The organism is Butyrivibrio sp. AE2005 (genome assembly GCF_000686965.1).
Taxonomy (GTDB): domain Bacteria; phylum Bacillota; class Clostridia; order Lachnospirales; family Lachnospiraceae; genus Butyrivibrio; species Butyrivibrio hungatei_A.
The window spans coordinates 57,672-112,430 of the sequence record NZ_KK366043.1; the positions used below are offsets into that span (position 1 = coordinate 57,672).

Below are 54,759 nucleotides of genomic sequence, written 5' to 3' on the forward strand. Positions count from 1 at the left end.
TTTTATGACGACACCGTCACTATTCAGGAGATGTTCCCGAAGGGAAAGAGCTGTATCTTTATCGACGAGCCACAGAGGGTTCTGGAGCATGCGATGGCTGTCGAGGCTGAGTTTAAAGAGAGCATGACGCACAGAGCCGAGAAGGGATACGTCCTTCCGGGGCAGATGGATCTTTTGTATTCAATAGATAACTGCATATCGAGAATGGGAAACGGCCGAAGAGTGCTTGTTTCCGCACTTGCCATGCCCAAATCCCAGAATCTCTTTTCACCGGAAAAGAGCTGGGACATTAACGCAAGGAGTGTGGCTCCCTATAATAACAGCTTCGATTCTCTCGTAAGCGATCTTAAAAGTTATGTGAAAAAAGGCTACAGAGTGCTTATTCTCTCAGGTTCCAGAACGAGGGCAAAAAGAATTGTCGAGGACCTCAGGGATAATCTTGTTACCGCATTTTACAGCGAAGATCCGGGAAGAGTCCTGAGACCAGGCGAGATAATGACTTATTACGGAAGGATTCTCAAGGGATTTGAGTATCCGGGGATTAAGTTTGCCGTGATTGCGGAGAGCGACATTTTTACCGAGCATATAAGGAAAAAGAGAAAGAAAAAGGCCAAGTATACCGGTGAGAAGATATCTAACTTTGCGGACCTTAAGATCGGCGATTACGTAGTTCATGAAGAGCATGGACTTGGTATATACAAAGGTATAGAAAAGGTTGAGACTGACAATGTTGTCAGGGATTATATAAAGATCGAATACGGAGACGGCGGCAATCTCTACGTTCTTGCAACGGGACTCGGCGTTATTCAGAAGTATGCTTCGGGTGGCGAAGAAGGTCACGGCCACAAGCCAAAACTCAACAAACTTGGTACCTTGGAGTGGACACATACCAAGAACAAGGTAAAGGCAGCGGTAGAAGAAGTTGCGCAGGATCTTGTCGAACTCTATGCGAAGAGGCAGGAGACAAAGGGTTTTGAGTTCAGTAAGGATACGGTTTGGCAGCAGGAATTTGAAGATGCATTTCCTTTTCAGGAGACGGAAGATCAGCTGAATGCGATAGAAGAGACCAAGCGCGATATGGAATCATCTGTTATTATGGACAGACTCGTTTGCGGTGATGTCGGATTCGGAAAGACTGAGATTGCGATTAGAGCGGCGTTTAAGGCGGTTCAGGACGGAAAGCAGGTTGCGGTTCTTGTGCCCACGACAATTCTTGCCCAGCAGCATTATAATACTTTCAGCGAGAGAATGAGAGATTTCCCCGTAAGAGTTGACCTGATGTCCAGATTCAGGACTGCAAAAGAGCAGGCAAAGACAGTTACCGACCTTAAGAAAGGTCTGGTTGATATAGTTATCGGAACGCACAGGCTTCTTTCAAAAGACGTTCAGTACAAGGACCTGGGGCTCCTTATCGTCGACGAGGAGCAGCGCTTCGGTGTTACACACAAGGAAAAAATAAAGACTATAAAAGAGAGCGTTGATGTTTTGACACTTACGGCAACGCCTATTCCGCGAACGCTTCATATGTCGCTTGTTGGAATAAGAGAGATGTCTGTCCTCGAAGAAGCTCCTAACGACAGGCTTCCAATCCAAACTTATGTTATGGAATACAACGACGAGCTTGTGCGAGAAGCGATAGTTAGAGAACTTGGAAGAGACGGCCAGGTTTATTACGTGTACAACAGAGTCAATGACATAGCGGATGTTGCGGCAAGGATCCAGAAACTTGTGCCCGAAGCGAACGTTGCTTTTGCGCACGGACAGATGAAAGAGTCAGAACTTGAGCGTATCATGTACGACTTCATCGACGGAACTGTCGACGTTCTCGTTTCGACGACTATTATCGAGACGGGCCTTGATATCTCCAATGTAAATACCATGATCATCCACGACTCAGACAAAATGGGACTTTCCCAGCTCTATCAGCTGAGGGGAAGAGTCGGACGCTCGAACCGCACAGCTTACGCCTTCCTTATGTACAAGAGAGATAAGGTGTTAAAAGAGGTTGCGGAAAAGAGACTTTCTGCGATCAGAGAATTCACCGACCTCGGAAGCGGCTTTAAGATCGCTATGCGTGACCTTGAGATAAGAGGCGCGGGAAGCCTTTTGGGCAAAAAACAAAGCGGCCACATGCAGTCTGTCGGCTATGATCTTTACTGCAAGATGCTCGAAGAAGCTGTCCGCCACAAGAAGAACCCCGGCGAAAAAGATACAAGAGAAGACATCAACACAGTCATCGACCTTGATGTCAGCGCATATATTCCCGACAGCTATATCCTCAACGAAGAGCAGAAGCTTGAGATATACAAGAGAATCGCGAGCATAGAGAACCAGACGGAGAGCGACGATATGAGAGATGAGCTCGTCGACAGATTCGGAGAAGTTCCAAAGACTGCTCTTAATCTCCTCAGGATCTCACTTATAAGAACCGCCGCGCACAAGCTCTTTGTTCCCGAAATTAAGGGCGGCGACGGCAAGATAGAGATAAAGGTAACTCCAAACGCCAAGATAAAAGGCGAGAAGATCCCCGAACTCCTCGCAAGATACGAGGGCAAGATGAGCTTCCATGCTGCCGGAAACCCTGTGTTTATCTATAAGTACAAGAAGGATAAGAACAGCGAGAAGGCGGAAGATATGCTACTGAAGGATACGGAAGAGATATTGGCAGCGATGGAAGAACTACTATAAAGCAGAACCGGGTGTTTGACTAAGAATATATTCCGGTGTCATATGATATAATTGAAACGGTGAAAATGTATTTATAAACGATAATCGGATTGAGAGGAGCTATATCAAATATGGTTGCTGAAATTAATGAGATTATATGTAGCTTTATACCGGGAGTAGTGTTTATCATTGTTGGAGTGTGTCTTGAGAGGCATATTTATACTAAGATCGGCGCGAACGGAATCAATGTTCCTTCAGCAAAGAGAAATATGGTTAAGTGGATGTATGCGCAGGCAATCGGACCTAAGCTCATCATAAAATGCGGAATAATGGTACTTATTTTTACAGTTTTAGTTGACATTGGTGCGCCTTTTTTCAGCTCTATTCGTGACATGGGTTCACACATATGGTGGATTGCCCTGGGTGGATGCATATGTGTTATAGATAATAAAGTAGCCGCTTTTTCACCTGAATGGCTCTCAAAAGATAAAGAGAAAGAAAAAAATTGGGTAGATACAGCTGTTGAATTTGCAAGGAAAAGGCAGTATAAGGAGCTGTATGAATTTGCGACGTCAACAAAATGAATAATCTAGATTTTGCAAGATTTTAGATGCTAATATTAAGAGGAGTTTCAAATGATGAAGCTCCTTTTTTGTGGTATATTGAGATACAAAGTTTTTACTTAATACTTAAGGAGACGAGGTTATGATTAACGAGACATATAAATCAATGCTTGGCGCAAAGTCAGTAATTAGAGAGCTTTCGGAGTACGCTACCGCGAGGGGAAAAGAGATCGGATAACTATGGTATTTCTCTTGAAAATGCACGAGATGATACCTTTTCATTTTTGAACTACTGTCAGAATGAAATACATATGGAACTTGGTGTATAAATGATGAAAAAAGAAAGTTTGATAGCAAAAATCAATAAAATAAGTATTCCGTTGATGTTTACTTCCGTTACGAGTTTGGTGATGGGAATGATTGACCAAATATTTGTTGGACATATTTCAATAGAGAGTTTTGCTGGAGTTGGGTTGGTTGTTTCGGTGCTTAATTGTATAGTTGGTGTGCTGGGCGTTTTATCTATAGGATTTGTGATACAGTTTTTTGATTCTGATGAGTCGGAACGTGATGAATTATTCGCCAATTATTATATGTTTAGTGTATTCATTGGAATATTTTTTATGCTGTTAATAGGAGCATTTTCTGGTCCAATCTTAAAAATTGGATTTGGACTGAAAGATAAGACTCTTTATGAAGGTGCCGGATATCTAAAAATATATAGCGTAAGCTTTTTGCTGAATATGCAGATATTTATATGCAATTCGGTATTTAAAATTCAAAAGACGACATCTTGTATATTTTTTGCATCGATTACAGGCAATATAGTTAATATTATATTGGATTATCTTTTGATATTTGGAAAACATGGTTTTCCTAAAATGGGAACAACCGGTGCGGCTATAAGTACAGTAATTGCGCTTATAGTTACACTGTTATTTGAAATGATAATTATATTAAAAAGACAATATATATGCAGAATTAATTGTGTTAGTCTGAAAAAGATGGGAGATATTATCAAATATAATATGCCGCTAATTGCACAGGAACTATTAGAAGGTGTTGTACTTGTGTTTTTGACAAATATGATTGTGGGACGCATGGGAGCGATTATGTTGGCGATTTTCAATATTTCTCAACAATTGATAAATATCGTTATTATGCCTGCATATGGATATTCGTCAGCTATTAATGTTCTTATTAACGATGATAATTATGATAGAAAAGATGTTGCTAAATCAGTGTTCAAAGTGGGAACTGCGGCATATTTTTTGTTTGCGTTAATTGTTTATGTTAATAGATATGTGATATTAGGCCTTTTCGGAGAAGATTATAGAGACTTAAAGAACGCCTCGATTATCATTATGGTATCAATAATAATTCAGGGAATAAATTATATTTTTGTGCTTTTGAGAGCGATGCTTCAAAGTATGGGAGAAGCAGAATGGATACTAAAAATAACTTTTCTATTCAATATTATTATCTCGTTAGGCATGGTCTTTTTTGCGAAGAATCTTATTTCTCTGTACTTATTACTGGGAATGAATTATTTGGCTATTAGTGTATCCTCAATAAAACGGATAAGAAGATGTTTTTTATAGTAATGTGGTGGTTTAGCTTTGAATAAGCAGAAGGAAAGACAACATGAATAACAAGACTAATTATATTTCTTTCTGGTTAAGCCAAGCTGTTTCAGAGCTTGGAAGTATGATGACAAGCTATGCGCTCATAATTTGGGCCTATCAGCAGAGCAGATCTGTTATGCAGGTCTCTCTGCTCACTTTTTTCACATTTGCACCGAAGGCGGTGACAAGCTTTTTATAGGCGGATTTGTGGATCGGCATGATAAGAAAAAGATTATTATGCTTACGGATACCGCTTCTGCGCTTTGTTCCCTTATTGTATGTGTACTTCTCTATACTCAGCGAATGAACTTTTATTATATATACATCATCAATATCGTGCTTGGTATTATGGAAGCAGTGCAGTCCCCGGCTTCTTCGGTGGCATTAGGACTAATCGTGCCCGAGGATAAATATGAGAAGATCAGTGGATTAAGTTCTGTCTCAGAGAATGTAAGCGTCGTGCTATATCCGATGCTTGCCAGCGCTATGATGGGATTTTGGGGAATTGCGTCCGTGCTCATGTTTGACATTGCGACATTCCTTTTTGCCATCACGGTAATGTTCTTTTTTATACAGATTCCCAAAGAGAGTGAGCCCGAGGAAGACGAGGGAATGTTTGACGGCTTTTTTGGCGGAGTGAAGTTTTTGAAAGAAAACAAAGTGAAGATGCTGTTTTATTCCGCAGTGCTTTCGTTCGTATTCGGCGACTTGCTTATGGCATTTGGGCAGAATGTGTATATATGGAGTATTGCGGGAATCGCCGCAAGTTTGCCAATTCTGTTTACTATGGCAGTGCAGTCGGTATTAATCTATACCAACGTGCGCGAAGATATGCAAGGCAGAGTGTTTGCGGTCAATAATGCAATGAAGTTTGCTGTGATCCCTATGGGGATTTTACTTGGCGGCGCGCTTTCTGAGTACCTCTTTGAACCATTTGTAAATAGCGGAACTAAGTTTTCTTCAATGATTGTTCAGTTGCTCGGATTCTGAAGGAAAAACAGAGTTCGAAAGATTTTTCGAAGAATTTGTTGAAAAACTCGTTCTATTTACCTATAATGAAGGTGTGAAACGGAGGTGATTTATATGCCAACAATTGCACCAATTTCTGAATTACGTAATTATGGTCAGGTCCTTAATAAGGTAGAAGCAGGCAAACCTGTTTATCTTACTAAGAATGGACGAGGAGAATATAGTATACATAGTATAGAGGATGATGAGATTATTGATAAAGCAAGGGCTATGGTTAGGCTTATCAGTGAACTTAATGCGGGATTTGCGTCAGGAGAAGAGGAAGGCTGGATAAGCGATGATGAGGTCGCTGAGCATTTTAAGAATAGGCGCAGGATGGTGAAAGGCTAAGATGAATTATAAAATAGTTTATTCACCGGTTGCCGTGGCTGATATGGGTCAGGCGTGGGACGAAATTTATGAAGCTTCTGTAGATTTTGATATTGCTGATAACTATATAGCTGATTTAAGGGCAAAACTTAAGACTGTTAGTAAATGTCCTAAGACAGGCGAGCGCTTATATTACGAAGGAATTTTTACGGGTATTTATTACGTTTCCCACAAAAAGTACAGCGCTTTCTATAGAATCAGAGACGGTCGCATTGAAGTTGGAAGAGTTTTGTACAATAGAAGTGAACATATCAGTATCGTTATAAAATCTATGGATGAAGAATGACGAATTGATAGTGTTAAGAGGAGTTTCAAATGATGAAGCTCCTTTTTTGTGGTATACTGAGATACAAAGTTTTTACTTAATACTTAAGGAGACGAGGTTATGATTAACGAGACATATAAATCAATGCTTGGCGCAAAGTCAGTAATTAGAGAGCTTTCGGAGTACGCTACCGCGAGGGGAAAAGAAATCGGATACGAGAACGTTTTTGATTTCAGCTTGGGAAATCCTTCGGTTGCGGTTCCTCAGGAATTTACAGATGAGATGATTAGGCTTCTTCAGACGGAAGATACCATGACACTTCACGGATATACTCCAAGTCTCGGTAATCCTTTGTATAAAGAAAAGATTGCACAGTCTTTGAATAAAAGATTTGGAATGAACTACGGACCTGAGCACATCTTCCCTACAACAGGGGCAGCAGGTGCAATCTCACATGCAATCAGAGCAATCACAAAGCCCGGAGACAAGGCGCTTGCATTTGCACCATTTTTCCCTGAGTACAATCCGTACATAACAGGTGCGGGAGTTGAGCTTGAGGTTGTTCCCGCAGACACTGAGACATTCCAGATCAACTTTGATAAATTTGAAGAGATGTTTACAGCTGACGTTGCGGCAGTTCTCGTGAACACACCCAACAACCCTTCAGGTGTTGCATATTCGACAGAGACACTTACAAGACTTGCCGAGATTCTTACAGCTAAGTCAAAAGAGTTCGGACATACGGTATATCTTTTGTCCGATGAACCATACAGAGAGATCGTGTTCAAGGGCGCTGACGCTCCGTATGTATCAAAGTTCTACGATCACACTTTGAGCTGCTATTCATTCTCCAAATCTCTTTCTCTTCCCGGAGAAAGAATCGGATACGTTGCGGTTAATCCTAAGTGCGAAGGCGCAGAATTTATCGTTCCCATGTGCGGACAGATCTCAAGAGGAACGGGACATAACTGTCCTCCTTCAATTATCCAGCAGGCTGTTGCAAAGGTGTGCGACATGACGGCAGATCTTTCCGTTTATGAGACAAACATGAACATTATCTATGATACTTTGGTTGAGCTTGGATTTACGGTTGTAAAACCCGGCGGAACTTTCTATATAATGCCTAAGGCGCTTGAAGAGAGCTCTATCGAATTCTGCAAAAAAGCTAAAGAGTACGATCTTATCTTCGTACCCACAGACGGTTTTGGGGCACCGGGCTTTTTCAGAATGGCTTATTGCATAGAGACGGAGAAAGTTGAGAGGGCAATGGAGAGACTTCGTAAGTTCGTAAACGAAGTATATAAGAAATAAGTTTTGACTATATGGAGGAGGTGCCATGAAAAAAAGAGGCTACGGGAAGACAATATTATTGTTTATTATTTCGATTATATATACGGTGCTTGTGACTTTTGTTGACAAGCAGGCTATCGGTCCGGAGGGCACCAGTGTTGGCTTTTCCGCAATCAACAAGGTGGTTCTCGACCTTATCTCTTACAATCCTATGTGGGATAAGATAACCGACCTGATGCTGATGATCGCTATTCTTACAGCGGTATATTTTGCGGCAACAGGTTTTCTTCAGCTTGTAAAGGAAAAAAGAACTCTTGCCGAGATTGATAAAGATATTCTTATAATGGGATTTTTGTATGTGATACTTGTTATCATGTATGTGCTTTTTGATAAAGTTCCTTTCAACTACAGACCGGTTCTTTTACCCGACGAAGTTGAACTTGAGGCGTCATTCCCGTCAACACATGTGCTTATGATCTGCACAATCATGGGAACAGCTATCGCTGCATGGAGAGAAAGATTTTATGATGACGAAAATCTTGTGACAGTTCTTAAAGTCTTCGCCTGTGCGGTAATGTTCATAGGTGTTGTTGGAAGAGTGTTGGCAGGTGTGCATTGGTTCAGTGACATATGCGCGGGATTGCTTTTTTCAGCCACTTTGATATCGGCATATGAAGCTACACTAGATAAATTGGGATGATATAAAGGGCAATTATCTGTAGATGCTTTGACAATGCAGTTTATTGGTGGTAAACTTTATTTCGTAATCACTTTATTGTTTTAACGAGTTTCATGGATCATTTGCGATTTTGAGGAGGATAACGAAAAATGGCAGAGATTAAGAAGGCGGAAGCAGTTGTAAAACCTGTTGCAACTATCAAGAACCCTACTTTTATTACAGAAGTTAAAACACCGGAAGTAAAGACTACAACTGCCGAGACAAAGAAAGCACCGGCAAAGAAGGCTACTGCAAAGAAGACTACAACCAAGAAAGCAACAGCCAAGAAGACAACTACCAAGAAAGCTGCTAGTACAGCTAAGAAGGCAACAGCTACAAAGACTGCTGCAAAGAAAACTACTACAAAGAAGGCTACTGCTAAGAAAACAACTGCAAAGAAGACTACAACAAGAAAAGCAGCTACAAAGCCTAATGTAATGATCGAGATTCAGTATTCATACAAGCACATCTCGAACGAAGAGCTTGTTCAGAAATCTTTGGATAACTATCAGTACGACCTTAAGGGCGATCCTTCAAAGGTTAAGAAGCTCAGCATCTACGTTAAGCCTCAGGAAGATAAGGCTTACTATGTAGTTGATGACAAGATTTCAGGTGACATCGATATCTGATGAGAAGTGCATGACGGCTGTCATCAGCCTGTGAGAAAAGAAATAGAGGAGCAATGATCGGAGTAATCCGGTTGTTGCTTCTTTTTTTTATCATAGGAAATTTAGCTTTAGCGGCGAAATCTTGCTTACATCTTTGGTGCTCTCTGTTATGCGGGGATGGAGCTTATCGAAGCGAGTATGAGTTAAAGGTTTATTGCAAAAATTCTTTAATCATATTTTGGATTATATTTGAGCTTATAGCATTTTGAGAGGTTTCAAATGTCATAATCATGTTTTTGCCTGGGAAGAATCCGTTTTGATTGTACGCTTGGATCTTAGCTATATTTTTGTTGGAGTAAGCAATATTATCCATCATTCCGAAATGTTCCCATACTATCTCTTTTCTCTTATTTATATTAAGGCATGTAAAATCCGGGTATACTGTTCCTATCCCTTTCAGATATAAAGGATATTCATAGCGATAAGGAACACCACATTGTTCTAATGTATTGGCTATGATAAGTTCAGATTTGGAACGTACTTTAATACCCTTACCTGAGTAAAATTCAAAATCCTTCATGAATTCTGAGCTTTCGTAGGAAACAGATTCCCACTTTTTTACAAATATTTCTTCTGTATCAATAATAGGTGATACGAGTAGTTGTCTGGCCTTTGACATATGCGTATAGACGTTGTTGATTTCGGAAATATCATACGCTTTTAGAAATTTATCAAGTTCTTTTTTTAGATTGTTAAGCTTAGTTGAAACAGCATGCTCATATTTTTGCTGCGCAGTCTTTTTTAGCATATCAATCTCACAGACCTTGGCATAGGTCCGTTTTCCTGAAGCTTTGTCAACCCAATAATACTGATCATAACCGTTACTCTTGCTGACAACAATTCCTCGATCGGGTATATTCTTGAGTTTAAGTAGGTTTTTGTTGGATTTTGAGATGAGCTCGTCAAGTTCCTTTAGTTGTGCTTTCATATCTTCTTTTAAATCTTGCATAGTACCACCATTATTCTTTTTTTCATGTAAACACTGGTTATAAATTGGAAAATGCGACGATGAAATTATTGCCGCGTTGAAATATTAGAATCGGTTTGATGAAAACCGAAGAAGACTATAACTCGAAACATGACCTTATGTCAATATGGTTTGTTCATTTAAAAATATTTTTTATTCTTTTGTTTTACGTTTTTACTTTACGTCTGCTGAATGTGCAATCTGTTCATCTTGCGTTCGTTTTTAAGAGTATAGCCTAGTGCTGATGTCACCAAATAAGCCGACTTTATTACTTGTCTAAATTGTCATCTACGTTGTTGTCGTCAATCGCCGTACCGCCCGGTACGGCTCATTCCTCCGCCTAGCAGAATGACAATTTCTTCTTCGTAAAAAGGTCGAAGTATTTGATGACAGCAGCACTAGGAGATCTTTACGCGAGACGAATGGCAGAACTGAGCTTGTACACGTAGAGATAAGCGATTGTAGGAAAGGCTTTACGGGCATAGAATCCCGTAATTGACATGTACACGTAGAGGTAAGTGAATTTTGCAGCTGCTTTACGGGCACAGAATCCCGAAAAAGCGATTTGTACACGTAGAAGTAAACGAATATAGGAAAGGCTATACGGTCATAGAATTTCGGAGAGCTATTTGTGCACGTAGAAACAAGCGGATTAGGAGTGGCATTACGGGCATAGATATCCAGAATTGACATGTTCACGTAAGAATAAGCGAATAAGGGAGTGGTTCTACGGGTATAGAATCTGGAAATTAATTTATACACGTAGAGACAAATGGATGTGAGATGGATTTTACGGGTATAAAGTGTGTAAGAGAATCTGAGTAACGGAGGGGCGAAAGAGCCTATTTGTATCACAAAGCTTTTTCTTCGAAGATAAAGATATAACAAGCTTTGTAATTGAATTGCAAGATATAGCCTTTTTGCCACTCTTGCTGCTCTTTACGATAAAAAATAAAACAAACAAGATAAATATTTAATGTTTATCATTAAAAAGTTATTGACAGGTATAAAACAGGATGCTATATTATACTCATGAACAGGAAATAACCGGACGCGGTGATGGAAAGTTCATAAATTCTCGAGAAAATGCAATCAAGATAATTTGAAGTTAGATACAAACGTGAACGCACATGAAGTTGCCAAAAGAGGTTAAAGAAAAAAGTTGCTTTCACAAACGAAATAAGAAAATAAATAAGAACAAACAACAAGAATGAAAAACGGCCATGCGCCGAAATAAGACAACAAATAATAATTGAGCGCGAATATAGGGATTCGCAGATGGGAGAATAAAAATGAGAGAACAGGAAATTAAACTTGCTAATGTAAAGAAGAGCTGCAGTACAACCGGAAAAGTTGCAAAAGTACTTGGAATTCTTATGGCTGTGATTGCTGTAGTGATGCTTGTTGGCGGTATAGTGATGCTTGCCTGTAAGAACAATATCAATAGTAGTATAAAAACTGAAGAAGTGAGCGGAAAAGTAGTAGCACATGTATTCAGTGAGAACGGAACTGAACTCTTTAGTCTTGAGCAGGTTGAAGATATGGGAAAACATGGCATCTTAGGAATGTTTAACGTTGTGGGAATTCTTATGTATAAGGGTATGGCTGCGGAAGCATTTGCGGTAACTTTCTTTTCTACAGCTGTTACAATTGCTATCCTTGCCGGAATCTTCATCATAATAATGAAAGTATTTAAGCTCATTGAAAATAGTGATTCACCTTTTAGCGGAGATGTTATGAAGAAACTCAAGACAGCATTTATCATAATTACTGTTTACACATTCTTTGCAGTAGGTCTCGGAGCTGCAGCTCTTGCAGGAGTTGTATTCTGGAGCATATATTGCATCCTTGATTACGGTTATGTTCTTCAGAAAGAATCCGATGAAACTTTATAATTCCGGAAATGTGAGGTAATTGATATGGGTAAAATTATACTTAGATTAGACCGCGTCATGGCTGACAGAAAAATGTCTCTGAACGAACTGTCTGCAAAAGTTGGCGTATCAAATGTAAATCTATCCAAGATAAAAACAGGAAAGATCAGCGCTATCAGGTTTTCAACACTGGAAGCTATATGTGAAACTTTAAACTGCCAGCCGGGAGACATACTTGAGTATGATCCTGACGCGGCATCGGATGACAGTGAATAAAAAGGAAAAATATGGAAATCACTATAGAGAACTTGACTAAAAGATTTGGAGATCAAATTGCGGTAAATAATTTGTCTCTTAAGATTCCGGCAGGTAAGATATATGGTTTCATAGGTGCAAACGGCGCCGGAAAAACGACGACCATGAAGATGATGGTTGGACTTTTAAAGCCTGATTTAGGCATCGTCAGATACAACGGAAAAGAAATGAAACATCTGGATAGCAGTATAATGCAGGATGTAGGCGTGTTTATCAGTAAGCCCAATTACTATCCCAATCTGACGGCAAGAGAAAATCTTGCATATCTTCAACGAATACTTGGGAAAACTGTTGAAGAAGCAGACAGGGTTCTTAAGCTTGTGGGACTTGACGGCGTGGGCAACAAAAAGGTTTCTAAGTTTTCTTTTGGAATGAAGCAAAGACTTGGGCTTGCCATTGCCTTTCTGAATAATCCCAAGGTACTTATTCTTGATGAGCCGACTAACGGGCTCGACCCCAAAGGAATATTTGAGATTAGAGAGATGCTGGGAGAGTTGGCGCATCAAAGCGGATGTACGATTTTTATTTCCAGTCATAACATTGCCGAGATTGAGAAGCTTTCAGACAGAATTTGTATCATCGACAGAGGAAAAAAGATATTTGAAGGAAGCATTGAAGAACTCTATGAAAATGAAGGGCTGGAATATTGTATAAGGACAAATGATTCTGAAAAAACAGCAAAGCTTTTTGACAATATTGGACTTACATATGCAAGAAAAAAAGATGCATTCTTTATGGAGATGGCAAAAGAAAAAATACCTGCACTCTTAAAACTTCTTATTGATGCAAATGTTGAAGTATATGAGGTGTCGCCAAACAACAGCCTTGAAAGCATATATCTGACGCTTACCGGAAAAGGAAGAGGTGGCATATGCAGTGTCTTATAAGAGAAGAAATAAAAAAGATACAGGCTGACAAGTGCGTAACATATGTGATAACCGGCTTTGCGGTGTTATGTAACTTGATTGTAGCGGTCTTATGCAAGTTTGATGTGACTAACGAGGATGTACTTGCATTATACGGAAAAAACGGAGTGAATCTATATTTTTTCATCGGTATAAATGCGCTTGTCGGGCTCTTTTGCGCGATGTTTGTCGGATACATGATTCTGACAAAAGAATATATAAATGATACCTGGGATCTTCTGATGACAAAACTGTTTGACGGCAAGAAACTTGTTGTGGCCAAATTCATCGTATTTATGCTGTATCAGAGCATCTACATACTTTTTTCTATTGTTTTATACATTCCGATTTCAAAGCTCTTAATTCGCGCAGATATAGATTTCAGAATGCTTGGAAGTGTTCTGGTCATAGTTTTTTTCATAAATACATTCTGTTATATACTTCAATACTGTATTCAACTATATGTCAAAAACTTCCCCATAGCCGTTGTGTCAGGACTTCTGCTTGTCTACATTCTCGGACCGATCAGAGAAATCGTACATATTGCAAATTACATCGGAACGGTTGCCGGAACGTACGCATTTGAATCCGGAAATGTATATAATGCAAAGTTCCTTGCTACATCCTCATTACTGAATATTGCAATCGGCGCTACTTTTGTATATATAAGTGGGAAAAAGTTCTACTCATAGGAGGGAACATGGATTATTTAAGATTTGAACTAAGAAAAATTAAAGGTTCCGGGATACTCGTAATCGGAGTTGTTCTGACAATCCTGTCTGTTTTGTTTCAGGGATATTTGGGGCTCATGGTAAAAGAAATAACATGCGATATCATACATGTTACTGCGATGGATCTTTTTTCGACCCTTATTTTCCCTATATTTATATCAGTTGTGGTTTCGGAGAGCTTCTCTATAGAAGAGACAAATTGTGGAATCGCAAATTCTTATTTCACTAATATTTCAATAAATAAGATCTATACGATGAAACTTTTGACTGTCAGACTTATAAATCTTTTCTATTTCATATTGGCAGCTGCGATAACCATGATATTTGTTGCCCTAAAAGGCGGAAATCCCTTGCTTACACTGTTAAAAGAGTGGAAGTGGATTGTTCTCTCGGTGCTGACTATTTTTTCACTGATAAATATCGTTGGCTTGATAATAATATTGTTCAAAAGCCGCCTCTGCTCAATGCTGATATCAGTCATAGCGACCATCTTTGCCAGCATCCTTAACCCGCTGGGAATTTCCTGGCTCAACCCATGGTATGGCTTCGAACACGCTCTTTTTTACAGGGGACTTAGCCCTATTGCCATAACCTACATGATAACCCTTTTTGTATTAAGTGAATTTCTTATAAAAAAGAAAATCCAAGTAATTCCCAACCTTCTGGAAAGCATGGTCTAATCATTATTTCAAATTATGTCGTTCAGGAATCTATACATTCTTGAACATGAAGTTCAAGAATGCATCAACCAAGCCAATTAAAATCGACTTCGTCGATGGGGCTTGGTTGACTCTTGAATCACTTTTTCACGAAATCTGCAGCAAGTGCGGATTTCTGTAGTTTCATCTAAGATATCATATACTATAAAGAAGCACTTTATTTAGTAGTGGTTTTCCATAACCAGCCGGGACTTGAAGGCATATGTTCGAAAATGTGCAGATCTCGGACGAGCAAGATGATTTTCAAATTTTCTTGGAAAATTATGAAAATCACTGCGCAGCCGAACACAAGCATTTTTGAACATATGCCTTCAAGTCCCAGCGTCATGTAAGCCACCACTTTATATACTTTTTAGAAAAGGTATGTTGACATTAATGGTCCGGAGTGATAATTTATGATACAGAAGATGTTAGCACTCAAGTCAAGTGAGTGCTAACACATAAGAAAACAGTTACCGTCCAATGAATTTAACCGGTGAATACATAGGAAGGTGGACACTTTGGAATTAGACGAGAGAAAAAGAAAAATACTTCATGCGATAGTCAGAAATTACCTTGAGACAGGCGAACCTGTGGGAAGCCGTACAATTTCCAAGTATACGGATCTTAATCTTAGTTCCGCTACTATAAGAAATGAGATGGCGGACCTCGAAGAGATGGGGCTTATTATTCAGCCGCATACATCGGCGGGACGTATTCCTTCAGATCAGGGTTACCGCGTCTATGTAGACGAGATGCTTCGTGACAAAGAGCAGGAAGTAGAGAATATGAAGGAGATGCTTCTTGATAAAGAAGAGAAGCTTGAGACGCTCCTTAAGAAAGTTGCCAAGACACTTGCCGTTGATACCAACTACGCAACGATGATCTCGGCACCACAGATCAGAAAGAACAAACTTAAATTCATACAGATATCAAAGGTCGATGAGGAACACCTTCTTGCAACCATAGTAATAGAGGGCAATGTCATCAAGAACAAGTTTATAAATGTAGAGGAAATGCTTGATGACGCCACGATGCTTAAGCTCAACATCTTGCTTAATACAAGATTGGACGGCCTTGCGGTTGAAGATATTAACCTCGGACTTATAGCGGCGGTTAAGCAGGAAGCCGGAATACACAGTGAGATCATAGGAAACGTCATTGATGCTGCGGCAGAGTCAATCACGGCGGATGACGATCTTCAGATATATACAAGCGGAACGATGAACATCTTCAAGTATCCGGAACTTACGGACAGTGCCAAAGCGAGTGAGCTGATAAGCACGTTTGAGGATGCCAAAGATCTTAACAGTATCGTTGAGAACACGCTCTCTGCTGATGAAGAAGAGACAGGCATTCAGGTCTATATAGGAAACGAAACTCCGGTTCAGGCGATGAAGGATTGCAGCGTTGTTACCGCAACATACGAACTTGGTGACGGAATGAAAGGTACCGTCGGAATAATCGGCCCTAAGCGAATGGACTACGACAAAGTTATTTCGACACTTAAGAATATGAGATACGCTCTTGATGAACTTTATAGGAAAAAGAGCTAGATGAGGAGGCAAAGTTAAATTGAGCAGTACAGATAAGAAAAAAGTTCACGATAAACCTGCTAAGGAAGTAAACGAGCAGGAGAAGGAAGTTCTCGAAGAGATCATGGAAGAGCTTGAAGAGGAAGCCAAGGAGAATAAGGAGGCTGCTGAAAAAGCCGAAGCCGAGGCAGAAGCTTCTGAAGAGGAAGCTTCCGCGGAAGAAAATGAAGAAACTTCCGAAGAAGAATCAGGAGATAAGAAGAAAGGTCTTTTTAATAAAAAAGAAAAAAAGGACCCTCTCAAAGAAAAAATTGATGAACTAAATGACAGACTTATAAGACAGGTTGCTGAGTTTGATAATTTCAGAAAAAGAACTGACAAAGAAAAAGCCCAGATGTTTGAGCAGGGCCAGGGAAGCATTCTCGAGAAGCTTCTCCCTGTAATAGATAATTTTGAGCGAGGACTTCAGGCGGTTCCCGAAGATGAGAAAGACGGAGCCTTTGCAGACGGTATGAACAAGATCTATAAACAGCTTATGAAGCAGATGGAAGATCTTGGAGTAACCCCGATTGAAGCTGTGGGAAAAGAATTCGATCCCAACTTCCACAACGCGGTTATGCAGGTGGAAAGCGAGGAATATGAATCCGGAATTGTTGCACAGGAACTTCAAAAGGGATATATGTTCCACGACACCGTGCTCAGACACAGCATGGTTGGTGTTACCCAGTGAGTGGTATAGAAAAAAACAAATCAATATCACTGTATATCAATACGTAAATAATTCAATTTTTATAACGGAGGAAAAGTAGAAATGAGTAAAATTATCGGTATCGACTTAGGTACAACAAATAGCTGCGTAGCAGTTATGGAAGGCGGAAAGCCTACTGTTATCGCTAATGCAGAGGGAGCCAGAACAACACCTTCAATCGTTGCTTTCACAAAGAATGGCGAGAGAATAGTTGGTGAACCCGCTAAGCGTCAGGCAGTTACAAATGCAGACAATACAATCTCTTCAATCAAGAGAGATATGGGTACAGACAACGGTCGTACCATTGATGGAAAAAAGTACTCTCCTCAGCAGATTTCAGCTATGATCCTTCAGAAGCTCAAAGCTGATGCAGAGCAGTACCTCGGCGAAAAAGTTTCAGAAGCTGTAATCACAGTTCCCGCATATTTCAATGACGCACAGCGTCAGGCTACAAAGGACGCAGGTAAGATCGCAGGTCTTGAGGTTAAGAGAATCATCAACGAGCCTACAGCAGCTGCACTTGCATACGGACTTGATAACGAGAAAGAGCAGAAGATTATGGTTTATGACCTTGGTGGTGGTACATTCGACGTATCAATCATCGAGATCGGTGACGGTGTCATCGAAGTTCTTTCTACAAACGGTGATACACACCTTGGTGGTGATGACTTCGACCAGGCAATCATCAACTGGATGGTTCAGGACTTCAAGAGCAAAGAGGGTGTTGACCTTTCAGGCGATAAGATGGCTATGCAGAGACTTAAAGAAGCTGCAGAGAAGGCTAAGAAAGAGCTTTCTTCATCAACAACAACAAATATCAACCTTCCTTTCATTTCAGCAGGCGCTGATGGCCCTAAGCACTTCGATGTAGATCTTACAAGAGCTAAATTTGAAGAGCTTATCCACGACCTTGTTGAGAGAACAGCAATCCCTGTTCAGAACGCTATGAAAGATGCAGGTCTTACAAATTCAGATATCGGAAAAGTTCTCCTTGTAGGTGGATCAACTCGTGTTCCTTGCGTAGTTGAGAAAGTTAAGCAGCTTACAGGCCAGGAGCCTTCAAAGAACCTTAACCCTGATGAGTGCGTAGCTATCGGTGCTTCTATCCAGGGTGGTAAGCTCGCAGGAGATGCAGGCGCAGGCGATATCCTTCTTCTTGACGTAACACCTCTTTCACTTTCAATCGAGACAATGGGTGGTGTTGCTACAAGACTTATCGAGCGTAACACAACTATTCCTACAAAGAAGAGCCAGGTATTCTCAACAGCAGCTGACAACCAGACAGCCGTTGACATCAACGTTCTTCAGGGTGAGAGACAGTTCGCTAAGGACAATAAGTCACTCGGACAGTTCAGACTTGACGGAATCCCTCCGGCAATGAGAGGAGTTCCTCAGATCGAGGTAACATTCGATATCGATGCAAACGGTATCGTTAACGTATCTGCTAAGGATCTTGGAACAGGAAAAGAGCAGCACATCACAATTACAGCCGGATCAAACATGTCTGATGAGGATATCGATAAGGCTGTTAAGGAGGCTCAGGAATATGAAGCACAGGATAAGAAGCGTAAAGAAGGAATTGATGCGCGTAACGATGCTGATTCATTTGTATTCCAGACTGAGAAAGCTCTTCAGGAAGTTGGCGACAAGATAGATGCATCTCAGAAGCAGGTAGTTGAGGATGACATCAAGACTCTTAAGGAAACACTTGAGAGCACAAAGGATAAAGAACTTTCAGACAGCGAGATCGATGCTCTTAAGAACCAGAAAGAGAAGCTTATGACTGATGCTCAGGCACTCTTTGCTAAGATGTATGAAGGTGCTCAGGCAGCAGGTGCAGGCCCTGATATGGGTGCAGCAGGCGCAGGCCCTGACATGAGCGGAGCTTCAAATGCAGCTGATAACAACGACAACGTTGTTGACGGCGACTACAGAGAAGTATAATAAGTTTTACGATAAAGTTTCTGATAGCCAGACGAATATTCGCCTGGCTATTCGGAGCATTTCGAAACAGAGAGAAAATTTGATGATATTTGAGGAGTGTTATGGCAGAGCAAAAGCGTGACTACTATGAGGTTCTCGGAGTAAGTAAGAGTGCCTCGGATGATGAGATTAAAAAAGCATATCGTGTACTTGCTAAAAAATATCATCCTGATATGAATCCCGGAGACTCAGCTGCGGCAGAGAAGTTCAAAGAAGCTTCGGAAGCGTATGCTGTACTTAGTGATCCTGAGAAAAAGAGACAGTACGATCAGTTCGGTCATGCTGCATTCGAAGGGGGATCCGGCGGATTCGGAGGATTTGATTTTAACGGTGCTGACTTTGGAGATATTTTCGGAGACATATTCGGCGATTTCTTCGGGGGCGGAAGGTCACGTGGCGGCGCAAGAAGCGGCCCTTCCAAGGGCGCCAATCTGCGTGCCAGTGTAAGGATCACTTTCCTTGAGGCTGTATTTGGCTGCGAGAAAGAGCTTGAACTTACAATAAAAGATCCCTGCCCGACATGTCACGGAACAGGTGCTAAGCCCGGAACTACAGCGCAAACATGCCCTAAGTGCGGAGGAAAAGGACAGATCGTATATACCCAGCAGTCTTTCTTTGGCACGGTAAGAAATGTTCAGACATGTCCTGAGTGCGGCGGAACAGGTAAGGTTATCAAGGATAAGTGTACAGATTGCCACGGAACAGGATATATCGCAAGCAGAAAGAAAATTCAGGTTACAATTCCTGCAGGTATAGATAACGGACAGAGCGTAAGAATCCGTGATAAGGGTGAACCCGGAGTAAACGGCGGACCGAGAGGAGATCTTCTTGTTGAAGTTATCATCTCAGATCATCCTATATTCCAGAGAGAGGGATATGACATCTACTCTATGGTTCCTGTATCATTTGCGGTTGCAACTCTCGGAGGAACGGTTCTTATCGATACCGTTGACGGTAAGGTTGCGTATGACGTTAAGGCAGGAACTCAGACAGATACAAGAGTCAGACTTCGCGGAAAAGGTGTTCCTTCACTCAGAGATAAGACAATTCGCGGTGATCACTATGTAACACTTGTTGTTCAGGTTCCCGAGAAAATCTCGAAAGAAGCGAAAGACATTCTTAAGAAATTTGATGAGCTCACAGGTGATTCTCTTACAGCGGCCGAGCGCATGATGGATTCCAAGGACAAGGATCCCGGAAATGACGGCCCCGGTGGTAAGAAGAAGAAATCATTCTGGAAATAAATTTTCCTTATGTTTTAAAGTATGGTATACTTCCGTAGTTAGAAATAGCTACGGAAGTTTTTGTGATATAGGAGTCATAAGTCGGAAATGCGTGCATGCTTGCATGAGTAGCATTTCGACTTTATGACCCGAACAGAAATGAGGAAATAGCAATTTACGAAGTAAATTAGCGTTTTCCGAATTTCTGTAGAATTGCGAGAATGGCGTATGCCATGAAGCAATTCGTATATCACAAAATATTTACAATTATATATAGGTGAAAAAATATGAAATGGATGCGTTTTAGAGTTCGTACAAACGAAGAGGCAGAAGATATCATAATCAGTTACCTTGAAGACATTGGTCTTGAAGGCGCGCAGATAGAGGATAACGCACCTTTGACTGCATCTGATAAAGAGCAGATGTTTATTGACGCGCCGGAACTTGAGCCTGATGAAAAAGAAACAGGTATAGAAGAGGGAATCGCTTATCTCAATTTCTTTTTGGAAATCGATGATAATGACATGCTTACGGTTGAGTATCCCGATGATAACGGCGAGTACGTAAAGGTTAAGAAAACTCCCGATGAGATGCTTGAAAAGATAAAGGAAAAGCTTGCTGAACTCAGAGCTTTTACAGATATCGGTGACGGAACAATATCGGTTGATGTTACGGAAGACATTGACTGGATCAACAATTGGAAGCAGTATTTTCATAAGTTTTATATAGATGATGTTCTTATTATCCCTTCATGGGAGAAAGAAACCGATGAGGATAAAGAAAAGGCTGAGATGGTTCTTCACATAGATCCCGGAACAGCTTTTGGAACAGGAATGCATGAAACTACCCAGCTCTGCATCAGAATGCTCAGAAAGTACGTTACACCTGAGACGGAACTTTTAGATGTAGGAACGGGAAGCGGAGTTCTTTCCATTCTTTCTCTTATGTTCGGTGCAAAGCACGCTGTCGGAACAGATCTTGATGAATGTGCCGTTCCCGCGGTAAAAGAAAATATGGAGAACAACAACATAAGTCCCGATAAGTTTGACATGATGATTGGAAATATCATAGATGATAAAGAGATACAGGATAAAGTCGGCTATGATAAGTATGACATCGTTGTTGCGAATATACTGGCAAATGTACTTGTTCCTCTGACTCCCGTTATATTGAATCAGCTTAAGAGCGGCGGAATATATATTACATCGGGAATCATCAATACCAAAGAGGAAGAAGTAAAAAAAGCACATCTTGATGCGGGTCTTGAGATACTTGAGATTCATCATCAGGGAGACTGGGTTTCTATCACATCGAGGAAAAACTGATGTATCATTTTTTTGTTGAAAGCGCGCAGGTGAGCCCCAATCTTAAACGCGTGGATATAGTCGGATCCGATTACAATCACATCGCCAATGTCCTTAGGATGAAAGTGGGTGAGCAGTTTTCCGTAAGTATCAAAGAGGAAAACGACGGCCGCGAGCTCTTTTACGAGATTGAAGAAATAAATAAGACAAGCGTTGTGGGAAAGCTTTGCTTTGTTGAGGAAGTGGGGAATGAACTTCCGTCAAAGATCTATCTTTTCCAGGGGCTTCCTAAGGTCGACAAAATGGAGCTCATCATTCAGAAGGCTGTTGAACTCGGAGCTTTTGAGATTATACCTATGTCTACAAAAAGGTGTATAGTAAAGATTGATGCAAAAAAAGCTGAGTCAAAAGTTAAGAGATGGCAGGCAATCGCGGAAGCGGCAGCCAAGCAGAGTAAGAGAGCGGTCATTCCCGCTGTAAAAGAACCGATGACAATGAAGCAGGCAATAGAGTATGCAAAAGAACTCGATGTAAAGCTCATACCCTATGAACTTGCAGAGCATATAGATGAAACCAAAAAGATAATCGAGGGTATTAAGCCCGGTGAAAACATTGCTGTATTTATCGGACCTGAGGGCGGATTTTCCGAAGAGGAAGTGGCGCTTGCAAAAGAAAACGGCGTTCTTCCGATAACTTTGGGAAAAAGAATTCTTAGGACAGAGACAGCAGGTTTTACGATTATTTCATGGCTTATGTATCATTTAGAAGGATGAGAAATGGAAGCATATTTGGATAACTCGGCTACAACAAGGGCGTTTGATGAAGTTGCGGATCTTGTAGCCAAGGTAATGAAAGAAGAATACGGAAATCCCTCAAGTGTCCATCACATGGGACTTGTTTCGGGAGAGAGACTTGCTCAGGCGAGGGAAACTATTGCGGCAACGCTTAAAGTTGACAGCAATGAGATAGTTTTTACATCAGGCGGAACAGAGTCTGATAACTTTGCGATAATAGGTGCCGCGAGAGCCAATAAATGGCGCGGAAAGCACATCATCACAACATCAATCGAGCATCCTGCGGTACTTGTAACAATGGAGTACCTTCAGAAAGAGGGATTTGAGATAACTTATCTTCCTGTAGATCACGAAGGAAAGGTAAGCCTTGATGATCTTAAGGCTGCAATAAGGGAAGACACAATTCTTGTGTCTATGATGTTTGTAAATAACGAGATCGGAACGATTGAACCGGTTGCGGAAGCGGGAGAGCTTATTAAAGCTATAAACAAAGATATTGTTTTTCATGTTGATGCGGTTCAGGCATATGGAAAGGTTCAGATTCGTCCCAGAGCAATGAATATAGATCTGATGTCTGTGAGCGGTCACAAGATACACGGACCAAAGGGCGTAGGATTTTTATACATCAAAAAAGGAACCAAGATCGTGCCTATATGCTACGGCGGCGGTCAGCAAAAGGGCATGAGATCGGGAACTGAGAATGTGCCGGGAATTGCAGGACTTGCCCTTGCGGCAAAGATGTGCCATGATGATTTCAAAAATCGAATCGAGAAGTTATATGAACTTAAGAAGTATCTCATAGATTCGCTCAATGAGAGAATCACGGATATAAAGATAAACGGACCTTCCTGTGGAGATGGGGCGCCGCACATTGTGAGCCTTTCAATAAAAGGTCTTGCGGCTGAGACGGTTCTAAATATGCTTAGCAGTAAGAAAATATATGTATCTGCGGGAAGCGCATGCTCATCAAATAATCCGCATGTGTCAGATACACTTGTTGCGGTCGGAGTAGAACGAGAACTTCTTGAATCTACGATAAGAATAAGCATGTCTCTTATGACAACCAAGGAGGAAATTGATTTCTTTCTTGATACACTTTGCTCGCAGGTTGAGAATATGCGAATGTTTTATAGACATTGATGTCCTAAGAAAGAGGAAAAGATATGCAGTATCATGCTTTTGTAATTAAATACGCCGAGATCGGCGTTAAGGGAAAAAACAGATATATCTTTGAGGAAGCTCTCGTTAAGCAGATTAAGAGAGTTCTTTCAAAGTGTGACGGTGAGTTTGAGGTTTCAAGAGTTGCGGGAAGAATGTACATTGAGGCCAAGGACTTTGATTTCGATGAGACAGTCGGACAGCTTAAGACTGTATTTGGTGTTACGGGAATCTGTCCGGCGGTTTCGATTGAAAGAGACGGCGAGAACAATCTTCCTGATGTCGACGGAGTTGCGAAGGCTGTAATAGATTTTGTCGACGGAGTTTATCCTGTAAAAAACAAGACATTTAAAGTTAAAGTAAGAAGAGTTGATAAGAGTTATCCCATGGACTCTATGGAACTTGCCGCAGAACTCGGTGCAAGAATCCTTGATGCGTACAGCGAGATGAAGGTTGACGTGCATAATCCCGATATTCTTATCAATGTAGAGCTCAGAGAGAAGCTCAACATCTTTTCTGAAGTTATCCCGGGACCAGGAGGAATGCCGATTGGAACCGCAGGAAAGGCAATGCTTCTTTTGTCGGGAGGAATTGACTCACCTGTAGCAGGATATATGATCGCAAAAAGAGGTGTTGATATTGAGGCTGTTTATTTCAACGCTCCTCCTTATACAAGTGAGAAGGCTAAGCAGAAAGTTATCGATCTTGCAGGCGTTATCGCAAAGTACACAGGCAGAGTAAAGCTTCATGTCATCAACTTTACAGATATACAGATGTATATTTACAAGCAGTGTCCTCATGATGAACTTACTATTATCATGAGAAGATATATGATGAGAATCGCCGATACACTTGCTCAGAACTCAGGATGCATGGGACTTGTAACAGGTGAGAGTATAGGACAGGTTGCTTCACAGACTATGCAGAGTCTTATGTGCACGGGAGAAGTTGTTACCGATATTCCTGTTTACAGACCTCTTATTGCTTTTGATAAGCAGGATATTGTGGATATCTCATACAAGATTGACGCTTATGAGACATCTATTCTTCCATACGAGGATTGCTGCACGATCTTTGTTGCTAAGCATCCCGTTACAAAGCCAAGGGCAGATATTATCAGAAAACATGAAGAGAATCTCAGTGAAAAGATTGATGAACTCGTGAAGACTGCGCTTGAGACAGATGAAGTTATTGTGATTGAGAAGTAAGTGCTCTGCGCAAAAAAAGGTCATCCCATAAGGGATGACCTGAATAATCTTTTTTGGGGATCTGATGTTTTTTATCAGATCAAATAAGGTTTTAAGATATCGAGAACTTCGTCTGCACCGTCCTCAGCGTGGATATTAAGGTCGATCGGCTTAGAAAGGTCGAGTGAAAAAATACCCATAATAGACTTAGCATCGATAACATATCTTCCCGAAACGAGATCGAAGTCATAATCAAACTTTGTGATGTCGTTTACGAAGGATTTTACCTTGTCGATTGAATTAAGTGAAATCTTAACGGTCTTCATTGCGCAAATACCTCCTTCTTTTCTTTATAGTAAACGTAGAAAGTGTAAAAGTCAATGCAAAAAAACATCAGAAACCTAAAGATTGCATTGCATAATCTTGGGTGTAAAGTAAATAACTATGAAATGGATGTTATGGCCCAGAAAATCAAGGAAGCGGGCGGCATAATCGTGCCTTTTGGAGAGAAGGCTGACATCTATATTATCAATACATGTACGGTCACAAATATCGCCGACAGAAAGTCCAGACAGATGCTTCATAAGGCAAAAAAAGAGAACCCCGATTCTGTTGTCGTGGCGGTCGGATGTTATGTTGAGACAGGTATTGAAGGTGTCAAAAAAGATGAATGCATAGACCTTGCGGTCGGTAATAACAAGAAGTCAGAGATAGTCGAGATCCTTGATGAATTTTTGGAGATCAAGAACGAGACTGATGACAAGACTCTTGGCGGAACATCCATAATAGATATAAATAAAACTTCCGAATATGAAGACATGACTCTAAACGAACTTCCCGGAAGAACAAGGGCGTATATCAAGATTCAGGACGGATGCAATCAGTTCTGTACTTACTGCGTTATCCCATATGCGAGAGGCAGAATACGCAGCAGAGATATGGAAGAGATTCTTTCCGAGATAAAGGGACTTGTACAGAAGGGCTGCAAAGAAGTGGTTCTTACCGGAATCCACATAAGTTCATACGGAGTTGATAAAGGACAATCGGCTGTAATAGATCTTGTGGAAAAGATAAATGACATCGAAGGTCTTGAGAGAGTAAGATTAAGCTCTTTGGAACCGAGGATCATAACAAAAGAAAATGCCAAAAGACTTGGTGCACTTGATAAGCTCTGTCCTCATTTCCATCTTTCGCTTCAGAGCGGATCTGATTCTGTTCTTAAGAGAATGAACAGGCATTATACGGCAGCAGATTTTAAGAACGGAGTGGAGTATCTTCGAGAAGTTTTCGGGGATCCTGCGATAACAACCGATATTATTGTCGGCTTTCCGGGCGAGACAGAGGAAGAATTTGAAGAGTGCAGAAAATTTGTGGAAGACATTAACTTCTACGAAATACATGTCTTTAAGTATTCGCCGAGAAAAGGCACGGTTGCTGCCGGAATGAAGGAACAGCTCACTGACAGGCAGAAGAGTGAGAGAAGTGATGTACTTCTGGATCTTACAAAAGCACAGTCAAAGAGCTACCGAGAAGGGTTCATTGGCAAAGAACTTTCGGTTCTCTGGGAAGATACCGAAGAGATAAATAAGATTACATATGTTATCGGTCATACTGACAGGTATGTCAGAGTTGCGGTTCCCGAGAGCGAAGCAAACGCTTATGGTGCGATAAGCGGTGAGATTTCCAAGGTGATTCCGAGAAGATTTCTGAATACCGATACATTGCTTATTTGAATACAGTAGTGTAATATTAAGATATATAGTGAAATATCAGAATTTAAGCGGCCGGTTTATGGCAGCTTCAAAATATAAAATTTTTTATGATGAATGGAGATAAAAATATGGCAGAACAGAATTTGGGTAACACTCAGTTTTTTAAAGTCGAAGCTGATCCTGATACGGGTGTTAAAAAAGTTCTTTCGGTTGTTTATGATGCCCTGCTTGAGAAAGGATACAATCCGGTTAATCAGATCGTAGGTTACATTATGTCAGGCGATCCGACTTATATCACAAGCCATAAGGGAGCAAGAAGCCTTATTATGAAGGTTGAGCGTGATGAACTTGTGGAAGAGATGCTTACAGAGTATATCAAGAGCAACGAGTGGGCAAGAAAATAATAAGAGAGTAGTATCAATGCGAATAATGGGTCTTGATTACGGATCTCGAACTGTAGGGGTGGCTTTGAGTGATGAGCTGCTTCTTACTGCGCAGGGAAAAGAAATAATCCGTAGGAAAGAAGAAAACAAACTTAGAAGAACACTGGCACGCATAGAAGAACTCATAACCACTTACGGCGTAGAGAAGATAGTTTTGGGCCTCCCCGTCAATATGGATATGACGCCTTCTGAGCGTTCGCAGTTGTGCCTTGAATTCAAGGATAGAATAGAAAGACGTACCGATGTCCCCGTGATAATGTGGGATGAAAGACTTACAACAGTAGCAGCCGATGAGATTATGGACGAACTCGGAATAAAAGGTCGTGAAAGAAAAGAGTATGTCGATATGATCGCTGCGCAAGTTATCCTTCAGGATTATCTGGATAACAGAAAAGAATAATGGTGATTAATTTTGGAAAAGATTATATTTAGTCCCGACGGTGGTGAAGCTGTAGAGTTTTATTGCCTCGAGCAGACAGTGATAGGTGCAAAGACTTATTTACTTGTCACAGATGAAGAAGATGGTGACGGAGAGGCGCTGATTTTGCGCGACGACTCCGATATAAAAGATGAAGAAGCGGTTTATGTTATTGTAGACGACGACTTGGAACTGGATGCAGTTGCAGGTGTATTTCGTAAGCTGCTTTCTGAGGATGGCATAGATCTCGATATTTAACGGGCAAAAGGTTAATATCCGGTTCTACGCATCCGCCATAGAAGTGGAGGAATAATTATTGAGCAAGAAAAAAACTGAAAACGAGTCCAAACTGCAGATCATACCTTTGGGTGGTCTTGAGCAGATTGGAATGAATATCACTGCCTTCAGATATGAAGACAGTATTATTGTAGTGGATTGCGGTCTGTCTTTCCCTGATGACGATATGTTGGGAATCGACCTTGTAATCCCCGATGTTACTTTTTTACAGGAGAACATCGATAAGGTGAAGGGCTTTGTGATCACTCACGGCCACGAAGATCACATCGGAGCGCTTCCTTACATTTTGCATGAGCTTAATGTCCCTGTGTATGCGACAAGGCTTACAATGGGAATTATCGAGCACAAGCTCGAGGAGCATAATTTACTTAAGAGCACCAGAAGAAAAGTTGTAAAATTCGGACAGTCTATCAATCTCGGCCAGTTTAGAGTCGAGTTCATCAGAACAAATCATTCTATTGTAGATGCAGCGGCGCTTGCAATCTATTCGCCTGCTGGAACCGTGGTTCATACCGGAGATTTCAAGGTTGATTACACACCCGTCTTTGGAGATCCGATCGATCTTCAGAGATTTGCTGAGATTGGTAAAAAGGGCGTTTTGGCAATCATGTGCGATTCTACAAATGCTGAGAGACCGGGATTTACTGCTTCTGAGAAGACTGTCGGAAGAGCTTTTGACAATCTTTTTGAAGAACATGAGAATTCAAGAATAATTATCGCAACATTCGCATCCAACGTTGACAGAGTTCAGCAGATCATAAATACAGCACACAAGTGCGGAAGAAAAGTTGTTATTGAAGGCCGAAGCATGGTCAGCATCATTGATATTGCCCAGAGACTTGAGTGTCTTCAGATTCCGGATGACACACTTGTCGATATCGATAATATCAAGAACTATCCTGACAACAAGACAGTTATCATTACAACCGGAAGTCAGGGAGAGAGTATGGCTGCCCTCAGCAGAATGGCAAGCGGACAGCACAGAAAGATTTCTATCGGTGCCGGAGATACGGTTATTTTCTCATCTCATCCGATTCCGGGAAATGAGAAGGCTGTAACAAATATAATCAATGAACTTCAGATGAAGGGCGCTGATGTAATTTTCCAGGATGTACATGTTTCCGGACACGCGTGTCAGGAAGATATAAAGCTTATCTATACGCTTGTTAAGCCTAAGTATTCTATCCCTGTTCACGGTGAATACAGGCATCTTATCGCACAGAGAAAGATTGCAAAAGAACTTGGAATACCAAAAGAAAATATCTTCATATTGCATTCAGGTGATATACTTGAACTTGATGAAAATAGTGCTAAAGTAAAAGGAAAGGTTTCTGCGGGAGCAATTCTTGTTGACGGACTTGGAGTCGGAGACGTTGGAAATGTTGTCCTCAGAGACAGACAGCACCTTGCCGAGGATGGTATAGTAATAGTAGTATTCGGACTTGATAAGGCTAGCGGCCAGCTTGTTTCCGGACCGAGTATTGTTTCAAGAGGATTTGTATATGTAAGGGAGTCGGACAAGCTGATCGACGATGCAACGGATCTTGTTTTGGACGAAGTTACCGAAGCTCTTGAAAAGGGAGTGACTGACTGGGGCAAGCTTAAGAATATTGTTAAAGAAGTCCTCAGCGATTACATATGGAAGAAGACAAAGAGAAGACCCATGATAATGCCGATAATCATGGACACAAATTTCTGATACGAACGGGTTATTTGTCGTATCACTTAAGGGGAATAGCTATATGAATTCAAGAAAACTGGGATATGGAATTTTTGATTCCACAACAAAGATTGTTTTTGTAGTTGTAGTAGCGCTTATCATAATTGGAGGCGCAAAGACAGCTTATTACTACGGTTATCATCTTTTTAATCAGACAGCAGTGTATGACGGAGACGGTGACGGAGAAACAGTCAGCGTTACCATTGAAGACGGAGACGATGCCGGCGCTATAGCAGAGAAGCTTGCTGATGCAGGTCTTATAAAAGATAAGAGACTCTTTAAGATGCAGGAGAAGTTTTCTGATTGTAAAGGAAAAGAAAAAGCCGGTACATATGAGCTTAATACTAAGATGACTCCCGAAGATATGCTCAAGACAATGTCAGGCCTTGTACTTAGCGAGGATGGCAAGACATGGGTAGAAGCTACAACCGATTCGTCTTCAGGCGGAAACAAGGCATTGGAGGAAGAGGAAGATCTTGCTCCTGAGGAAGAGGAAGAGCCTGTAGAAACAGAAGGCGAAGATACCGAAGAAAGCGAAGGAGAAGAGAAAGAGAGTGATTGATCAGGATAGGATGACAGCGTTTATCAATTCGCTGGACAGAGGTAACACTCCATTTCTTGATGAACTAGAAAGAGAAGCGAAGGCCGGCGATGTCCCCATTATAAGGAAGGACACGCAGGCACTTCTTAAGTTCCTGATGGCGCAGGCAAGACCCGAGAATATTCTTGAGGTCGGCTGCGCTGTTGGCTTTTCGGCACTTTTGATGGCGGAATATTCGGGTAAAGACACCAAGATAACCACCATAGAGAAATACGAGAAGAGAATTCCCGTAGCAAAAGAGAATTTCAAAAAATACGATTCTGACAATAAAATCACACTTTTGGAGGGTGATGCGACTGAGATCTTAAAAACGCTTTCCCAAGGGTATGATTTTATTTTTATGGATGCGGCTAAAGCGCAATATATAAATTTTTTACCCGAGTGTCTGAGGATACTTAATAAGGGAGGCCTGCTCGTTTCTGATAATGTGCTTCAGGATGGCGATGTTATAGAATCAAGATTTGCTGTTACGAGGAGAGACCGCACCATTCATGCAAGAATGAGAGAGTATCTGTATGAACTGAAACACAATGATGCATTAAACACGGTTATTTTGACAGTTGGCGACGGTATGGCACTGTCTGTAAAGTTGTAAAGGTATGGAGATTAGAATGAAAAAACCGGAATTACTTATTCCCGCAAGCAGTTTGGAAGTACTTAAAACTGCGGTAATATTTGGAGCGGACGCCGTTTATATCGGCGGCGATGCCTTTGGGCTCAGAGCTAAGGCTAAGAATTTCAGCCCCGAGGAGATGAAAGAAGGAATAGAGTTCGCCCATGAGCACGGCGTGAAAGTTCATGTCACCGTGAATATTTTGGCACATAACTACGATCTTGACGGCGTTGACAAATACCTTCATGAGTTAAAAGAACTTAAGCCCGATGCGCTTATAATCGCGGATCCGGGTATATTTATGAAGGCAAGAAAAATCTGTCCCGAGATAGATATTCACGTTTCAACTCAGGCTAACAACACAAACTACGAGACATACAATTTCTGGTATGATCTTGGCGCGAAGAGAGTTGTTGCGGCAAGAGAGCTTTCGCTTAATGAGATAAAAGAGATCAAGGAGAGGATTCCTGAGGATCTTGAGATGGAGTGCTTCATTCACGGGGCTATGTGCATTTCATATTCGGGAAGATGTCTTTTGTCCAACTATTTCACAGGAAGAGATGCCAATCACGGAGCTTGCACGCATCCTTGCAGATGGAAGTATGCCGTTGTTGAGGAAAAAAGACCGGGCGAGTACCTTCCGGTATATGAGAATGACAGAGGTACTTACATCTTTAACTCCAAAGACCTGTGCATGATAGAGCATATACCTGAGCTTGTAAATGCGGGCGTTGACAGTTGCAAGATTGAGGGAAGAATGAAAACCGCTCTATATGTTGCGACTGTTGCAAGAACATACAGAAAAGCAATAGATGATTTCTTTGAATCCGAAGAGAAGTACAGGGAGAACATGCCCTGGTACAAGGAGCAGATTTCTAAGTGCACATACAGACAATTTACGACAGGCTTTTATTTCGGAAAGCCCAGCGATGAGACGCAGATCTATGACGTCAATACATATGTAAATGAGTACATCTACCTTGGAATCGTGAATGAAATCGATAACAGGGGTTATGCTAAGATTGAGCAGAGAAACAAGTTCTCTGTCGGAGATGAGATTGAGATCATGAAGCCTGACGGAACCGATGTAAAAGTTACGGTGAAGGCGATGTACAACGAGGATGGAGAGAGCGTGGAATCCTGCCCTCATCCCAAGCAGGTTTTGTATGTGGAACTTTCTGAGGCTGCGGAGAAATATGACATACTCAGAGTCCCTTCAAAAGAAAATGAGAAAAAATAATAATATTTTGGTAGTAGTTTTTGAAAAGTTGATGTAAACTTTTAAACAGTTAAATTTTGCAGTATAGAAAGGGGCACTGATGAGCAATAGGGTGAACGTAGAAGAGATATTCGGACAGAACGTTTTTACTCTTGCAAAGATGAGAGAAAGACTTCCAAAGAATGTTTACAAAGAGGTTGTTAGCGTTACGGAGCATGGCGGAGAATTATCAAAAGAATCTGCCGATGTTGTCGCAAATGCTATGAAAGAGTGGGCTGTTGAGAACGGAGCAACACATTTTACGCACTGGTTCCAGCCACTTACAGGTATTACAGCCGAGAAACATGATTCATTTGTAGGAAGCGCTGATAAAGACGGAAGGATGCTTACTTCTTTTTCAGGAAAAGAGCTGATAAAGGGTGAGCCTGATGCTTCATCTTTCCCATCAGGTGGACTCAGAGCCACATTTGAGGCAAGAGGATATACAACATGGGATATCACTTCACCTGCATTCCTTAAGGAATCCGGAGCAGGCGTTACACTTTGCATTCCCACTGCCTTTTGCTCATATACAGGAGATGCGCTTGATAAGAAGACTCCACTCCTTAGATCGATGGAGGCAATTAACAAGCAGGCACTCAGAATAGTAAGGCTTTTCGGTAATACTACAGCCACAAAAGTTAATGTATCCGTAGGACCGGAACAGGAATATTTCCTTGTTGACTGGGATAAAGCAATGAAGAGAGAGGATCTTCTTTTCACAGGAAGAACTCTTTTCGGTGCTATGCCTCCCAAGGGACAGGAGATGGAAGATCATTACTTCGGAGTTATCAGAGAAAGAGTCGGTGAGTTCATGAACGATCTCAACGTTGAGCTCTGGAAACTCGGAGTTCCCGATAAAACACAGCACAACGAGGTTGCTCCCGGACAGCATGAACTTGCACCCGTCTATGAGACAGCCAATATCGCTGTAGATCACAATCAGATCATTATGGAGACCATGAAACGTGTTGCTGAGCATCATCACATGAGATGCCTTCTTCACGAGAAGCCTTTTGCCGGTGTTAACGGTTCAGGTAAGCATGATAACTGGTCTCTTTGCACAGATGACGGTGTAAACCTTCTCGATCCCGGTGATACACCCAATAAAAACGTACAGTTCCTTTTTGTACTTGCATGTATCTTAAAGGCTGTTGATACACACGCAGATCTTCTCAGACAGAGCGCTTCAGACGTTGGAAACGACCACAGACTCGGTGCTGACGAGGCTCCTCCGGCTATCATTTCCGTATTCCTCGGAGAGCAGCTTGAGGACGTTGTAAGACAGCTTATTGAGACAGGTGTTGCAAAGTCCAGCAAAAAGGGCGGCAAGCTTAAGACCGGTGTTTCAACACTTCCTCAGTTTGAGAAAGATGCTACAGACAGAAACCGTACATCTCCTTTTGCATTTACAGGAAATAAGTTCGAATTCAGAATGGTTGGATCTTCTGATTCTATGGCAAGTTCCAACACTACACTTAATACAATCGTAGCAGAGACATTCTGTGAAGCTGCCGATATCCTCGAGAAGGCTGAAGATTTCGATATGGCAGTACATGACCTTATCAAGGAATATCTCACAGATCACCAGAGGATCATCTTCAACGGTGACGGATATTCTGACGAGTGGGTAAAAGAAGCTGAGAGACGCGGACTTCCCAATATCAAGTCCACAATTGAAGCTGCAGATACACTCACGACAGAGAAAGCTATCGATCTCTTCAACAGATTCGGCGTTTATACAAAGACAGAGCTTGAATCAAGAAGAGAGATCATATTTGAATCATATGCTAAGACAATCAACATCGAAGCACTTACAATGATCGATATGGCTTCGAAGCAGATCATTCCTGCTGTTATGAAGTATGCCGGAAGAGTTGCGACAGATGTTAATCAGATCAAGGCAGCAGGTGTTGATGCATCTGTTGAAGTTGCCGAGCTCAAGGAAATCCAGGAGCAGCTTGGCAAGATGAAAGATGCTCTCGACAAGCTTAAGGCAAGCGAAGAGAAAGCACGCAAGATCAAAGATCAGCGCGAACTTGCTTTCTTCTACAAGGATAAAGTTCTTCCTATCATGGAAGCTCTCAGAACTCCTGCCGATAAGCTCGAGATGCTCGTAGATAAGAAAGACTGGCCTATTCCTACATACGCAGATCTTCTCTTTGAGGGCTGATATTTAGGCTAAACATAATTGCTGGGGGATAACATGAATATAGGTGCTTTTGATATGACAAAAGTAAGGCGTAGCAAGATGATTCCTTGGATTCTGGCTGCATTTTCATTAGGGTTTGCAATTTATTATATTAATTACAACTACTATACCCTTATGAATGGTGATACTTCATCTGAGCTGGTGTTGAGCAAATTGCTTGCGGATGAAGGCGGAATACTGGCGAAAAACTGGTTCTATTCAACAGAACTCCGAGTAATAAATACGCAACTTATATATAAGCTTGTATTCATGTTTATTCCTAATAACTGGAAGGCTGTAAGAATTGCATCTGATATCGTTATGCTGCTTTTACTGGCTGTGTGTTATCAGTTTATGATGAAAGCGCTTGGCTATGAAAGAGAAGGAAAATGGACATTGTGGATGCTATTTCTTCCTTTTGGTGCCAGTTACGGCTATATGATTGTTTATAGCGCTTTTTATATACCTCATATTTGTCTGACTTTTCTTTCGGTTGGTCTTATGTCTGAATTATATAAGGCAACTGAGCGTAGATCTAAGATTATATATTTATCGTCTCTGCTTATTGTTGCACTGCTTGCAGGATTGGGTGGTGCGAGACAGGCACTTATATGCTATATTCCTGCTGTGTTGGTGGGAATGGTTGAATTGGTAAATAATTATCTTATGAATCAAAAAAAGCCTTATAAGCTTTTTTTAATAACCGTTTTGGCTTTTCTGTCATATCTTATGGGAATGGCGGTTAATTATTGCATATTTCGCAGTGTTTACCATTTTAGAGATCAGGTTACGTATCAGTGGAAAGAAATCTCGATTGGGAATTTTTTGCAGACAATCAGTGATTTATTTTCATTGTACGGCTTTTGTTTTAATGATGTTTCCTTTATGGGAATATATGGCGCGGTGAATTTTCTGGCTTTAGGATTTTGCACACTTATTGTCGCTTGTGTGATTATTCTGTTTTCAAAGATAAAGGAATTAGATTTTCTGACTCGTTTTTATCTGTTGTTTACGGCTTTATCTATTGTTTTCTGTGGTTTTGTGTATTCGATATGCATCGACCAATACAGCGTAACATATTGGATCCCTCTAATGACCTTGTTATATCCGATATTGTTTATTACAAAAAGAGTGATTAAGAATGAGCAGGTTTCTAAGGTATTTCCTTTAATAACAGGATATTTGATCGTAACATTCTGCCTGGTTTCAAAGATTACAGTAAAGAATCCGTTTGAATCAAGGTTGCCTTTTGTACCTAATGGTTCTAATTATATGGTTGTAAAAGACATCTGGGATGAGAATATGCCCACTGAGGGATTTGTTCCATTTTGGATTGGGAATAGTGTTACAGAGCTGACTGATGGCAAGGCTGAGGTTTGGATTACGAAAGATACTACTTTTTCAGCTCTAGATGATGCTGATAAGACTGTGGAGCAGTGGCTCCAGGATAAAAGACATTTGAGTGAGCTTCCCAAAGGAAGATTTTTTGTACTGACATATGGCAGAGTGGTTGACGATCCCGAATATCCGGCATATACGCCGTTATTTTTGGATGAATCCCATATGGTATATGCTGATGACGGTATTACAGTATATGTGTTTGAGGATTTTGACGATTACAGGAATACATTAAAAGAAGTTGAAGCCAAAGACGCAGAATGACAGACGCAGTACCTTTTGGGAGAACAAAAGTTGCGAATATATTAAAAGGGCTTGTTGATAAGAATTATGTATCGGTAATTGGGAAGGGACGCGGCACGAAATATAAGAGCTGAAGTGAATTTAAAAAATTTGCTTCAATTTGATAAGAAATTTTCAAAAAGTACTTGCATTTTTATGATACCTCACGTATAATCATTTCTTGTCGGTGGGCTATCGCCAAGCGGTAAGGCAACGGACTCTGACTCCGTCATTACGTAGGTTCGAATCCTACTAGCCCAGCTATATTGATAAAGCGAGATTGGAGACAATCTCGCTTTAATTTTTATATTCAGGTCATACGGAGTATTCTGCATGATATATAATTTGTTACATGTTGTAGAATGTCAAAAAGGTTTGTCTTCCGTGAATACAAGCTGTTTGACGACTATAGAAGGAGAAATGCATGTATACATTCAATTCAAGGATAAGATACAGCGAAATAGACAGAAGCGGAGAGCTTACGCTTGAGTCACTAATAGATTATTTTCAGGATTGCTCCACGTTTCAGACACAGGACGGACCGGCATCAATGGAATATCTTAGGGATAAGGGAATTGTCTGGGTTCTTTCGTCATGGCAGATTGTTGTGAACAGATATCCCAAGCTGTGCGAGGATGTTGTTATCGGAACTGTTCCGTATGAACTCAGAGGTGCTATCGGCTATAGAAATTTCTTCATGGATACAAAGGATGGAGAGAGACTTGCGGTCGCCAATTCAATCTGGACCCTTGTAGACATAGAAAAAGGCTTTCCAAGTAGGATAACAGATGAAATTTTAAAAGCGTATCCGCTTGAGCCTAAACTTGATATGAAGTATGAAGACAGAAAGATTGAGATTTCCGAAGAAGATGAAAGATTCTGGGGAGAAGAGATACAGGTAAAGCAGCACAACCTTGATACCAACAATCACGTAAATAACGGACAGTACGTAAGAATCGCCATGGACTGTCTCCCTAAGCGTGATCTTAAGATTGTTGCCATGCGCGCCGAGTACAAAAAACAGTCAAGGCTTGGAGATGTTCTTTGCCCTGTTGTTATTATGAGTAAAAAAGATGATAATGATAAGTATATAGTAAGTCTTAACGGAGAAGACGGAAAACCTGTATGCGTAGTTGAGCTTATTACTGCTTGATACGGTAATATAAATATATAACATGATAATGCAGAACTGATTACTGCAGATACTAAGAGGACGGAGGAACCTAAATGATCAAACTTGGAGAAAAACAGGAACTTGAAGTAATAAAGAAAGTTGATTTCGGTGTATACCTTGCGGAGGAGAGCGGAAGTGACGAAAAAGTTCTTTTGCCCGGAAAGCAGGTACCTGAAGGATGCGATATAGGAAGCAGATTGGAAGTGTTTATTTACAAGGATTCCGATGACAGACTTATTGCAACGACCAAAACACCTAAGATAATGCTTGGCGACGTTCGTATGCTCAAGGTAAAAGAAACGAGCAAAATCGGAGCGTTTATGGACTGGGGACTTGAAAAGGACGTTCTTTTGCCTTTTAAGGAGCAGACAAGAAAGGTAAAAGCCGGTGAAGAAGTCCTTTGTGCAATGTACATAGATAAGAGTAGCAGACTTTGTGTTACTATGAATGTATATAATTATCTTTTGGATAAGAGTCCTTATTCCAAAGATGATAAGGTTATTGGAACGATTTATGAATTAAGTGACAACTTTGGAGCATTTGTTGCGGTTGACGATATTTATTCGGGACTTATTCCAAAGAAGGAATTATATGGCAATATCGAGATTGGAAGCAGCGTAAATGCCAGAGTTGTATCTGTCAGGGAAGACGGAAGGCTTAACTTAAGCGTTAGAGAAAAAGCATATCTTCAGATGGACGCCGATGCAGAAAAGCTTCTTGATATGCTTGAAAAGGGTGGCGGAAAGATTCCTTTTAACGACAAAGCAGCACCTGAGCTTATTCGTGATAAGACCGGTATGAGTAAGAATGAGTTCAAAAGAGCTGTCGGTAGACTTCTCAAAGAAGGCAAGATTGAGATTAAACCGGATTCAATTGTGAGGAAATAAAATATGGGTATGGATTACAAAAAAGCGAACATTGCGTTCTTTTTCATGGTATTGTCAACGTTCGTGATTATGATTTACATTTCTTTTTGGCAGGCGTTTACTGGAAGGGCGCTTTCACTTCCGGCAAATAACGCTCTTTGTGAGCTGATGATACTCATTCCTGCTGTTTCGGTCATAATGTACAGCGGTGAGGGAATGTGGTCTGTTATACCGTTCAAGAAGGTAAAGATCGGCTCGGCAATATTGTCGGTGCTTTATGTTATTACGTTGTTCCCGCTTGTTGCGTTCGTAAATGCGATATCCATGCTGTTTGTGGATAATGCGGTGGCATCCGTAAGCAATCAGATAATTGAACATCCGGTTGTGTTGATGCTTACTTCAATAGGCTTATTCGGACCGTTTGTTGAAGAGATAGTATTCAGAGGCGTTATCTATCAGAGTTACAGAAGAACAGGCAGAATACTTGCATCAATGATCCTATCGGCTGTTCTCTTTGGAATGATGCATCTTAACTTTAATCAGTTTGCATACGGCGCTGTTATGGGATTTATGTTTTGTCTCATGGTTGAAGCGACAGGTAGCGTCCTACCGTCATTTATAGCACATGCGGTTTTTAACTCCATTGAAGTTATTTCGATATATGTGGGATCGGGTACAGCAGAGGAAATAGAAGATAGCGAGGGCGTAATGTCACAGTTTTTCCCCAATATGTCGGAAGGCGTGTATCTTGTGATCTTGTTGTGTGTACTGTGCGTGGCGGCTGTTATATCTACCGCAATTGCTATTATCATTGTTAATAAGATGGCGGCTATTGAAGGTAGAAAGAGTTATCTCGATAATTTGAAATTCCGTAAGAAGAATCAGGATCCGAACGTCATGAATGTTGCGGGAGAGGTTAAGGTTGAGGAAAAGAAGCAGTCTCTTTTCACTGTTCCTCTTGTAATTGTAATGATCTTATCAATAAGCTTTATGATCTACAGCGCTGTTGCTTTGCAGGGCGTTTGATGTATAAATCCGGGGGAGCCGGTCCGATTGGTGGTTTTCCGGCATAATTCTCAAAAAGAAAAAATAAGAAATAAGAAATAAAAATGCCCGTAGCTTAATGCCGCGGGCAAGTTTTCTGATGGCGTATTTCAAAGACTTATATCGATGTTTGAACCGATATTGGGGTTAACGGAAGTTTCCGATACAGATTCGATACCTGCGATCATATTCTGTCCGGCTGCTTCCATAGTGTCCAGATTTTTGGATAGCATTGCTACGCCTACATCTGTAAGTATGCGATTTTGAGATAAAGCCATCGATAAGGAAGGTATGTCCATATAGCACCTCCTGTTTTTGTGTATAAAACACTTTTTCTTATTTTGTATATCGATAATATTACATCAAAAACTTAGCATTATTTCAAATAATATGATACCAAAAAGGGGATTCTTTTTTGGTAATATTGACGAGCAAAACAAAAAAATGTACAAAAAATGGCATGTAAAAGGTAGATTTTATTGTACATATATATTAAAATGGCTATGTATATTATTCAGCGGCCGAAAGGTTGCGGAAAGAGTGGCAAATGATTTCAAATCAAATTCTCCAAAACACAATTGACGGACTTAAGAACATAGCACACGTTGAGTTATATGTTCTGGACATTGATGGCAAGGAAGTTGCGGCTACATCACAGGAAATTGGTAATGTTGCGGCTGTTGCCAGAGATTTTGTGAAATCTCCGGCAGATTCACAGGAGATACAGGGGTATCAGTATTTTAAGATATATGACGAGCAGCAGCTTGAATATATTCTGATCTGTACGGGAACCGGCGAGAACATCTATATGCTGGGCAAGATGATCGCGTACCAGATCCAGAGTCTGCTTATCGCGTACAAAGAGCGTTTTGACAAGGATAACTTTATCAAGAATCTTTTGCTTGATAACCTTCTTCTTGTTGACATATACAGTAGGGCAAAGAAGCTTCACATTCAGTCGGATGCGAAGAGAATAGCTATGATCGTTGAGACATCAAGCGGAAGAGACAGCAATGCTCTTGAGCTTGCCAGAACTCACTTCGGAAATGCAAATGATTTCGTTACTGAAGTAGACGAGGACAATATCATCATAGTTAAGGATGTGAACGATTACGCTAAGCCGTCGGATATTTCGAAGATTGCGGAAGAGATGATCGCAACTCTTACTAAGGACGGACTTACAGGCGTCAGGATCGCATACGGAACAGTGGTAGGCGAGATCAAAGAGGTAAGTAGATCGTACAAGGAAGCGAAGATGGCACTGGATGTCGGCAAGATCTTCTTTGACGAAAGAAAGGTTATCTGCTACAGCGAACTTGGAATCGGAAGACTTATCTATCAGCTTCCCATTCCGCTATGTAAGATGTTTATCAAAGAAATCTTTGGCGGAAGAAATCCTGATGATTTCGATCAGGAGACACTCACAACCATTGATAAGTTCTTTGAGAACAGCCTTAATGTATCAGAGACTTCAAGACAGCTTTTCATTCACAGAAACACACTCGTGTACAGACTTGATAAGCTGCAGAAGAGTACGGGGCTTGATCTTAGGGTGTTTGACGATGCGATTACATTTAAGATCGCTCTTATGGTTGTCAGATACATGAAATACATGGACAGAATTTCATAATCCTATTTTGAACGATAGGAAGAATCTTTTTTATATAAACACAAATTTCGGGGAGATGCTATGGAAAAAGGATTTAGAAAGACGAAATCGGGTAGGCAGATACCCGAAGGCGAGGTTATTACCCTCGACCATGTGACGAAGTCGTATTCATCGGGTGCACCGGCACTTAACGACGTCACTCTTCACATTAAAAAAGGCGAGTTTGTATTCATCGTAGGAGATAGCGGATCCGGTAAATCTACGCTCATTAAGCTTCTTTTGAGAGAGCTTGTACCTACAAACGGTGAAATTACGGTTTTGGGTTATAACCTGAATAAGATTAAGCACAGTAAGATTCCAAAGTTTAGGCGTAATCTCGGAATAGTGTTCCAGGATTTCAGACTTCTTAAGGATAGAAATGTATACGAAAATGTAGCATTCGCCCAGAGAATTGTCCAGACATCCACAAGGGAAATAAAGAGAAATGTTCCTTCTATACTTGCGACAGTCAATCTTGCGGGTAAGTATAAGAGCAAGATAAATCAGTTGTCCGGAGGAGAGCAGCAGAGAGTTGCTCTCGCAAGAGCGCTTATCAACAAGCCAACGATTCTTTTGGCCGATGAGCCGACCGGAAATCTTGACCCCAATAATTCATGGGAAATAATGAAGCTTATGGAAAAGATCAATGAAAGCGGCACAACTGTTATTGTTGTTACACACAACAGAGAAATAGTAAATGCCATGAAGAAGCGAGTTATAACCATGAAAAAGGGTGTTATCATAGAAGACGAGGAAGAAGGTACATACATCGATGAGGATTAATAGTTTCTTTTATACCATTGGACAGGGATTTAAGAACTTAGGTAGAAATAAATGGTATACCCTTGCTTCTATTGCAACAATAGGCGCATGTCTATTCCTGTTCGGTCTGGTTTTTTCAATAATCAACAACATTCAATATTTTGTTCATACGGCAGAGGAAGGCGTCTCTGTTACTGTTTTCTTTAACGAAGGAGTAAATGAAGATCAGATTCTTGCAGTAAAATCAGATCTTGAGAAACGTCCGGAAGTAAGAGAGATCAATTATATAGATCCCGAAGCTGCATGGGAAGATTTCAAGAAGGATTATATCGGTGAGTATACAGACGGATTTACCGAGAACCCTCTTGCAGATTCCGCCAGCCTTGAGATTTATCTTAATGATGTTTCAATGCAGGCAGCATTGGTTACATACATAGAGAGCCTTGATGTTGTCAGAACAGTCAACAGATCTGAGATCACCGCTGATACACTTAGCGGACTCAACAAGCTTATGGCGTATGTTTCTATGGGAATTATAGTAATTCTCTTGCTTGTTTCGATCTTCCTTATCAGCAATACGGTAACTATGGGTATTGCTGTCAGAAAAGACGAGATAAACATTATGAAATATATCGGAGCGACGGATTTCTTTGTAAGAGCACCTTTCGTGGTAGAGGGCATCATTATCGGAATTATCGGTTCGCTCATACCATTACTGATTCTCTATTATGTATACGGTAGCGCAATTGATTATGTTCACACCCAGTTTGCAATGCTTTCAAATATTTTGCCGTTCCTGCCTGTTGAGAAGATATATAACGAACTCGTTCCCATATCTATGGCAATAGGAATCGGAATAGGCTTTTTGGGTAGCTTTACAACAGTCAGAAAACATTTGCATGTGTGATCAGGTTATTAGAAGGAAGATCAGATAAGTTGAACAGATTACAAAAAGGCACGCTTAAAGGGATATTTCGAGTGCTGGCTTGTTTCATGATCATGGTATTTACTTTTGAAGCCAATGGTATTATAGTGTCGGCAGAGGTCACGGAAGAAAGTATTAAAGCCAAAAAAGATCAGATCAAAAAGCAGAAAGAACAGCGAGATAGCCTGAATACAGCTAAGACCGATCTTGAAAAGTTAAAACAAGGGCTTGAAAAAGATAAGTCGGATCTAAAAAAATATATCTCAGAACTTGATGCTTCCTTGACAGAGATACAGAAGAAGATAGATGCTCTTAACGATACTATCGGGCAAAAAGAGGCTGAGATCAAGAAGACGGGTGAAGACTTAGAAGAGGCGGAACGCACTCAGGAAGCTCAATATGATGCCATGAAGAAGCGAATAAAGTTCATGTATGAGCGTGGAGATAAGCTTTACTTTGAACTTTTTGCGGGCACGGGAAGTTTTTCCGATATGCTCAATAAGGCTGAGTATATTGAGATGATCGCTTCTTATGACAGAAAAAAGCTCAACGAATATGTGGCGACTACTGAGCTTATAGCGCTCAATAAACAGGCTCTTGAGGAAGAAAAAGAAACTCTCGATCTGGCAAAGTCAAATAAAGAGGAAGAAGAAGGCAAAATGCAAACTCTTATTGACGCCAAGGGAGTTGAGCTCAATAATGTATCGACGGATATTAAGAGCAAAGAGGCTGCTATCGCTGAGTATGAGGCGGAGATAAAGGCTGAGAACGCAACGATTGCTGCTCTTGAAAAAGAGGTAGCTGCGGATGAGGCCGCATTAAACAGCAGACATAAATACGACGGCGGAATGTTTACATTTCCTTGTCCGAATTATTCCAGAGTATCCGATGAATTTGGAATGAGAATCCATCCAACACTTGGAATACAAAAGATGCATAATGGTGTGGATTTTGCAGCACCTGCAGGATCGGCCATTTTGGCGGCCTATGCCGGAACGGTGGTTGCCGCCGACTACAACGGGACAATGGGTAATTATATAATGATCAATCATGGAGACGGTCTTTATACAATCTACATGCATTGTTCTGCACTATATGTTTCCAAGGGACAGGATGTCACAGCCGGAACCAGGATTGCTGCAGTTGGTTCGACCGGAAGATCGACAGGTAACCATCTTCATTTCGGAGTAAGACTTAACGGAGCGTATGTTAGTCCATGGAATTATCTAAAATAAAAGCGGACAGGAGATAAAGAACATTGGAAAACGAAAATATCGAGAACAATGAGCTGGCCAAAGAGCCGGTAAGTAATGAAACGGAAGCGGATAAGAAGCTTAAAAGAAGGTTTATAAGCGGAATCCTCATCGGAGCACTTTGCGCACTTTTTGTTTTTTCAGCAGGTGCTATCATGTTTATTTTGACAACGGGAGTTCGTTCCGGTGGTCAGAACGAAAACGGAGTTCTTAACAGTGAAACGATCAAAAAGGTTAAGATGCTTGAGAATCTCGTTGATACCAATTACTATAAGGACGATGTGGATAAGGCTACTGAAGCCGAGGGAATATACAAGGGTCTTATAGAATCTTTGGGAGATCCCTATTCTGTTTATTACACGGCGGACGAACTTGAAGAGCTCAAGGCTGTGACTAAGGGCGTTTATTACGGAATCGGCGCATATGTCGGAATGGATCAGGAAAAAAATGTGCCTGTAATAACGGGTGTTATGGAAGGAAGCCCTGCTGCTGACGCAGGTCTCATGGAAGGCGATATCATCGCTGAAGTCGACAAAGAAAGTATACAGGGGCTTACCCTTGATGAAGTTGTTGCCAAGATTAAGGGCGAAAAAGGAACTTCCGTACATCTCACTTTGGTAAGAGACGGATCTGTTGAGAATGTTGAAGTCGATGTTATTAGAAATGAGATACAGGTTCCGACAGTTACGACCGAACTTCTTAAAGACGGAATCGGATATCTTAAGATCTCAGAGTTTGATGAGATCACAACAGATCAGTTCACTGAGGGACTTGCAGAGCTTCGTGCAAGCGGTATCAAGGGACTTATGATCGACCTTAGAAGTAATCCCGGAGGAAACCTCGTTACTGTTTGCGATATAGCAAGACAGCTCCTTCCTAAGGGCAATATCGTATATACTGTGGACAGAGAAGGTCATCAGCAGAATTATACCTGCGACGGAACACGTCAGATAGACATTCCGGTTGTTGTTCTCATTAACCAGTACTCAGCAAGTGCTTCAGAAATACTTGCAGGTGCAATTAAGGATTACGGAATCGGTAAGCTTGTAGGTGTTAAGTCTTTCGGAAAAGGAATCGTTCAGAGTGTATTCGATCTTAATGACGGAACTGCCGTTAAACTTACTGTAAGTGATTACTATACTCCCAACGGCTACAACATCCATGGAATAGGAATCGAACCGGATGTTGAGGTTGAACTTGATATTGAGAAGGCTCAGAGAGACAAGATTGACAATCAGAAAGAGAAGGCAATCGAAGTCATGAAGGAGCTTATTGACAAATAAAAAAATAAATAGTATTATCTGAACCTGTGCTGAATCTTTGGCACAGGTTTTTATTTTCTTACTCATTTCGAGTAGTATTTCCATTTTTGAAAGCAGGGAAGTTATGAAAGTCAAAGCGTGTATTTACACCGATGCGGGTAGAAACCGTAAGGTAAACCAGGATTCTGTGCTGGTGAAAGTTGCAAATTCAGAGAAACTTGGAAGAATCTCTTTTGCCGCGGTATGTGACGGAATGGGAGGTCTGCCGAAGGGGGAGGTTGCAAGCTGTAAAGTGGTCAGGTCGCTTGAAAACTGGTTCCATGAGGAGTTGTCTCTTATGCAGGACCTTGAGGCGGACAGACTGTGGGATGTGATAGAAGTATCGTGGCGAAGACTTATTGCAAGGATTGGTGGAGAATTAAGAAGATATGCGAAGCACAGGAAGATCAACCTTGGAACGACGCTGACAGCTCTTTTGCAGATAGGTGACAGATACATGATCATGAATATCGGAGATTCCAGAATATATGCTGTTTCAAAGGGGGATGTAATAAAGCTTACGAAAGACCACAGCGTTTTGCAGAAAAAACTGGATGAAGGGAAAATTACGGAGAAAGAAGCGTTAAATGACAGGGAAAAGAGCGTGCTCCTAAGATGTCTTGGTTCAATGAAAACTCCCGAACCCGATATAACACGAGGAACTTTTAAAAATGATTCTACCGTGATAGCGTGTTCGGACGGATTCTGGAGAACAATGGAAAAGAGTGAGCTTTACAGTATGCTTTGCCCGCAGATGTGCGTTACATCGGAGGATATGCTGGATGCATGTAAAAAGCTTGTAAAGACAGCATACGACAGAAATGAAACGGACAATATATCTGTTGCGGCGCTTTGTATGGAGCTTGGTGCATGAAAGATATAAAAAGATACAGGATAATAAAGAAAATCGGAGAGGGCGGAACAAGCGCAGTCTTTGCGGCACGTGATATGCGTACCGGCAAAAAGGTGACGGTAAAAGCTCTTAAGAAGGAGAGTTTCAAGGCAAAGTCGTCTTTGGAAGATGAGGCGTTAATGTTAAAGAGGTTCAATTATCCGGGAATACAGAAACTTGTAGATTATGAAGAAGGATTTATGGTCATGCAGTATATCTCGGGAAACAGCCTTTCGGAGAAACTTCGGATGAACGGAGTTTTTTCCGAGAAAGAGACCGTTGGAATCGCTATTGAGCTTATCAGGATACTTAAGTATCTTCACGGATTGCGGGAACCAGTAATATACAGGGACCTTAAGCCTGCGAATATCATTATCGGCAAGGACGGAAAGGTGCATCTGATAGATTTCGGAGCGGCGAGGATCTATAGAAAAGGCGAAAAGTCCGACACATCTTATCTTGGAACCGTGGGATTTGCGGCGCCCGAACAGTACGGGACTCTGGGCCAAACAGATCCAAAAACGGATATATATTGCTTTGGGATGACTCTTTTGCAGATGACAACGGGGATAGATATCAAGAACGAAGCGGCACTTGAAAACTTTAAGTTAAACGGAGCGCCGGGACTTTCAGGCGATTTCGTGAAGATAATAAATAAATGCATAAAGCCCGGGCGCGATGACAGGTTCAGATCCTGCGGAGAGATAGAGAAAGCTCTTTTGGACAGTATTGTGAAAAGAAAACGTGACATTGTTGTCAGATATATAAAGAGAGGCGTCGCAGTAGCGGTCGTTGCTGCGACAATGTCGGGAGTAATCTTGTACGCGGAACCTGTCATGAATTACGTTGAGAGTGATGCAAAAGAGCGCGTGCCCGCATTTAAGGGGCGATTATATAATGCAAAAGAGAGAATAGCTGAATTTATTGATAAAGAATTTTTTCAGGAGGGGAAATGATTATTTTTTTATACACATTCGGAGTGATCTTTATAGGAATCATGATGATACTGGGACTTGCAAGTCTGCTTACGAAAGGCGGCGCAAAGCCTGAAATACCTGAGGGAGATGCGACTGCCGCAATGTGCACGACGCAGCTCCTGGATCATATCGATACAAAGAGGAATACTTTTTGCGATGATTTCGTGATTGAACAGGATATGGTCTATACATATGATTCGTTTAATCTTTGATTGTAATATGATAAAATATCCTATGTTGGTTTCATATTTATAACTATGAAATTCAAAAAGAAAACACGAGGATATTTATGGATATTTCAGTAGTTATCCCTGTATACGGATGCAGGGAGGCGGTACCCGAACTATATAAGAGGCTTGTTGCAACGCTTGAAGATGCAGGAAAATCCTTTGAGATAATTATGGTGGACGACCATTGCCCGCAGAAATCGTGGGAAGAGATCGAGAAGCTCTGCGTTAAGGATAAGCGCGTTGTGGGAATAAAACTTTCAAGGAACTTTGGACAGATGCGTGCGATAACCGCAGGTCTTGAGAAGTCGACAGGAGATCTTGTTTCTGTAATGGACTGCGATCTTCAGGACAGACCTGAGTTTTTGCCACTGTTTTTGGACAAGATAGAGGAAGGTTACGATATCGTATATTCCAAGCGAAAAGAAAGAAAGGATACCTTTATTGTAAAAGCTTTATCAAGATCTTTTTACGCTGTATATAATAAGCTCTCAGACATGAAGTACGACTTCGAGGTGGGTAATTACAGTGTTGCCAAAAGAAAAGTCGTAGATTCTTTTCTTAAGATGAAAGAGCAGACCAGAGATTACATCATGTTCCTCATGTGGCTTGGCTATAATGACACAACCATCGAGCTTGAGTCGGATGAAAGATTTGCGGGAAAGTCGTCATATACTTTCAGCAAAAAAGTTAATCTTGCGATCAGCCTTATTACCGCGCAGTCCAACAAGCCGCTGTTTATGGCGGTTAAGCTGGGATTTGCACTTTCATGTGCGGCATTTATATTTTTGATCTATCTTGTTATCAGAAATTACGTTGTGAGAGATCTGGATATAGGCTGGCCTTCGGTCATTGCATCGATATATATGATGGGCGGACTTATGCTGAGCGCCTTGGGAATAGTCGGGATATACATTGGAAATATCTTTTCCGAGAGTAAAGGAAGACCTATTTATATTATTGACAAAATGCTTAACCGACACGAAGAGGAGTAGTATATGAAAAAACTGGCGATCATCGGCGCTTCATATCTTCAGAATCCGCTGATTTTAAAGGCAAAAGAAATGGGACTTGAAACTCATGTGTTCGCATGGGGCGTTGGAGATGTAGGCGAAGCTACGGCCGATTTCTTTTATCCGATAAGTATTGTTGAAAAAGAGGCTATCTGTGAGAAGTGCAAAGAGATAGGAATTGACGGAATATGCAGTATTGCATCCGATCTTGCGATGCTGACTGTAAACTATGTTGCAGATAAGATGGGGCTTTCGGGCAATTCGCTTTCATGCACGTACAAGTCGACCAATAAGTTTGCAATGAGAAATGCCCTTACGGAAAAGAATGTTCCGTGCCCTAAATACGTTTTGGCTGATGACTCGGTCAATGTTGATGAGCTTGGATTTGAATATCCGATAATCGTAAAGCCCACGGACAGATCCGGAAGCAGAGCTGTTACAAAGCTTAAGTCAAAGTCTGGGATCATGGCTGCGATAGCATCTGCAAGAGATGTGAGCTTTGAGAAGACTGCGATCATCGAGGAATTCGTTGAGGGAAAAGAGTACAGTGTTGAGGGTATCTCATACAACGGGAAACATACACTTCTTGCCGTGACCGAGAAGTTCACAACGGGAAGCCCGAATTTCATCGAGACCGGACACTTTGAACCTGCACCTGTAGATGAAAAGACTTATGAGAACATCAGAAACGTTATATACGGCGCACTTGATGCGCTTGAGATAGAGAACGGCGCGTCACATTCCGAGATTCTTATCCGCGAAGACGGCGTTATCAAGATCGTTGAGATTGGCGGAAGGATGGGCGGAGATTGCATCGGGAGCTCACTTGTGCAGCTGACTACCGGCATTGATTTTGTCAAAGCAGTCATCGATGTGGCTCTTGGAAACGTGCCCGATCTCACTCCCGGCAAGAAGCACAACGCAGCGGGAATCAAGTTTGTTTTCTGCCGGGAAGATGCCGATTATTGTCAGGAGATTTGTTCAAAATATCAGGATCTTGTTATTGAGAGTAGTGTTGAAGAGATTACCGACAGAAAAGTTGTGGACAGCTCTTCCAGATTTGGATATTTCATTGTTGCGGGCGATGATGCGAAGCTGGTTCGGGATATTGTGGCGAAGTGAATGTTGATATATTGATTTTAAGCCTTATTAGATAGCTATTTGAGAGGATGGCTGTTTGATGAGGTTTTTTTATTGCTGAAAAAGGATAGATATATTGCATTGAATATGGATATTCTTTTATAATTTTTTATATACAAAACAACGAATTTTGGTTTTTGCATAAATGAGAATACTTAGGAGGGGTTATGGGATATACGATTGGACTTGATTTGGGAGTTGCATCTGTAGGATGGGCTGTTGTTAATGATGAGTATGAAGTTTTGGAATCTTGTTCAAATATCTTTTCCAGTGCAGATCCTTCAAAAAATGTTGAGAGAAGGGGCTTTAGGCAGGGGAGAAGACTAACAAGAAGACGCAGAACCAGAATAGGAGATTTTAAGAAATTGTGGATATCTTCAGGCTTTAGCGTACCTGAAGATAATGAGATAGAAGTTTTACGTTTAAGGGTGGATGGTTTAACAGAAGAGTTATCGGAAGACAAGATTTATTATGTTCTTTTAAACGACCTGAAACATAGAGGAATATCATATTTAGATGATGCAGAAAGTGGCAATAATTCAAGCGAATATGCAACAAGTATTGCATATAATGAGGAACAGCTTAAAACAAAGCTGCCTTGCCAGATACAACTGGAGCGTCTTGAAAAGTATGGTGCATACAGGGGGAATATTACTATAAAAGAAGGCGAGGAGGAAATTACTCTCAGAAATGTTTTTACTATATCTTCGTATGTAAAAGAGATAAAGCAGTTCCTTGATAATCAAAGCAAATATAATTCTAAAATTTCATCTGCTTTTATCGATGGATATACAGAAATTTTTGGTAGAAAAAGAGAGTATTATATCGGACCCGGAAATGAAAAATCCAGAACTGATTATGGTATATATACTACGGAATTAAACGAAGACGGAACGTATAAAACAGAGCATAACTTGTTTGATAAGCTGATAGGAAAATGTAGTGTCTATCCGGAAGAGCGCAGAGGCGCCGGAGCAACATATACTGCTCAGGAATTTAATATTCTTAATGATTTAAATAATCTTATCATTGACGGAAGAAAGCTTTCAGAAAAAGAAAAACGACAGATTATCGATGCGGTAAAAACAGCAAAGACTGTTAACATGAAAAATATAATCGCTAAAGCCATAGGAGAGAGAGCTGCGGATATGCAGATGAGTGGTGCGCGAGTAGACAAGAATGAGAAGGAGATTTTTCATTCTTTTGAAGCGTACAATAAAATGCGCAGAGAATTAGAAACGATAAGTTTTGATATAAACAGTTTTTCTACTGAAGAACTTGATGTTATCGGTGAAGTTCTTACGTTAAATACGGACAGAGAATCAATAATAAAGGGCTTTGAAATGAAGGGATTAAAGCTTTCGGACGAAGTCTTAAATGTTTTGATTGATACCAGAAAGAAAAATGGGACGCTGTTTAGTAAATGGCAATCTTTGAGTTTAAGGATAATGCGTGAGCTTATACCGGAAATGTATGTTCAACCCAAAAATCAGATGCAGTTACTTACGGATATGGGAGTCTTTAAAAAGAAGGGTGACATATTCACTGAGTATAATTCAATCCCGGCTGATATTGTTACGAAAGAAATTTATAATCCTGTAGTTGCTAAAACTGTAAGGATTACTGTACGTGTGTTAAATGCGCTAATAAAGAAATATGGATATCCTGACTGTATAGTGGTTGAAATGCCAAGGGATAAGAACAGTGATGAAGAGAAAAACAGAATTAAGGCATTCCAAAAGGATAATGAAAACGAGCTTAAAGATATTATCAAGAGAGTTAAGTCTGAATATGGTATTGAGATAACAGATAAAGATTTCAAGAACCACAGCAAACTTGGACTTAAGCTAAGGCTGTGGAATGAGCAGGGAGGAGTATGTCCTTATTCGGGAAAACCGATAAAGATAGATGACCTTCTTAAAAATAATCAGTTGTTTGAGGTGGATCATATTGTGCCGCTATCAATTTCTTTTGATGATAGCAGGAGTAATAAGGTTCTTGTGTATGCAACGGAGAATCAAAATAAGGGAAACAGGACGCCTTTTGCATATCTGTCAAATGTTGGAAGAGAATGGGATTTTCACGAGTTCATGAACTATGTGCTTACAACATATAAAGGAGTTAAATTCAGCAAAAAACGTGATAATCTTCTTTTCAGCGAAGATATATATAAGATAGATGTATTAAAAGGCTTTATAAGTCGAAACATCAATGATACCAGGTATGCTTCAAGAGTTGTGCTTAATGTACTGCAATCATATTTTGAAGAAAAGGAATGCAGTACAAAGATTAAGGTTATCAGAGGCGCATTTACGCATCAGATGAGAGTGAATCTTAAGCTTGAAAAGGATAGAGATGAGTCTTATGTTCATCATGCGGTTGATGCTATGCTTATAGCTTTTTCGCAGATGGGATATGAAGCGTACCATAAACTGACTGAGCAGTATATTGATTATGATAACAATGAATATACAGATAAAGCCGGTTTTGAGAAGCTTATGAAGAATGATCTTGTATATAAGGATGCCCTTTATCAGAAAAAATGGCAGCAGATAAAAAAGACGATTATGCAGGCTGCTGAAAAGAATAAATACTGGTATCAAGTCGATAAAAAATGTAATAGAGGATTATGCAATCAGACTATATATGGTACAAGAGAGATTGAAGGAAAGACTTATAAAATCAGTAAGTTGAATATTAGAACTGATGACGGCTATAGTAAATTTAAGAACATGGTCGATAAGGGAAAAGAAAACAAATTTCTTATGTATACAAAGGATCCCAAGACTTTTGAATTTATTATAGATGTGTATAGAAATTATAAGGATGCTAAGAATGCATTTATTCAATATGAGCAAGAGACGGGGGACTTCGTACGGAAGTATTCTAAAAATGGAAATGGTCCCAAAATATCGGAACTTAGATATGAGGACGGAGAAGTTGGAAGTTGCATAGATATATCACATAAGTACGGATATGATAAAGGAAGCAAGAAAGTTGTATTGGATTCTCTTAATCCGTATAGGATGGATGTATATTATAACAACAACGATAACAAGTATTATTTTGTTGGTGTAAAATATTCGGATATAAAGTGTGAAGGCCATAGTTATGTTATAGATGAGGCAAAATATTCTAATGCGCTGATACAGGAGAAAATGATTCCGGCAGGAAAAACAATGACTGATTTAGCAGAATTGGGATATGAGTTTAGGATGTCATTTTATAAGAATGATATTATTGAATATGAGAAAGATGGAGAAAAATATATCGAACGTTTTCTTTCCAGAACTATGCCAAAAGTGCGCAATTATATTGAAACAAAGCCATTAACAGCGGCTAAATTTGCAAAGCAGAATTTAGTGGGGCTATCGAATACTCAAAGTGTATTAAAGATTGGCATGGATATATTGGGAAATAAATATAGGATAGAGAAGGAGAAATTCTCTCTTATTGTCAAAAACTAAATATTGATTGGCGATACACTATTGAAAATTAAGTTGGCATGGAATATCATATTATTAGGTTAGAGATTTTTCTGATCACTTAATCTCTTTAGACCTACTAAAATAAGGCTTTATGCCGAGATCAAAGGATGCCGACGGGCATCCTTTTTTCGTTGTATTGGAGGTGGGAATGGCATTTAGGATTGTGATGATTGAAAATGACGTTTCAATTCACTTAAAGTACAATAATCTATTGATAAACAAGGGGGATGGAGATATATGGATTCCTCTTGATGATATTTCGGTAATAGTGCTTGATAACCTTAAGATACAATTTACCGTAAGGTTAATGAGTATGCTTGCCGAGTATAACATTGCTGTAATCATATGCAATGTAGAACATCTCCCCATAGGATTCTATTGCTCGTATGATAATTACGGTAGAATATCCAAGACAATAGGTTTTCAAATATCTAAAGATGATATTTTTTATAACAAATTTTGGAAGAAAATAATCTATCAAAAAATATCTAATCAGAAGCAAGTTCTTGCAATGCTTGAGTTTCCAACAGACATAATTGAAAAATTAAATAGTTACATTGAAACTTTGGAAGATGGTGATACTTCAAATAGAGAGGCGCACGCAGCTAAGGTATATTTTAATGCACTTATGGGAAAGAGTTATTCGAGGGGAAATGAAGATATTCTTTTGAATTCGGGGCTTGATTATGGATATGCGGTTCTGCGGGCGTATATTGCCAGGCTTTGTGTAGCATATGGTTTGAATAGTCAGCTTGGGATTCATCATAAGAACGAATATAACAGATTTAATCTGGTGGATGATCTTATAGAGCCTGTAAGACCAATTGTAGATTTTTATTCGTATCAAATATTGAAGGATTCGGATTACTTTACGGCGGAACATAGAAGAAAACTTGTGAATATCCTGAATCACAAAATTAAGTATAAGAAGCAGAAGATGTTTCTTGCAAATATGTTGGAAGATTATGTTTCTATGTATGCGGCATATCTTTCAGGAAGCGTAAATGATGTTGTTATGCCGGAAATGGTTAATTATCTGGGAGAAGAGGATGATAACTAAGTATATGAAAATGCTGTGTATGTTTGATTTACCTGTTGAGACCTCTGAGGATCAAAGAGCGTATAGGAAATTTAGAAAGGACATAATGTCTGAGGGATTTACTATGATTCAGTATTCAGTCTATGTACGTACTTGCCCTAACAGGCAGTTTGCGAATCAATTAGAAAAGAGACTTAAAAAGATAATGCCGAAAGAAGGGAATGTAAGGCTGTTAACGGTAACTGAGAAACAATATGAAGATATGAAAATCTTGGTTGGAAGCAAAAAACTTACAGAATCAATCGTTGGAATAGAGAGGATGATAATAATATGATTATTTCTGTAAAAGACGGTATCTCAAGTTATGATGTTTGTGTTGAGCAGATTACACAGATATGTGGTCAGAATATTCCGGTGAAAAGTTTTATTATCAATTCTTTGTGTAAATATTTTTCTGCGGACAAATATTTTGAATATGAGGAAAAGCTGATAGATAACACATTCATTGATGGAGAAAACCCAGGAAGAAAAATGTGGGAATGTATGCATGTTGCAACTATTGAAGATATTGTGCAGTTTATGCAACTTGGAAGAAAGAGTGTTGTAAATAAAGTTATAAAAGAATGTTTGACAACTTTTGATAATCAAGCAGGACTAATGGAAATAGATAATATACTTATCTCGATTCTTGACAGGATTAATAAGGAATATCTGGGAAGTGAGAGGCTAGAACTTCAGTATGAATCGGAAGACATACTATCGGTTGTGTGTAATACTTCAGTCAAAACCAGAGAGGGAAAGGATATACATGAATTAACGGCTTGGGAACTGTTCAATGAATTTATTGATATGTTAGAAAAACTACAGGTTAAGGTTCCGGATAAAAGGCTGATTGTGTTTGAGAATATTGATCATTTTCTTACACGGGATCAGTATATTGGATTTGTTGATAAGTGCGAGAATATAGCATATGGTAATAATATTTGGTTTATTTTTTCAACAAGTCTTAAAGGTTATCTGTACTGTTCAGAAGAGTATATAGAAAGTATCAATATCGTAAATGATGAAATGTTTTCTATAGGCAGTGTTGAAAAAATGGTGGAGTATGTTGGTTCGTCTTATCCAATAAATAAAAAGCTTAGGAAAGAAGAAATAATGGACCTTCTGCCGGAGATTGTGCAGCAAATTGGAAATAAAGATGCGATAGATGAGGTTGAGAATCAAGTTATATTGAAATTGATTAATAGTTCAATGGGCTTTCGTTATAAATGGAGGAAAGAGCCTAAAGATGCAGAAATCAGGTATTTGATGGATGATGTATGATATAATATTAGTGGAGGTACTAGAATGCAAAAGGTTTGCCGTACAAAAAATAGAAGACGTTCTATATTTTGTATAATACTCGTCTTGCTTGCTACATTTGGTGTTTTAGTACCTGAAGAGATTAAGTGATCAGAAAAC

53 protein-coding genes and 1 tRNA gene (1 of these 54 cut by a window edge) are annotated in these 54,759 nt (G+C 40.4%); 51 read left to right on the forward strand and 3 right to left on the reverse strand.

What is annotated here, in order from left to right; translation table 11 throughout:
* The 10 genes from mfd to DL92_RS21335 form a co-directional block, all read left to right on the forward strand.
* Positions 1-2,688, forward strand: partial view of a transcription-repair coupling factor gene (mfd, locus tag DL92_RS0116070; RefSeq protein ID WP_026656549.1) — the 3' portion only. It extends 867 nt beyond the left edge of the window; the window shows 2,688 of its 3,555 coding nt (coding positions 868-3,555); its start codon lies off the left edge, out of view; it ends in the stop codon at positions 2,686-2,688.
* A 110-nt stretch (positions 2,689-2,798) separates the two neighbouring features.
* Entirely contained in the window at positions 2,799-3,251 is a 453-nt protein-coding gene (locus tag DL92_RS0116075) for a hypothetical protein (RefSeq protein ID WP_026668285.1), read from the forward strand.
* 308 nt (positions 3,252-3,559) lie between these two features.
* Complete coding sequence (locus DL92_RS0116085) at positions 3,560-4,831, forward strand: MATE family efflux transporter (RefSeq protein ID WP_026668286.1); 1,272 nt, start codon at positions 3,560-3,562, stop codon at positions 4,829-4,831.
* Between the two features lie 43 nt (positions 4,832-4,874).
* Positions 4,875-5,054: a hypothetical protein gene (locus tag DL92_RS21330; RefSeq protein ID WP_197027274.1), complete on the forward strand. Its 180-nt coding sequence runs from the start codon at positions 4,875-4,877 to the stop codon at positions 5,052-5,054.
* A gap of 8 nt (positions 5,055-5,062) precedes the next feature.
* Positions 5,063-5,845 (forward strand): MFS transporter, encoded by a 783-nt coding sequence (locus DL92_RS0116090; RefSeq protein WP_197027275.1) that lies wholly within the window; start codon positions 5,063-5,065, stop codon positions 5,843-5,845.
* A gap of 93 nt (positions 5,846-5,938) precedes the next feature.
* The gene (locus DL92_RS0116095; RefSeq protein ID WP_026668288.1) at positions 5,939-6,214 is read left to right on the forward strand and encodes a type II toxin-antitoxin system prevent-host-death family antitoxin; all 276 of its coding nucleotides are present in this window, start codon (positions 5,939-5,941) and stop codon (positions 6,212-6,214) included.
* A 1-nt stretch (position 6,215) separates the two neighbouring features.
* Entirely contained in the window at positions 6,216-6,539 is a 324-nt protein-coding gene (locus DL92_RS0116100; RefSeq protein ID WP_026668289.1) for a type II toxin-antitoxin system RelE/ParE family toxin, read from the forward strand.
* A gap of 99 nt (positions 6,540-6,638) precedes the next feature.
* Positions 6,639-7,829 (forward strand): pyridoxal phosphate-dependent aminotransferase, encoded by a 1,191-nt coding sequence (locus DL92_RS0116105; RefSeq protein ID WP_026656557.1) that lies wholly within the window; start codon positions 6,639-6,641, stop codon positions 7,827-7,829.
* A gap of 25 nt (positions 7,830-7,854) precedes the next feature.
* Positions 7,855-8,508 carry a phosphatase PAP2 family protein gene (locus tag DL92_RS19745; protein ID WP_051199178.1) on the forward strand — a complete coding sequence of 218 codons (654 nt, stop codon included), beginning with the start codon at positions 7,855-7,857 and terminating at the stop codon, positions 8,506-8,508.
* 128 nt (positions 8,509-8,636) lie between these two features.
* Entirely contained in the window at positions 8,637-9,155 is a 519-nt protein-coding gene (locus tag DL92_RS21335; protein WP_051199177.1) for a DUF6465 family protein, read from the forward strand.
* 190 nt (positions 9,156-9,345) lie between these two features.
* Here the strand turns inward: DL92_RS21335 and DL92_RS0116120 are convergent, their stop codons facing one another.
* Positions 9,346-10,143, reverse strand: a complete 798-nt coding sequence (locus DL92_RS0116120) for a DUF603 domain-containing protein (RefSeq protein ID WP_026668290.1) — start codon at positions 10,141-10,143, stop codon at positions 9,346-9,348.
* A gap of 1,310 nt (positions 10,144-11,453) precedes the next feature.
* On the opposite strand from DL92_RS0116120, the gene DL92_RS0116125 reads away from it, so the two are divergent.
* From DL92_RS0116125 to thiI, 13 genes are all read left to right on the forward strand, one after another.
* Positions 11,454-12,056 (forward strand): hypothetical protein, encoded by a 603-nt coding sequence (locus tag DL92_RS0116125; protein WP_026668291.1) that lies wholly within the window; start codon positions 11,454-11,456, stop codon positions 12,054-12,056.
* Positions 12,057-12,080: 24 nt separating this feature from the next.
* Positions 12,081-12,311: a helix-turn-helix domain-containing protein gene (locus tag DL92_RS0116130; RefSeq protein WP_026668292.1), complete on the forward strand. Its 231-nt coding sequence runs from the start codon at positions 12,081-12,083 to the stop codon at positions 12,309-12,311.
* 11 nt (positions 12,312-12,322) lie between these two features.
* Positions 12,323-13,237 (forward strand): ABC transporter ATP-binding protein, encoded by a 915-nt coding sequence (locus DL92_RS0116135; RefSeq protein WP_026668293.1) that lies wholly within the window; start codon positions 12,323-12,325, stop codon positions 13,235-13,237.
* Entirely contained in the window at positions 13,222-13,947 is a 726-nt protein-coding gene (locus DL92_RS0116140; RefSeq protein ID WP_026668294.1) for an ABC transporter permease, read from the forward strand. Before DL92_RS0116135 ends, DL92_RS0116140 begins: the two co-directional genes overlap by 16 nt.
* 8 nt (positions 13,948-13,955) lie before the next feature.
* Positions 13,956-14,666 (forward strand): ABC transporter permease, encoded by a 711-nt coding sequence (locus DL92_RS0116145; protein ID WP_026668295.1) that lies wholly within the window; start codon positions 13,956-13,958, stop codon positions 14,664-14,666.
* A 539-nt stretch (positions 14,667-15,205) separates the two neighbouring features.
* Positions 15,206-16,240, forward strand: coding sequence for a heat-inducible transcriptional repressor HrcA (hrcA, locus tag DL92_RS0116150; protein ID WP_026668296.1), 1,035 nt, complete (start codon positions 15,206-15,208; stop codon positions 16,238-16,240).
* Between the two features lie 19 nt (positions 16,241-16,259).
* Positions 16,260-16,949: a nucleotide exchange factor GrpE gene (gene grpE / locus DL92_RS0116155; protein ID WP_026668297.1), complete on the forward strand. Its 690-nt coding sequence runs from the start codon at positions 16,260-16,262 to the stop codon at positions 16,947-16,949.
* An 81-nt stretch (positions 16,950-17,030) separates the two neighbouring features.
* Positions 17,031-18,911 (forward strand): molecular chaperone DnaK, encoded by a 1,881-nt coding sequence (gene dnaK / locus DL92_RS0116160; RefSeq protein ID WP_026668298.1) that lies wholly within the window; start codon positions 17,031-17,033, stop codon positions 18,909-18,911.
* A gap of 101 nt (positions 18,912-19,012) precedes the next feature.
* Entirely contained in the window at positions 19,013-20,194 is a 1,182-nt protein-coding gene (dnaJ, locus tag DL92_RS0116165; RefSeq protein WP_026656566.1) for a molecular chaperone DnaJ, read from the forward strand.
* Between the two features lie 266 nt (positions 20,195-20,460).
* Positions 20,461-21,498 (forward strand): 50S ribosomal protein L11 methyltransferase, encoded by a 1,038-nt coding sequence (gene prmA / locus DL92_RS0116170; protein ID WP_026668299.1) that lies wholly within the window; start codon positions 20,461-20,463, stop codon positions 21,496-21,498.
* On the forward strand, positions 21,498-22,250 hold the full coding sequence (locus tag DL92_RS0116175; protein WP_026668300.1) for an RsmE family RNA methyltransferase: 753 nt from the start codon (positions 21,498-21,500) through the stop codon (positions 22,248-22,250). Before prmA ends, DL92_RS0116175 begins: the two co-directional genes overlap by 1 nt.
* Positions 22,251-22,253: 3 nt before the next feature.
* Complete coding sequence (locus DL92_RS0116180) at positions 22,254-23,411, forward strand: cysteine desulfurase family protein (RefSeq protein WP_026668301.1); 1,158 nt, start codon at positions 22,254-22,256, stop codon at positions 23,409-23,411.
* A gap of 23 nt (positions 23,412-23,434) precedes the next feature.
* Positions 23,435-24,637: a tRNA uracil 4-sulfurtransferase ThiI gene (thiI, locus tag DL92_RS0116185; RefSeq protein WP_026656570.1), complete on the forward strand. Its 1,203-nt coding sequence runs from the start codon at positions 23,435-23,437 to the stop codon at positions 24,635-24,637.
* A gap of 74 nt (positions 24,638-24,711) precedes the next feature.
* Here thiI and DL92_RS0116190 read toward each other — a convergent pair whose 3' ends face one another.
* Positions 24,712-24,942: an HPr family phosphocarrier protein gene (locus DL92_RS0116190; protein ID WP_026656571.1), complete on the reverse strand. Its 231-nt coding sequence runs from the start codon at positions 24,940-24,942 to the stop codon at positions 24,712-24,714.
* A gap of 54 nt (positions 24,943-24,996) precedes the next feature.
* On the opposite strand from DL92_RS0116190, the gene mtaB reads away from it, so the two are divergent.
* The 14 genes from mtaB to DL92_RS0116265 all read left to right on the forward strand — a co-directional run bounded on the left by mtaB (position 24,997) and on the right by DL92_RS0116265 (position 38,615).
* Positions 24,997-26,349 carry a tRNA (N(6)-L-threonylcarbamoyladenosine(37)-C(2))-methylthiotransferase MtaB gene (gene mtaB / locus DL92_RS0116195; protein ID WP_026656572.1) on the forward strand — a complete coding sequence of 451 codons (1,353 nt, stop codon included), beginning with the start codon at positions 24,997-24,999 and terminating at the stop codon, positions 26,347-26,349.
* A gap of 107 nt (positions 26,350-26,456) precedes the next feature.
* Positions 26,457-26,732 carry an IreB family regulatory phosphoprotein gene (locus DL92_RS0116200; RefSeq protein WP_026668302.1) on the forward strand — a complete coding sequence of 92 codons (276 nt, stop codon included), beginning with the start codon at positions 26,457-26,459 and terminating at the stop codon, positions 26,730-26,732.
* 16 nt (positions 26,733-26,748) lie between these two features.
* On the forward strand, positions 26,749-27,171 hold the full coding sequence (ruvX, locus tag DL92_RS0116205; RefSeq protein ID WP_026656575.1) for a Holliday junction resolvase RuvX: 423 nt from the start codon (positions 26,749-26,751) through the stop codon (positions 27,169-27,171).
* Positions 27,172-27,183: 12 nt separating this feature from the next.
* On the forward strand, positions 27,184-27,447 hold the full coding sequence (locus DL92_RS0116210) for a DUF1292 domain-containing protein (protein WP_026514412.1): 264 nt from the start codon (positions 27,184-27,186) through the stop codon (positions 27,445-27,447).
* Between the two features lie 58 nt (positions 27,448-27,505).
* On the forward strand, positions 27,506-29,185 hold the full coding sequence (locus tag DL92_RS0116215; protein ID WP_026656576.1) for a ribonuclease J: 1,680 nt from the start codon (positions 27,506-27,508) through the stop codon (positions 29,183-29,185).
* A gap of 43 nt (positions 29,186-29,228) precedes the next feature.
* Positions 29,229-29,768: an endolytic transglycosylase MltG gene (locus DL92_RS20530; RefSeq protein WP_051199176.1), complete on the forward strand. Its 540-nt coding sequence runs from the start codon at positions 29,229-29,231 to the stop codon at positions 29,766-29,768.
* Complete coding sequence (locus DL92_RS0116225; RefSeq protein WP_026668303.1) at positions 29,761-30,402, forward strand: O-methyltransferase; 642 nt, start codon at positions 29,761-29,763, stop codon at positions 30,400-30,402. The genes DL92_RS20530 and DL92_RS0116225 overlap by 8 nt, the downstream gene beginning before the upstream one ends.
* Before the next feature lie 16 nt (positions 30,403-30,418).
* Complete coding sequence (locus DL92_RS0116230) at positions 30,419-31,660, forward strand: peptidase U32 family protein (protein ID WP_026656578.1); 1,242 nt, start codon at positions 30,419-30,421, stop codon at positions 31,658-31,660.
* A gap of 79 nt (positions 31,661-31,739) precedes the next feature.
* Positions 31,740-33,851, forward strand: coding sequence for a glutamine synthetase III family protein (locus DL92_RS0116235; protein ID WP_026668304.1), 2,112 nt, complete (start codon positions 31,740-31,742; stop codon positions 33,849-33,851).
* A gap of 33 nt (positions 33,852-33,884) precedes the next feature.
* Positions 33,885-35,531 (forward strand): hypothetical protein, encoded by a 1,647-nt coding sequence (locus DL92_RS0116240; RefSeq protein WP_026656581.1) that lies wholly within the window; start codon positions 33,885-33,887, stop codon positions 35,529-35,531.
* A 206-nt stretch (positions 35,532-35,737) separates the two neighbouring features.
* Positions 35,738-35,810 (forward strand) — tRNA-Gln (locus DL92_RS0116250).
* Between the two features lie 163 nt (positions 35,811-35,973).
* Positions 35,974-36,702, forward strand: coding sequence for an acyl-[acyl-carrier-protein] thioesterase (locus DL92_RS0116255; RefSeq protein WP_026656582.1), 729 nt, complete (start codon positions 35,974-35,976; stop codon positions 36,700-36,702).
* Between the two features lie 74 nt (positions 36,703-36,776).
* Positions 36,777-37,610, forward strand: a complete 834-nt coding sequence (locus DL92_RS0116260; protein WP_026668305.1) for a CvfB family protein — start codon at positions 36,777-36,779, stop codon at positions 37,608-37,610.
* A gap of 3 nt (positions 37,611-37,613) precedes the next feature.
* Positions 37,614-38,615, forward strand: a complete 1,002-nt coding sequence (locus DL92_RS0116265) for a CPBP family intramembrane glutamic endopeptidase (RefSeq protein WP_026668306.1) — start codon at positions 37,614-37,616, stop codon at positions 38,613-38,615.
* A 128-nt stretch (positions 38,616-38,743) separates the two neighbouring features.
* Here the strand turns inward: DL92_RS0116265 and DL92_RS0116270 are convergent, their stop codons facing one another.
* Positions 38,744-38,932, reverse strand: coding sequence for a YjfB family protein (locus DL92_RS0116270; RefSeq protein WP_026656585.1), 189 nt, complete (start codon positions 38,930-38,932; stop codon positions 38,744-38,746).
* Between the two features lie 248 nt (positions 38,933-39,180).
* Between DL92_RS0116270 and DL92_RS0116275 the strand changes: the two genes are divergently transcribed.
* The 14 genes from DL92_RS0116275 (at position 39,181) to csn2-St (ending at position 54,621) form a co-directional block, all read left to right on the forward strand.
* A complete protein-coding gene (locus DL92_RS0116275; RefSeq protein WP_026656586.1) occupies positions 39,181-40,263 on the forward strand; it encodes a PucR family transcriptional regulator in 1,083 nt (360 codons plus the stop codon).
* A 60-nt stretch (positions 40,264-40,323) separates the two neighbouring features.
* Positions 40,324-41,064: a cell division ATP-binding protein FtsE gene (gene ftsE, locus DL92_RS0116280; RefSeq protein WP_051199175.1), complete on the forward strand. Its 741-nt coding sequence runs from the start codon at positions 40,324-40,326 to the stop codon at positions 41,062-41,064.
* Positions 41,054-41,950: a permease-like cell division protein FtsX gene (gene ftsX, locus DL92_RS0116285; protein WP_026656589.1), complete on the forward strand. Its 897-nt coding sequence runs from the start codon at positions 41,054-41,056 to the stop codon at positions 41,948-41,950. The genes ftsE and ftsX overlap by 11 nt, the downstream gene beginning before the upstream one ends.
* Positions 41,951-41,979: 29 nt before the next feature.
* A complete protein-coding gene (locus DL92_RS0116290; protein WP_242845878.1) occupies positions 41,980-43,203 on the forward strand; it encodes a murein hydrolase activator EnvC family protein in 1,224 nt (407 codons plus the stop codon).
* 23 nt (positions 43,204-43,226) lie between these two features.
* Entirely contained in the window at positions 43,227-44,504 is a 1,278-nt protein-coding gene (locus DL92_RS0116295; RefSeq protein ID WP_026656590.1) for a S41 family peptidase, read from the forward strand.
* Positions 44,505-44,607: 103 nt separating this feature from the next.
* Positions 44,608-45,396 (forward strand): PP2C family protein-serine/threonine phosphatase, encoded by a 789-nt coding sequence (locus DL92_RS0116300; protein WP_026668308.1) that lies wholly within the window; start codon positions 44,608-44,610, stop codon positions 45,394-45,396.
* A complete protein-coding gene (locus DL92_RS0116305) occupies positions 45,393-46,370 on the forward strand; it encodes a serine/threonine protein kinase (protein ID WP_026668309.1) in 978 nt (325 codons plus the stop codon). The genes DL92_RS0116300 and DL92_RS0116305 overlap by 4 nt, the downstream gene beginning before the upstream one ends.
* Positions 46,367-46,603: a hypothetical protein gene (locus tag DL92_RS0116310; protein WP_026656593.1), complete on the forward strand. Its 237-nt coding sequence runs from the start codon at positions 46,367-46,369 to the stop codon at positions 46,601-46,603. The genes DL92_RS0116305 and DL92_RS0116310 overlap by 4 nt, the downstream gene beginning before the upstream one ends.
* 77 nt (positions 46,604-46,680) lie before the next feature.
* Positions 46,681-47,613 carry a glycosyltransferase family 2 protein gene (locus DL92_RS0116315; RefSeq protein ID WP_026668310.1) on the forward strand — a complete coding sequence of 311 codons (933 nt, stop codon included), beginning with the start codon at positions 46,681-46,683 and terminating at the stop codon, positions 47,611-47,613.
* Positions 47,614-47,616: 3 nt separating this feature from the next.
* Positions 47,617-48,753, forward strand: a complete 1,137-nt coding sequence (locus DL92_RS0116320; RefSeq protein ID WP_026668311.1) for an ATP-grasp domain-containing protein — start codon at positions 47,617-47,619, stop codon at positions 48,751-48,753.
* Positions 48,754-48,938: 185 nt separating this feature from the next.
* Positions 48,939-52,238, forward strand: coding sequence for a type II CRISPR RNA-guided endonuclease Cas9 (gene cas9, locus DL92_RS0116325; RefSeq protein WP_026668312.1), 3,300 nt, complete (start codon positions 48,939-48,941; stop codon positions 52,236-52,238).
* Positions 52,239-52,407: 169 nt separating this feature from the next.
* Positions 52,408-53,319 (forward strand): type II CRISPR-associated endonuclease Cas1, encoded by a 912-nt coding sequence (cas1, locus tag DL92_RS0116330; RefSeq protein WP_026668313.1) that lies wholly within the window; start codon positions 52,408-52,410, stop codon positions 53,317-53,319.
* Entirely contained in the window at positions 53,309-53,632 is a 324-nt protein-coding gene (cas2, locus tag DL92_RS0116335; protein ID WP_026668314.1) for a CRISPR-associated endonuclease Cas2, read from the forward strand. The genes cas1 and cas2 overlap by 11 nt, the downstream gene beginning before the upstream one ends.
* Entirely contained in the window at positions 53,629-54,621 is a 993-nt protein-coding gene (csn2-St, locus tag DL92_RS0116340) for a CRISPR-associated protein Csn2-St (RefSeq protein WP_026668315.1), read from the forward strand. Before cas2 ends, csn2-St begins: the two co-directional genes overlap by 4 nt.
* The last annotated feature ends 138 nt before the right edge of the window (positions 54,622-54,759 follow it).

Excerpts from the sequence above, each read along its gene's own strand:
- DL92_RS0116075 (WP_026668285.1), top strand. The coding sequence starts at position 2,799 with ATGGTTGCTGAAATTAATGAGATTATATGTAGCTTTATACCGGGAGTA.
- DL92_RS0116085 (WP_026668286.1), top strand. The coding sequence starts at position 3,560 with ATGATGAAAAAAGAAAGTTTGATAGCAAAAATCAATAAAATAAGTATT.
- DL92_RS21330 (WP_197027274.1), top strand. The coding sequence starts at position 4,875 with ATGAATAACAAGACTAATTATATTTCTTTCTGGTTAAGCCAAGCTGTT.
- DL92_RS0116095 (WP_026668288.1), top strand. The coding sequence starts at position 5,939 with ATGCCAACAATTGCACCAATTTCTGAATTACGTAATTATGGTCAGGTC.
- DL92_RS0116100 (WP_026668289.1), top strand. The coding sequence starts at position 6,216 with ATGAATTATAAAATAGTTTATTCACCGGTTGCCGTGGCTGATATGGGT.
- DL92_RS0116105 (WP_026656557.1), top strand. The coding sequence starts at position 6,639 with ATGATTAACGAGACATATAAATCAATGCTTGGCGCAAAGTCAGTAATT.
- DL92_RS19745 (WP_051199178.1), top strand. The coding sequence starts at position 7,855 with ATGAAAAAAAGAGGCTACGGGAAGACAATATTATTGTTTATTATTTCG.
- DL92_RS21335 (WP_051199177.1), top strand. The coding sequence starts at position 8,637 with ATGGCAGAGATTAAGAAGGCGGAAGCAGTTGTAAAACCTGTTGCAACT.
- DL92_RS0116120 (WP_026668290.1), bottom strand. The coding sequence starts at position 10,143 with ATGCAAGATTTAAAAGAAGATATGAAAGCACAACTAAAGGAACTTGAC.
- DL92_RS0116125 (WP_026668291.1), top strand. The coding sequence starts at position 11,454 with ATGAGAGAACAGGAAATTAAACTTGCTAATGTAAAGAAGAGCTGCAGT.
- DL92_RS0116130 (WP_026668292.1), top strand. The coding sequence starts at position 12,081 with ATGGGTAAAATTATACTTAGATTAGACCGCGTCATGGCTGACAGAAAA.
- DL92_RS0116135 (WP_026668293.1), top strand. The coding sequence starts at position 12,323 with ATGGAAATCACTATAGAGAACTTGACTAAAAGATTTGGAGATCAAATT.
- DL92_RS0116140 (WP_026668294.1), top strand. The coding sequence starts at position 13,222 with ATGCAGTGTCTTATAAGAGAAGAAATAAAAAAGATACAGGCTGACAAG.
- DL92_RS0116145 (WP_026668295.1), top strand. The coding sequence starts at position 13,956 with ATGGATTATTTAAGATTTGAACTAAGAAAAATTAAAGGTTCCGGGATA.
- dnaK (WP_026668298.1), top strand. The coding sequence starts at position 17,031 with ATGAGTAAAATTATCGGTATCGACTTAGGTACAACAAATAGCTGCGTA.
- dnaJ (WP_026656566.1), top strand. The coding sequence starts at position 19,013 with ATGGCAGAGCAAAAGCGTGACTACTATGAGGTTCTCGGAGTAAGTAAG.
- prmA (WP_026668299.1), top strand. The coding sequence starts at position 20,461 with ATGAAATGGATGCGTTTTAGAGTTCGTACAAACGAAGAGGCAGAAGAT.
- DL92_RS0116175 (WP_026668300.1), top strand. The coding sequence starts at position 21,498 with ATGTATCATTTTTTTGTTGAAAGCGCGCAGGTGAGCCCCAATCTTAAA.
- DL92_RS0116180 (WP_026668301.1), top strand. The coding sequence starts at position 22,254 with ATGGAAGCATATTTGGATAACTCGGCTACAACAAGGGCGTTTGATGAA.
- thiI (WP_026656570.1), top strand. The coding sequence starts at position 23,435 with ATGCAGTATCATGCTTTTGTAATTAAATACGCCGAGATCGGCGTTAAG.
- DL92_RS0116190 (WP_026656571.1), bottom strand. The coding sequence starts at position 24,942 with ATGAAGACCGTTAAGATTTCACTTAATTCAATCGACAAGGTAAAATCC.
- mtaB (WP_026656572.1), top strand. The coding sequence starts at position 24,997 with ATGCAAAAAAACATCAGAAACCTAAAGATTGCATTGCATAATCTTGGG.
- DL92_RS0116200 (WP_026668302.1), top strand. The coding sequence starts at position 26,457 with ATGGCAGAACAGAATTTGGGTAACACTCAGTTTTTTAAAGTCGAAGCT.
- ruvX (WP_026656575.1), top strand. The coding sequence starts at position 26,749 with ATGCGAATAATGGGTCTTGATTACGGATCTCGAACTGTAGGGGTGGCT.
- DL92_RS20530 (WP_051199176.1), top strand. The coding sequence starts at position 29,229 with ATGAATTCAAGAAAACTGGGATATGGAATTTTTGATTCCACAACAAAG.
- DL92_RS0116230 (WP_026656578.1), top strand. The coding sequence starts at position 30,419 with ATGAAAAAACCGGAATTACTTATTCCCGCAAGCAGTTTGGAAGTACTT.
- DL92_RS0116235 (WP_026668304.1), top strand. The coding sequence starts at position 31,740 with ATGAGCAATAGGGTGAACGTAGAAGAGATATTCGGACAGAACGTTTTT.
- DL92_RS0116240 (WP_026656581.1), top strand. The coding sequence starts at position 33,885 with ATGAATATAGGTGCTTTTGATATGACAAAAGTAAGGCGTAGCAAGATG.
- DL92_RS0116255 (WP_026656582.1), top strand. The coding sequence starts at position 35,974 with ATGTATACATTCAATTCAAGGATAAGATACAGCGAAATAGACAGAAGC.
- DL92_RS0116260 (WP_026668305.1), top strand. The coding sequence starts at position 36,777 with ATGATCAAACTTGGAGAAAAACAGGAACTTGAAGTAATAAAGAAAGTT.
- DL92_RS0116265 (WP_026668306.1), top strand. The coding sequence starts at position 37,614 with ATGGGTATGGATTACAAAAAAGCGAACATTGCGTTCTTTTTCATGGTA.
- DL92_RS0116270 (WP_026656585.1), bottom strand. The coding sequence starts at position 38,932 with ATGGACATACCTTCCTTATCGATGGCTTTATCTCAAAATCGCATACTT.
- DL92_RS0116275 (WP_026656586.1), top strand. The coding sequence starts at position 39,181 with ATGATTTCAAATCAAATTCTCCAAAACACAATTGACGGACTTAAGAAC.
- ftsE (WP_051199175.1), top strand. The coding sequence starts at position 40,324 with ATGGAAAAAGGATTTAGAAAGACGAAATCGGGTAGGCAGATACCCGAA.
- ftsX (WP_026656589.1), top strand. The coding sequence starts at position 41,054 with ATGAGGATTAATAGTTTCTTTTATACCATTGGACAGGGATTTAAGAAC.
- DL92_RS0116300 (WP_026668308.1), top strand. The coding sequence starts at position 44,608 with ATGAAAGTCAAAGCGTGTATTTACACCGATGCGGGTAGAAACCGTAAG.
- DL92_RS0116305 (WP_026668309.1), top strand. The coding sequence starts at position 45,393 with ATGAAAGATATAAAAAGATACAGGATAATAAAGAAAATCGGAGAGGGC.
- DL92_RS0116310 (WP_026656593.1), top strand. The coding sequence starts at position 46,367 with ATGATTATTTTTTTATACACATTCGGAGTGATCTTTATAGGAATCATG.
- DL92_RS0116315 (WP_026668310.1), top strand. The coding sequence starts at position 46,681 with ATGGATATTTCAGTAGTTATCCCTGTATACGGATGCAGGGAGGCGGTA.
- DL92_RS0116320 (WP_026668311.1), top strand. The coding sequence starts at position 47,617 with ATGAAAAAACTGGCGATCATCGGCGCTTCATATCTTCAGAATCCGCTG.
- cas9 (WP_026668312.1), top strand. The coding sequence starts at position 48,939 with ATGGGATATACGATTGGACTTGATTTGGGAGTTGCATCTGTAGGATGG.
- cas1 (WP_026668313.1), top strand. The coding sequence starts at position 52,408 with ATGGCATTTAGGATTGTGATGATTGAAAATGACGTTTCAATTCACTTA.
- cas2 (WP_026668314.1), top strand. The coding sequence starts at position 53,309 with ATGATAACTAAGTATATGAAAATGCTGTGTATGTTTGATTTACCTGTT.
- csn2-St (WP_026668315.1), top strand. The coding sequence starts at position 53,629 with ATGATTATTTCTGTAAAAGACGGTATCTCAAGTTATGATGTTTGTGTT.